This is a genomic window from Chromobacterium fluminis, assembly GCF_011602385.1.
In the GTDB taxonomy this organism is placed as follows: Bacteria; Pseudomonadota; Gammaproteobacteria; order Burkholderiales; family Chromobacteriaceae; genus Chromobacterium; species Chromobacterium fluminis.
Map to the genome: position 1 here is coordinate 57,672 of NZ_JAAOMA010000008.1, position 57,671 is coordinate 115,342.

Here is a 57,671-nt window from a genome sequence, read left to right on the forward strand (position 1 = left end):
GGCGCTTGAATCCATCGTCGCTGACTACAACGCCCGCTATGGCACCAACCACCGCTTGAGCGAGTTCGACCTCTACTATCAGGATGTGCAAAAGCGTATCAAGGACCAGCAGTGGCCAAACAGCGACTACCCGGCCACGCAAAAGATCGACATCACCATCGTGGTGGACATGCTGCTCACGGGCTTCGACTCCAAGTTCCTGAACACGCTCTACGTGGACAAGAACCTCAAACACCATGGATTGATCCAGGCCTTCTCTCGCACCAACCGCGTGCTTAACGGCAGCAAGCCCTACGGCAACATCCTCGACTTCCGCCAGCAGCAGGCGTCTGTCGATGCCGCCATTGCGCTTTTCAGCGGAGAGAAGACCGCCGCTCAGGCGCGGGAAATCTGGCTGGTGGACAAAGCGCCCATCGTCATCCAGAAGCTGGAAACCGCTGTGCAAAAGCTGGATGACTTTATGAAGTCCCAGGGCTTGGCCTGCATCCCTTCCGAGGTGGCAAACCTGAAGGGCGACGCGGCCCGCGCCGCCTTCGTGACGCACTTCAAGGAAGTGCAGCGCCTCAAAACCCAGCTTGACCAGTACACCGATCTCAGCGAAGACAACAAAGCCACCATCGAGCAGGTACTGCCCAATGACAACCTGCGCGGCTTCAAGGGCCAGTATCTGGAAACCGCCAAGCGGCTTAAAGATCAGCAGAGCAAGGCCAGCGGTAAGAATGACTCCACCGAAGACCCGGTGGACCAACTCGACTTCGAGTTCGTTCTCTTCGCTTCAGCAGTCATTGATTACGACTACATCATGGGCCTGCTCGCCAACTACTCGGCCAAAGAGCCGGGCAAGGCCAAGATGAGCCGCGAGGAACTCATCGGCGTCATCAGCGCCGATGCCAAGTTCATCAACGAGCGCGACGACATCGCCGCATACATCGCAACGCTCCAGGCCGGCGAGGGTCTCTCCTTGGCCGCCATCGAAGATGGCTATACCCGCTTCAAGACCGAGAAGAACGCTCAGCAACTCGCCGCCATCGCCGCCAAGCACGGCCTTGCCACCGCCGCCCTGCAAGCCTTTGTGGATAACATCCTCGACCGCATGATTTTCGACGGCGAGCAACTGGGCGACCTGATGGCCCCGCTGGAGCTGGGCTGGAAAGCCCGCACTCAGGCAGAACTGGCCCTGATGGAAGACCTCCACCCCCTACTCACCCAACGCGCCGCTGGCCGCGATATTTCAGGACTCAGTGCGTATGAGCAGTAAGAACAAAACCGCCGCGACGACGGAAGAAACAAAGCCCGCGTTGGTGCCCAAGCTGCGGTTTCCGGAGTTTCGGGGAGCTAATGGATGGCCGCCGCAGCGCTTGGGCAGCGTTGCAATTTTCTTCAAAGGTAAAGGGCTACCGAAAAGTGCACTTATTCCTGATGGCGAGAGACCTTGCATCCATTACGGCGAGCTTTTCACGGTATACCCAGAAGTTATTGATGTCGTAAGGAGTCGCACAAAACTAGAAGAAGATGTATTTTTATCGTTAGAGAACGATGTGTTAATGCCAACCTCGGATGTTACTCCAAGTGGGCTGGCAAAGGCATGCTGCCTTAACGTTGAAAATGTGATTCTCGGTGGGGATATACTCGTAATTCGGACAAATAAGCATTCTATAAACGGTGAATTCCTTGCCCGATACATTAGGCATCTTGAACGTCAAGTTCTTCAGCTTGTATCTGGCTCAACAGTTTTCCATTTATATGCAAGCTCAATGAAAAATTTGGCACTGTCGCTTCCAAGTGAACGTGCCGAGCAACAAAAAATCGCCGAGTGCTTGAGTTCGGTAGACGAGCTGATCGCCGCGCAAGCGCGGAAAGTGGACGCGCTCAAGACCCATAAAAAAGGGCTGATGCAGCAGCTTTTCCCCCGCGAAGGTGAAACCCAACCCCGCCTCCGCCTCCCCGAATTCATAAATGCTGGCGCGTGGATAAGAACACCGCTGGGAAACTTGTGCACTCGAATCATGGACGGCACACATTTCTCGCCTAAATCAAAAGAGGGGCCGCGCCCGTACCTCACCTCGAAAAATATAAAAGATGGAAGAATTGATCTGTCCAACCTATCTTACATTTCGGAAGAGGAACACGCCGATATTTTCCGTAAGTGCCCTGTCAAGCCTCACGATGTACTGTTAACTAAAGACGGTGCAAATACGGGAAACTGTGCTCTCAATAATCTCGATTTTGATTTTTCGCTACTCTCAAGCGTTGCCGTGCTTCGTGGCGATCCGAATAAGCTGAGCCAAGAGTTTCTGTTTCAGTCGATTCTCTCTGACGCAGTTCAATCACTCATTACTGAATCCATGGCCGGACAGGCCATCACACGAATTACTCTCGCAAAGATTGCCGGATTTCTGATTCCCGTGACATCCCTCAACGAACAACAACGCATCGCCTCCTGCCTGAGAAGCCTCGACGCGCTCATCACCGCCGAAGCCCAAAAGGTAGAAGCCCTCAAGACCCACAAGAAAGGGCTGATGCAGCAGTTGTTCCCCTTCCCAGAGGAGGCGAAATGAGCCATGAATTAATCGCCAATGAACTTGCTGGTGCTAAAGAGCGAATCACGCTCATCTACGCATTCAACGCAACCGGAAAAACGAGGCTGTCTGTTGCCTACAAGGATGCCACCAAGGACGAGGACGGCACACATACAGGGGTCTATTACAACGCCTATAGCGAAGACCTTTTTATCTGGGACAACGATTCTGAAAATGGTGAGGTCAACGTCCAACTGGATATTCGGAAGAGCAGCTTGAATCGTTTTCACAACTCGCTTTCAGAGGATAATATCCGGGATAAACTTTTTAGATTTCGACCAGATTACCGTTTTGAATTCATTCCTTATGATAACCCGGAGGATGGGATCAGGTCTGTGCTGTTCTTTGATGAAGTCGCTGACCCAGATGACCGGAACATTATTTCAAAAATTCCACGGAAGATATCCCGAGGTGAAGAGAGGATTTTTGTCTGGTGCTTTTTCCTCGCCCTTTTTGAAGTCGAAGGATGGGCAGACGAGCAATCGTCTCATTTCTTCATTGATGATCCAGTCTCGAGCCTGGATGACCACAATATTTTCATTACAGCGTCCACTCTATTTGACTTGATTGAAGAACACTATGAAGAGCGAAAGTTCATCGTCACAACTCATCACATAGGTTTTTTTTCAATATTGTCAGACTGGCTGGCGAAGGGTGAGAAGGCATCGAAATTCAAGAATAAAGCACGATTTTGCACTCTCACCTTAAAGAATGGCCAAATCTCATTGGAGAACTGCCGGAATGATGTCTTCCTATACCACCTCCGCCTTCTTCAAGTTTTGGATCAGGCGTATGTGGCTGGTGAAGTGAAAGCATATCACTTCGCGCTGCTTCGTCAGATTCTGGAAAATGTGGCGTCGTTCCTTGGCGTGAGTCAGTTTGGTTATGTCCTCAATCAAATTGGAATCGATGATGTAGATGAAATTGCCCGCATCGTCAACACCCTATCTCATAAGAAGGTTTATTACTTCGAATCGGATGAACTTAACGCCGATTCACTGGAGACTTTTGAGAAAATTTTCACCGGACTGAAGGAAAAGTATCAGTTCGTTCTCCACACGCCTGCACCGGAGGCAGCGTCACCTACGGCAGCCGAAGCGGTTGTAATGGCATGACCGATCTCATTCTCTATACCACCGAAGACGGTCGCAGCCAGATTCAGCTGCGGACGAAGAACCAAACGGTTTGGCTGACGCAGCGTGAAATGGCCCAGCTTTTCGACGTAAGTACGGACAATGTGGGGCTGCACCTCAAGAACATCTTTGCAGACGGTGAGCTGGAGGCGTCTTCAGTTATCGAGGAATCCTCGGTAACTGCTGTCGATGGCAAGAACTACCTGACCAAGCTCTACAAGCTCGATGCCATTCTCGCTGTCGGCTACCGCGTGCGTTCACCGCGTGGAGTACAGTTCCGCCGCTGGGCTTCAACCGTTCTGAAGGAGTACCTGGTCAAGGGCTTCGTGATGGACGACGAGAGGCTGAAGAACCCAGACGGCCGCCCGGACTACTTCGACGAGATGCTGGCGCGCATCCGGGACATCCGGGCCTCCGAGAAGCGCTTTTATCAGAAAGTGCGTGACCTGTTTACGCTCTGTAGCGACTACGACAAGACGGACAAGGCCACGCAGGTTTTCTTTGCCACCGTGCAGAACCTGTTGATCTATGCCGTGACGCAAAAGACCGCAGCCGAACTGATCACCGCCCGCGCCAATGCGGCCGATCCGAATTTCGGCCTGCTCGCCTGGAAGGGCAACAAGGTACGCAAGGCAGACATTGTGGTAGCCAAGAACTACCTGACCGAGGACGAGATCGACACCCTGAACCGGCTAGTGGTCATCTTCCTGGAAACCGCCGAACTGCGGGCCAAGAGCAAGCAAGAGACGCGCATGGCCTTCTGGAAGCAGAACGTGGATCAGATCATCACCTCTAACGGCTTTCCGCTGCTCACCCACGCCGGCACCATTAGCCATGAGCAAATGGAAGTGTGTACGGGCGAGCTGTATCTCCAGTTTGACCAGGGCCGCAAACGGCAGGAAGCCATTGCCGCCGACCAGCAGGACGAAGCCGATCTAAAGGCGCTGGAGAACACCTTGAAAAGGCGGGCAAAGCCATGAGCGAACAGGCCCGCCTCCACATAGACATCAAGGCTATCCAGGAACCGGCACGCCGCCATCCTCCGCGCCCATACAACGAACACGACCAAAACACACCATGACCGAACAAAACCAAAAAGCACTGGGCAACACCCTTTGGAGCATCGCCGACCAACTACGCGGGGCGATGGATGCGGACGACTTCCGCGACTACATGCTGTCCTTCCTCTTCCTGCGCTACCTCTCCGACAACTACGAGACGGCGGCGAAGAAGGAGCTGGGAAGGGACTATCCGGAAGTGGATGAGGATGCGCGCGAGGTACCGCTGGCACTCTGGTATGCCGCTAATGAGGGGGATGTTCCCGACTTCGAGAAGCAGATGCGCCGCAAGGTGCATTACGTCATCAAGCCCGAACATCTGTGGAGCAGCATCGCCAACCAGGCCCGCATGCAGGACTCGTTTCTGTTGAGTACGCTGCAATTGGGTTTCAAATACATCGAGACTGAATCCTTCGAGAGCACCTTCCAAGGGCTGTTCTCCGAGATCGATCTAACCTCCCCCAAGCTCGGCAAAAGCTACCCCGACCGCAATGTCAAACTCTGCACCATCATCCAGAAGATCGCCGAAGGGCTGGCGGAGTTTTCCACCGATATCGACGCATTGGGCGATGCCTATGAATACCTGATTGGCCAGTTTGCCGCCGGGTCTGGCAAGAAAGCGGGCGAGTTCTACACCCCGCAGCAGATTTCCGACATTTTGTCCGCCATTGTCACACTGGACAGCCAGGAACCGAAAACCGGTACCAAGAAGCGGCTGGAAAGCGTGATGGACTTTGCCTGCGGCTCCGGCTCACTATTGCTCAATGTGCGCAAGAAGGTGGCCAAGGCAGGCGGCACTATCGGCAAGATCTTTGGCCAGGAAAAGAACATCACCACCTATAACCTGGCACGCATGAACATGCTGCTGCACGGGGTGAAGGACACGGAGTTCGAGATTTTCCACGGTGACACCCTGCTCAACGAGTGGGATATGCTGCGCGAGCAGAACCCGGCCAAGAGGCCTAGCTTTGACACCATCGTCGCCAATCCACCCTTCAGCTACCGCTGGGAACCGACCGACGCGCTGGCCGATGATGTGAGGTTCAAGAGCCATGGCCTAGCGCCCAAGTCCGCGGCCGACTTCGCCTTCCTGCTGCATGGCTTCCACTACCTCAAAGACGAAGGCGTGATGGCCATCATCCTGCCGCACGGGGTGCTATTCCGGGGTGGAGCGGAAGAACGCATTCGCACCAAGCTGCTCAAGGACGGGCACATCGACACCGTCATCGGCCTACCTGCCAATCTGTTCTATTCAACCGGCATTCCGGTCTGCATCCTGGTGCTGAAAAAGTGCAAGAAGCCCGACGACGTGCTTTTCATCAACGCGAGTGGACCGGAGCACTTCGACAAAGGTAAGCGCCAGAATCAGCTGAGCAAGACGCACATCGCCAAGATCATCAAGACCTACCAGTTCCGCGAGGAGGAAGCGCGTTACTCACGCCGGGTAGAAATGGCCGAGATCGAGAAGAACGATTTCAACCTGAATATCTCCCGCTACATCAGCACGGCAGTCGCTGAAAAAGAAATCGAACTAGATGAGGTGAATCAGACACTGGGCGATATCGAGAAAGAGATTGCTAAGGCCAAGGCCAAGCACAATGCCTTCCTCAAGGAGTTGGGGCTGCCGTTATTGCCTTAAGGGGTCACGTAGTTGGATGTAGCTGCGACCAGACCGGAACCAAGAACGAAATAGCCAAGCCGCTTAGCTTGGCTTTTTTCATGCTCAAACACTTACGTAATGGATGTGGAGCGGGCGTTTATTGCCCTTGGTATTTTTGTGGTCATTTTTGGGGTGGCTTTTGGGGTTCATATGATTTGAAAAACAGATGTCTCCATATTTTTGTCTGGTAGATGGTTTTTACTAATATGTTCTCAGCTATTGAGTGCAAGTCTTGTTAGTATTTTTAGTTAGAATAAGATAGCCCTCACTGTTATTCAGGCAAAACTCCATCACTTGTGGAAACCCCGCATCTATCACCACATGGTAAAGCTGGTTCAGGCGTAGAGGGGCTGGGTTTGTGCTGGCCTCTCCATATGGAACACAGCTTTCCGGTGAGACGGGTCGGGCACGGCCTTTGAGCCAAACTTGCCATATCTTGTTTAGCCTTCCTGCTTGCTTTTCGTACACCAATATCTCGGTGCCAGCATAAGGACGATCTGCTTTCGGGTTAGTGATATAGAAGCAGGGGACGTTGTTGACGATCAACGCTTGAGCGTCAAAGTCGTAAGGCCGAGGACTGGTAGCTTGGGTGGTGCTGATGCTTGTGGCCAGCAGCATGCCACTCCATAGAGTAGGTTTCATGGCTTGGTGAACTCTGTAGTGTACGGTAGCAGCGTAGGGTCTTTGGGTTGGACCAAAAAGTCTTTCAATACCCTTCTCAACTCCTGAAGTTCTTCTTGGTATTTTCCCATTCCCAGTTCAGCCGCACCGAAATAGTTGGCAATCAGTTGGCCTTGTTGCTCCATATTGAACTGATGCAACGGCTTGCCGGCGTCCGCACCTTTGAGGTCGTAATAGTAGGCTTTTGCGTTGGCATCATAGCCACCTTTCAAGCCGATTTTGAAGCCATTCCAGATCAGGTTGTACCCCAATTGGTATTGCCAGACATGAACCATTTCGTGAATGAACCACATGAGGGTAGGGGCATCCTCTGCGGAGTAATCCGCTTTGAAGTATTGGTCCGGGAAGTGGATTTCGCCTCTTGGCGTCATGGCGTTTTGGGAACGGTTGGGTTGGCCAAACAAGCCGCCACGATGAATTTTGACTTTGCTGTAATCAATCGCATCTTTGAATAGGATTTGCGCCATTGCAATCTCGCCAGGGGTCAGGTCTCGGGTGCTGCTTGCCTGTGGCAAGGTGTGTTGGATGGGAGGTGAGTCTGAACCTTGTTCTTTGGTATGCAGTTTGGTGAGTGTGACTTTCATCGTGGGTGAAGGTGAGCGGCCTCCGTGGCTTGCCAGACGCTCCGCCTGACACTCACAGCCATAAAACCAGTCCGGATAAAACTCAGCGCTGGTGATGGCGACTTCGTAATCTGTTGTAATGCGGTGGGTATGGCCATCTGCATCGGTTTTGCCTGCCTCCGTTGAGCCGTCTGCCAGTGTTAGCTTGTAGGTGGTATTGGCCACAGGCTGGTTATCTGCGGTAAGAAAGCGAATTTGCGCGTGGCAAGCTACGTTGGCATCCTGGGTTTGAATCAAGGCGCTTAATGGGCCTGGCAAATATTTAACTGGGCCTGGTTGAGTGTTAAGGGTGAACTTGAATTGTGAGGCGATCAGAGTGGCACCGCATGAGGTTTGCATGCCTTCCACCGCCACATCGTGGCCAAGGTAGTTGAAAGTGCGGGGGCCAGGCAGGATAAGGAATTCTTTCTTACATTTGGGGCAATAACCCTGGTGGCCGACGCCGGAGGCGTATTTGCCATAAACAAACAGAGTTGAAAAATATCCTAGCACTGTGCCGCCGTGCGAGGTGGTGTCTCCTTCCCGGATGATGGCGCGTAGGGCCATGGTCGTCTCCCCCCTTTAAGCAATAAGGAATGGCTAGACTATGTTTTCATCATGGTGCGTGGGGCAAGCCCGCGTGGTCCAAGCATGAGCATGGAAACGCCGCAGCTCCGCTGCGGCGTTTCCACATCTACATCACCGAGCCAATTAGTCTGTGGCTGGTTTGTAGTTCTTGCCGCACGGGTTCCAGCAGGGTCACGATTTGGTCACAGTTCAGCGTGCTGTCTTCCGGGCAGCTTTGCAGCAGGGTCAGCAGTGCGTGCAGGCTTTGGTTGGCGTAGTGGAGGTGCATGGTGCCGCGGGTGATGCTTTCGTCCACGTCCAGGTAGCGCTGGTCCAGTTGTTGGCTCAGTGTTTCCAGTTCCGGCCGGCCTTGGGCGTTGACGCGCAGCGCTGTCAGCAGGTCTTGCAGTTGTTGCAGGACGGGGGTGGCGTTGGCGGTGATGGCTTCCGCCAAGGCGTTGGGGTCGGGATTGGCTTGGTGGATATTCAATATATTCATTATGGCCTCCACAAACATTTGCTTAAGGAAGCCTGCGCGGCACGCATGGGAGGCGTGGGCAGGCGCATGACAAAGTGGGAGGACCGGAACACGTACGGCAGCCCCGGAGGGCTCAATGCCATGCGCCCGCCCGGTTGTGGCAGACGCATGGACGTAGCAAGTCGCAGCCATGCGGCTTGCTAGCGTGTTCAAAACGGGCCTCCCAGCCCATGGCTGCGTTATTTGGCGCAGCGCATGGGCAGAGTAAGGGGGGAAGACAGGGGCGTCAAGGTGAGGGCATGTGGATTGAGGAGATTAAAGCGGCAGTGTTCGCGTTTTCTGCATGGTTGGATAAGTCTAGGTTTTGGCCGTGTTGCATTTTCCCACCATCATAACTCTTGCGATTAAGCCATGCAGGGGATGGGATTATGGCGATAGGCTTGCGGCAGATAGTTGAATGATATTGGTATTTTTTGTGGCCGGTCAGATTAAGCTGGCAGGCTATTCCCTTAATAAGTGCTGTGCTTCAGCGCTATTATGCAATAGCTTGTTTTTGCTGAGTTAAATTTTATTTTCCATGTTGTTGGTATTTTTGGTCCGTGTTGGAATTATAAAATTTTATTTGGAGATGAATTTTTCTAATGGTGTGGGTGGCTTTATTTAAACTTTATGGGTGAGGGAGATTTTGAGGGAGGTGTTGAATTGACACTTGGAGAAATGTGGGCGCAGAGTGCTGATTGCCTGCGCTTCTAGCAGGTTTGTTGATTTCAACGCTTTTTATTTGGAGAGCACTCATGCCATTAAGCAAACCAGCAAGCCCGGCTAAACCGCCTGCCGTAAAGGTGTTGATTGGTGGAAAAGTGGTTTTGGTGTCCAAGTCCGCCGTTACCCCTGTCCAATCTTCGGCAACATGTTTGATTATTGCCAATTAATCCCGTGGTAAATGGAGTGGGCCCTTTAGATAAGGGCTCACTTTTTATCTGGCTTCGTTTTAGTCAGGGGTTAAATAGTGAAAAATACAAATGCGATATCGCCTGTGCCATCAAGTCATGGTCTTCCTGTTGGCGTGAGTTTTTCAGATTTGATGGGGCTCATTCCCCGTTGGGCTTGGCTGGGCGGCAGGTGGCCGTATTCAATGCAAATGGTGCTGGCTGTGTTAGTGGGCAGTATCTGGACCTTAAAGGCGTTGGCGAATACGGGCAAGGTGAGCTCAACATTGTCCGCCATTTCCCATGTGATGAAGGTCTCGTATTTTCGAGCTTGGCAGATATATTGGAAAACTCAGATCAACCACGCTAGAAACACCCTTGTTTTTTCCACTCTTTGCCGGCTGCCTGGAGATCAATTACTGCGCTGGGGGCGCAAGCATACGCATGTGGATATTCAGACCCCTGAGGGGGCGTCTCCGGAAAAGCCCGTCATTTATCTAGTGGTTTCATTCGCGCTGCACTACTTTGGCATGCTGTTGCCGGTGCGGCAGCAATCTGCCCATGCCAGAAAAATAGCGGTGGTGCAGCCACGCTGTGCTTTAGAGCCTCTACAGGAGATTGGTTTCTATCAATCCTTATCCCTCATGACTGGGCAGCAAATAGAGGGGATTGTCGCTGACCAGCCATTGGTGGCGAGGCAGATTGCCAGGGCGGTGCGTCAGGGGTATTCCGTGGCGATGCGGGTGGACAGCATGCCCACGGAAACCGTGCGCATGGTGGGTTCGCGGCTTTGTGGCAAGGCGGCGATGTTTCCATTGAGCATTTTGGAAATAGCCAAGCGGCTGGAGGTGGATTTGGTTTTGCTCAGCGTGGTGAGGGAGGAGGGTGTGTTTCGTACCACCAGCCATTTGCGTCTTTCCGTGCCGGCTCAGTCCTCGGGCGAGGAACTGGCCGAGCTGGCCTGCCGCATTGATGGCACGATCGGCGCGTTGATTGCCCGCTATCCCGAGCAATACACCGCTTGGCATGCGGTAGCGGAACGTTGGCGCTTGGCGCAGGAGATAGAACAGGCTCTTGCCGATGGAGGCGAATATGGAACTGCGTGAAAAAGTGGCGGCCATTCTGGCTGAGGCGGCGGAGTTGCCGGTGGAGGCCGTTCTTGCCGCGCCGGATGTGGATAGCCTGGGGCTGGATTCCCTGTCGTTGTCCGATGTGCTGTTTGAGTTGGAAAAAGCGTTTCAGGTCGAGATTTCCGATGAGGAGGCCGGCCAGTTGCACACTCTGCTGGATTTTGAGGCGCTATTGCAGCGCAAGCTTGCGGAGGCCGCGGCGGAAGAAGGCTCGATATGAGTCTGCCGTTGCCACGTAGCCGCGAGAGTGTTGGGCTGCTAGGCCTGATAGCCGCGCTGGCCTGGGCGCAGTTGAGCAGCGGGGCGGTGTTATGGGGGCCGGTGTTGCTGGCGGCTTGGTGTGGATGGCGCGTATGGCGGCGGGCGCAGCCCTTGGCGTGCATGGTGTTGGTGCTGGTGTCGGCATGGTTGCTCAACCGCATGCTGCTGTTGGAGTGGCAAGTCTGGCCGCTGATCATGCTGTTGCCGATTCTGGTCACGTTGCTGGTGTTTTGGCGCCGGGACCGGCCGCGTGTGCTGGAGGTCATGCGCATGGGGCGCTTGCGGGCGAAACATGCCGCGCTGGGGGTGCTGGTGGGCTTGATCAGCAGTGGCGTTTTGCTGCTGTGGATGCGTTGGTTCGCTCCGGATTTGCGGGTGCAGGCCGGGCTGATGCCGGCTTGGCCGGTGATGGCCTTGCTGGCGGTGATTCTGGGGTTTGCATTGCTGAACAGCTGGATGGAGGAGGTCATTTATCGCGGCATGGTGCAGGGCGGTTTGGCTGAGGCCGCCTTGCCCTTGCCTATTATCTTGGTCGTGCAGGCGCTGGCCTTTTCCGCCGCGCATTACGCCGGTGGGGTGCCAAATGGCCTGCTGGGCGTGGGCTTGACCTTGTTGTACGGCTTGGCCTTGGGAGGGCTTAGAGTCTGGAGTGGGGGATTGGCTGCTGCCTTTGTCGCTCATGTAACAACAGATGTGTGCATTGGAACCGTGCTGGCGTTTCCGGCGATCCGGATGGAGATCATGTCGTGATATGGCCGCGTCGACCGTCTTGTATTTATGTTTTTTCCATTGCCGGGCCGATTACCGAGGCCAGCGCGCTGGACTTCGCCCTGCGTCTGCGTGAACTGCCGACCCGCAAGCCGGCGGCCTGCGCGGTATTGCTGCGCGTCTCTTCCAATGGCGGCGCGGCTGGTAGTGCGGAGGCCATGATTGAAGCGGTGAATCTATGCCGAGAGGAGTTGGGTTTGCCTATTGTCGCCTTGGTGATGGAGACGGCATTGTCGGCGGGGCTGCTGCCCGCGTTGGCGGCGGACCGAGTGGTGGTCACGCCCAGCGCCACCTTGGGCGGGGCGGGGGCGATAGTGCGTTTGCTGTCCCCGTCGGCGCTGTTGTCGAAACTTGGTGTGCGCTACACCGCTTATGCCAGCAATGATTTGAAAGACATGTTCAGTCATTGTGCCGATCTGGCCCCGGAGGCGGAGCAGGCCTTGCATGAGCTGGTGCAGAAAAACGGGCGGCAGTTCATGACAACCATCCTGGCATGCCGGCCGGCCTTGAGTCCGGAGGGGATGAGCCGTTTGGCGGCCGGGCAGGTGTTCAATGGGGCGGAGGCCGTCGCCTTGGGGCTGGCGGATGTGGTGGGCGGCTTTTACGCGGCGGTGGCCGAGTGTGGGCGTTTGGCCGGCCATGGCGCGCCCTTGCTGCGTTTTGTGGAGCAAGCCCCTGCCGTGCCCGCTGTGACGTGGTCTTCTCTTGATGGTTGGTTGCGGATGGGCAAGCGGTGGCTCAGTCCCTGAGGCCTGGTTCTGGTCTAGCCGCGTGTCTTCTGGCCGCCATCGGCCTAAGCTTGCTGCCGGCCGTCCAGGCCCAGCATGTTTATGAGCTGGACTATCGGCGTATCGCCGATGGCGTCAATCTCAAATACCTGTTCAAGGTCAGCCCGCAAACGTATCCGGACTTGGCATTTCGCCTGGGCTTGTCTCCGCTGGAGCGCGCTTTGTCTTTGGAGGGCAGCACACTGGAGATTCTGACGGCGGCCGCGCCCATCGGCCTGCGGCTGGACCGTTTCGGCTCGGCGGCCGTGCCGATCAGCGCGGCGCTGTACCGCGAGAACCCACCGGTGCGGATTACGGTGCCGGCCAAGGTGGGTTTGCAGCTTGGGGTGGAGGTTCACCTCAAGCGGCACGGTGCTGATGGGGTGGCAGTGGCGCAGCTGGAGCAGGGGCGGCGGCAGTATCAGGCGGCGATGCGCGAGGCCGGCTGGTGGGTGGCGCGGCTGGCGCCGAGTTTGCAGCGGGTGGTGATCCGCATGCCGGCCGGCCCGCCTGTCCGTTGTCAGTTGGAGCCGGTTTCCGTTCAGGGGGCTGGCTGCGTCAGCAATGCGCAGGGGGAATGCCGGTTGCGGCTGGCGGATCTGGCCGCATCGCCCGCTGGCCGTGTGACGTGTCAGCGGGAGGTGGAGGCGGTGTTGCTGGAGGCGGAGTAAATACCTGTTCAAGGTCTGCCGCGCGTTGGGGATGCGAAGGAGGAATTACAGCGAAAAGCCGCCCATTGTGGGCGGCTTTTGGCGTTGCAGCGTGGCGATCGTAAGCCGGCTTTAAGCCGCGCTCATGGCGGCGCCGGCCGGGGCCGTTACGGCGCCCAGGTCCTGGATGATGTCGTCAATCAGGCGGTCCAGCCGCTGGCTGTCGTGGTGGTGGGGCGTGGTGATCAGGTGGGCCGCGCCGCCGGATCGGGCCAGGCCGTGTTTGTCGCACACGGGTTCGGACGGGCTGGGGAAAACCACGGTAATGGAGTTCTGGCAGCGCCAGGCCTGGATGCCGGCGGCCCGGAAGCGGTCTATCGCGTATTGGGCCATGTCCAGGCAGTGGCGCACTTTGCGACGCCATTCCGCCAACGGCCGGCTCTTGATGGCGGCCCACAGCATCATGGGGGTGTGGCCGTTGCGGGAGCCGCTGATGGTTTGGTCTTTGGCGGAGATGTAGTCAATTTCCACGGAGATGCGCGACACATTGCTGCGTTTGGCCAGCACGATGCCGCATGGCATGGGTGAACCTATCATCTTGTGGCCGGACACGCTGATGGAGTCGATGCCGTCGGCGAAGGAGTAGGGCTGGGGGCTGTCGACAAAGGGCAGGATCATGCCGCTGAGCGCGGCGTCCGCGTGCAGGTAGTAGTCCCGCCGCGGGATGCCGGCCTTAGCCAGCTTGTCCTGGATGATGCCGATGTCGTCCACGGCGCCTTTCATGGTGGTGCCGACGTTGACGAAGACGATGGGGTGGCGTTCCTGGTCTTGCTGGATTTTGGCCACCAGGTCGTCGTAGTCGATTTCGCCGCTGGGCAGGGAGTCCACCGCGCGGGATTGGATGCGCAGCAGTTTGATGATCTTGGCCACGGAGTAGTGGCTGTCCTTGGAGTAGTACAGGGTGGCGTCCGGGAAGAGTTCGCGGGCGAGGTAGCAGCCAAACATATTGCCTTCGGTGCCGCCGTTGGTCACGTAGCCCCAGCTTTCGTCAAAGGGGATGTGGAACAGTTCGGCGAAGAAGTGCATGACTTCGCGTTCGAAGTCGAAGGAGTTCAGCAGGTAGTTGCTGCTTTCGTTCCAGTCGCCGCAGTTGTTGATGGAGAAGCGCAGGAAGCGGTGCAAGGGGGCGTAGTCGAAGTCGGCCGATTCCGGGTAAGCAAGATTGAAATATTGGTGCTGCAAGCAGTACTGCCAAAAAGATTCGATACGGTTTTGGTCTAGGGAAGACAGCGACATGGGGTAGCTCCGTGGTTTCTCAGAACCTGCTCACGATCCGCTGCGCGTCGACGGGATAGTTTAGACAGGGCGTTGAGAGCAGCTTCGAAATGCTCATGTACCCTGTGTGCATTCCGCTTTCTCAGCTGTTCTCGCCTTGTCTCGTCTTAGCTCGCAAGATCGTGAATAGATCCTCGGTGGGTGGGTATTACCGGGTGTTTTTCCTTGTTGGCTGGGCGTGGGTTGGTGCCCGGTTTTGTCTGTTTTTGAGGTGTGAGGGCCGGTTCTGCGTGCCGGCCGCAGTCACTCTTTAAGCGCCCGTTTGCCGGGCATCCAGCAGCGCTTCCCAGTCCGCCAGGGTGGGAGAGCGGCTCAGTTCTTCCGTGCGCACGGGGATGCCGCGGGCGTTGAGTTCCGTGGCTAGCGTCATCAGGCGCAGGGAATCCAGGCCGTAATACATCAGGTTTTCCGTGGGGTTCAGCGCCCCGTCTTCCGCTATCAGTTGCCGCAGCCGGCTGTGCAACCATTGGCGCGGGCTGGCGGCCTCCGTTTGCGATGGCTGGGCTAGTTTTTCATTCGTCATGACGATTTCACCTTGATCATTGCATCACGTTAATGGTGTAAATTATAATCATTCGCATTTAGAGATGCCATATGGAGATGAAAGAAATGCAAGAAATCCATTTGTCAATTTTCAAGGGCGTGAAATGAGAGAGCTGACTTCAATGCAAGCGGCCTGCTGGATGGGCCGGGGCGATCATTCGGATCTGGGTGGCGTCTCTGCGCATTTGTATGCGGAGTTCGACGGCCAGGCCATTGATCTGCCGCGTTTGGTGGCCGCGCTGGGCAGGCTGGGCCGCGAGCACGCCATGCTGCGCGCCTGCGTGACGGCGGACGGCATGCAGGCGCTGGCGGCGGCGGATAAGGCGCCTCATTTGGAGGTGGAGGATTTCACCGCCTTGGAGGGCGAGGCGCTGGCTCAGCGCCTGAAAGCCAAGCGCCAGCAGTGGACACATCAGCGGCTTGACCTGGCAAGGGGTCAAGCCGTTCGTTTTTCCATCAGCCTGTTTGGCGCGGGGGATAGCCGGCTGCATGTGGACGCGGACATGATCGCCGTGGACCCGTCCAGTTTCCGTGTGCTGATGGAGGATTTGGCGCTGTTTTACGAAGCCCCGGACGCGGAGACGCCGCCTACGCCGTCGTTCTTTGAGTGGTGCGACCGGGCGCGGGACGAGCCCTGGCTCAAGGCGGCTCGGGAGCGGGACCGCGATTGGTGGCGGGAGCAATTGCCCAATATCGCGCCGGCTCCGTCCTTGCCGCGTCGGGAGGGTCCGGCGGGCGCGGTGTCCAGCCAGCGCTTGTGCGCCTGGCTGGCGCCGGAACAGCGCCAGGCTTTGCGGCGCTTGGCCAAGGCGCAGCGGCTGACGCTGTCCGGCCTGATGCTGGGCTTGTTCGCCCAGGCCTTGGGCGCGGCCACCGGGGACCGGCGCTTCCGGCTGAACGTGCCGGTGTTCTGGCGGCCGCCGCTGCTGGAGGGCGCGGAACGCATCATCGGTGAGTTTGCCAACCTGGTGTTGCTGGATGTGGACTTGGACGCGGCGCCGACTACGGGCGCGCTGTGCCGAAACCTGGCCGCGCAGTTGCTGGAGCGCGCCGGCCATTGCGCTTATCCGGGCGTCAACCTGATGCGGGATTTGTCCCGCCATCACCGTTCGCCGCAGATTGCGCCGGTGGTGTTCACCGCGGCGCTGGATATGCCGGGCGGGGAGCTGTTCTCGGAGCGGGTGCGGCGCGCTTTCGGCGCGATGAACTGGGTGATTTCGCAGGGGCCGCAGGTGGCCTTGGACGCGCAGATCGTCAGCGCGGACGGCGGGGTGTTGATCAATTGGGACATCCGCCTGGACGCCTTGCCGCAAGACTGGGTTGCCCAGTTGTTCAACGATTTTGTGGCGCTGGCCACCGCCGTGGCGGCGGACCCGGCCGCGCTGGAACGCCTGCTGGCGCAGCCGGAGGCGGAAACGCCGTTGACGGTGTTGCAGCAGGCTTATTTGCTGGGCCGCACCGCGCAGCTGCCGCTGGGCGGGGTGGCGATGCAGGAATTCCGCGAATACCACGGCGCCATGGACCCGGCGCTGTTGCGCAGCCGGCTGGGCGAGATGGTGCGGCGTCATGATTGCCTGCGCACGGTAATAGACGTCACGCGCTTGCGGCAGCGGGTCCGCACGCAGTCGCGGGTGAATCTGCGGGAGGTGGATTTGCGCGCCTTGTCGCCAGCGGCGGCCCAGGAGCGGGTGGCGGCGGCGCGCGAGGATTACGCCCATGCGCTGTTTGATCTGGAGCATTCCCCGTGGGAGCTGACGCTGTTCCTGCTGCCGGACGACAGCTTGACGGTGTTTACGCGTTTTGACGCTTTGATCGTAGATGGCCGCTCCATCGCCGCGCTGATGCTGGAGCTGTTCCAGGGCGTGGTGGAGCCGAGCAGGCCGGCCGCCGCCGCAGTGGCCGAGGCGTCTGCGGAAGCCCGCAAGGCGGACGCGCTGTATTGGAAAAACAAGCTGGCCGATTGCAGCGGCGCGCCGCGGTTGCCCTGGCGCAAGCCCTTGGATCAATTGGGCGTGGCGCGCTATGAGCGGCAAAGCCTGACGGTGAGCGCGGAGCGTTTCGAGCGGCTGAGCAAGCTGGGCAACGGCCAACGCTTTTTCAAGAACACCACGGTGATGGCGCTGGTGTTGGAAGTGCTGTCGCATTGGTTGGACGAGGGTGGCTTGTGCGTGGCGGTGCCGGTGGCGCCGCTGCCGTCCGGCGGTTTCTCCAACCGTTCCAGCTTCATCGCGGTGGCGTGGCAGGCGGGGCTGGACAGCCTGGCGGAGCGCGGCCGCCGCTTGCAGGCGGACGTGATGGAAGGCTTGCAGCACTTGGCCTTCTCCGGCGTGGACCTGGCGCGGATGTTGTTTGAAAGCCATGGCCCCGGCCCGGCGTTGCCGGTGGTGGTGACCAATGGTTTGTCGTGGCCGACAGCGGCGGACGGCGCCATGCGCCAGATCGGCGGGCTGACCCAGACGCCGCAGGTGGCGATGGATCTGCGCTTTTCCGCACGGGCGGACGGCGCGCTGGTGTTTGATATCGACTACGCCCGCGACGCGCTGGAGCCGGCCCTGGTGGGCGCGGTGCTGAGCGCGCTGGAGCGGGCCATCGAGCAGGTGACGGACAGCGGCGTGTTCGAGGCTCCGGCCGGGCGGGTGCTGGATTACGGCCATTACCGGCTGAACAGCGTGGAAGCCGAAGCGCGCAGCGAGGATTTCCTCGGCCGCATCGCCGCCCATATTTTCGACCCGGACAACGCCCGGGTGGCGCTGATCAGCGGCCAGCGGCGGATACGCTACGGCGAGCTGGGCGAGGCGGTGTCCCGGACAATGGCGGCACTGAAGGCGCGCGGCGTGAGCGCCGGCCAGGTGGTGGCGGTGTGCCTGCCGCGCAGCCCGGAGCACACCATCGTCACCCTGGCGTGCGCCTTCAGCGGCGTGGTGTGGGTGCCGATAGACGCGGGGTCCCCGGAGGAGCGGCTGCGTTATCTGCTGGACAACTGCCGGCCAAACCTGGTGGTGGCGGCTCAGCCGCTGCCGACCGAGCATGCGCGGGCCACGCCGGAGCAACTGCTGGCGGAGGCCGCGCCGCTGGCCGCGCGCGGCGGCTGGCAGGCGCTGTCCCTGAGCGAGACGCCGGCGTATTACCTGTACACCTCGGGCACCACCGGCAAGCCCAAATGCGTGGTGTTGTGCAACCGGGCCACGGCCAATGTCATCGGCGCTACGCTGGAGCATTGGCAGGTGAGCCAGCGTGATGTGTGCATGTCGGTGACGCCGCTGCATCACGATATGTCGGTGTTCGACGTGCTGGGCAGCCTGACTGCCGGCGCCACCCTGGTGTTGCCGGAGGCGGGCGAGGAGAAGGACGCGGTGCGCTGGAACCAGCTGGTGGACGAGCACGGCGTCACGCTGTGGTGCACGGTGCCGGCCATGCTGGAGATGCTGCTGTCTTGCCGGCGGGAAGGCGGGCTGCAAAGCCTGCGGCTGGTGGCACAGGGCGGGGATTACATCAAGCCGTCCATCATCGCGGATTTGCGCGACGCCCTGCCGGCGGCGCGGCTGCTGTCCTTGGGCGGGCCGACGGAAACCACGATCTGGAGCATCTGGCACGACATCGTCGCTGAGGACAGCGCCAAGGTGCCCTATGGCCGGCCGCTGCCCGGCAACCGCTATTGGCTGCTGAACGAGCGCGGCGAGCATTGCCCGGCCGGCGTGGCCGGACGCATTCACACCGCCGGCGTCAATCTGGCGCTGGGCTATCTGGAAAACGGCGAGCTGACCCAGCACGACTTCGTCACGGTGCGAGACGAGGCCGGTCGGGAGGCGCGGGCCTTCCGCACCAGCGATTGCGGCCGTTACCGCCCGGACGGGGTGATGATGTTCGACAGCCGGGTCAATGGCTACGTCAAGGTGCGCGGGGTGCGGGTGTCGCTGCCGGACATCGAGATGGAGCTGATCAAGCATCCGGCGCTGGCCCATGTGCTGGTGGTGGATGTGGGCGACGAGCGGCAGGGGGAGCTGGGCATAGGCGCGCTCTACGTGGCCAAGCCCGGCGCGGAGGCGAGCGCGGCGGATCTGCGCGAGCACGCGCGCCGCGTCCTGCCGCAATCCCATGTGCCCACGCGCTTCCTGCGGGTGGAGCAACTGCCTTTGTCGCAAAACGGCAAGCCGGACCGCCGTGGCGCGCGCGTCTTGTTGCAGGCGCCGGCCCATGTTCCGGCGGCAGCAGCCGTTGTCGAGGCGCCGGCCGTGGCGACGCGGCACCGGCGCCCGGTGCTGGATATTTATCTGGGCGTGCTGGGGCGTTCCTACCAGGAGCTGGCGGATGAGTTGCTGGATTTCAGCAGCATGGGTTTGCTGCCCCAGCATCTGAAAGCCATTGCGGCGCGCCTGCGGGAAACCTTCGCCGTGGAGCTGTCGCCCGGACAGCTGCTGCGTTGCCGCAATGTGGCGGATGTGGAGCGCTTGCTGGTGGCTGGTCAGCCCTGATCAAACTCACCCCGGGGCGGCGATCCCGCCCTGGGGACAATCGATAGAACCTTTGATAGAACCTTGGGAGTTTTTCGCATATGGAAATGGCGAACGTAGATGTTGCCGGCGTCGGCATCGGGCCGTTCAATCTGGGCTTGGCGGCTTTGTTGTCGCGTCACTCGGACATCAAAGGGGTGTTTCTGGAGCGCAAGCCGGCGTTTCGCTGGCATGAGGGTTTGTTGTTGCCGGGCACCACGCTGCAAGTGCCGTTCCTGGCCGACTTGGTCACGCTTGCGGACCCCACGCATCCGCTCAGCTATCTGAACTATCTGCACCAGCATGACCGCCTTTACCAGTTCTACTACTACGACAACACCCTGGTGCCGCGCATTGAATACGACGATTACTGCCGCTGGGCCGCGCAGCAGCTGCCGGCCTGCCGCTTTGGCGAGGAGGTGCGGGACGTGACTTACGACGCGGACGCGGGGCGTTTCGTGGTGGACAGCGAGTCGGCGTCGGGCGGGATGCGCCGCTATGCCGGCCGCGATCTGGTGGTGGGCGTGGGCACTTCGCCGTGGCTGCCGGCGTGGGCGCGCGCCAGCCGTCACCCGCGGGTGATCCATTCCGCCCAGTTCATCCCCAATCAACAGGCGCTGTCGCAATGCCGGCGCGTCACTGTGATCGGCTCCGGCCAGAGCGCGGCGGAGTGTGTGCTGGCGCTGTTCCGCGAGATGAGCCCGGAGCAGGTGGCGGCCGGGGCGTCCATCCAGTGGATCACGCGCGCGCCGGGCTTCCACCCGATGGAGTTTTCCAAGCTGGGGCAGGAGTGCTTTACCCCGGCTTATATGCAGTACTTCCACAGCATCCCGCGAGAGAAGCGCCGCGAGGTGGTGGCCGGCCAGGGCCTGTTGTACAAGGGCATCAGCTTCTCCACCATCGGCGATATTTTCGATCTGCTCTACGAGCGTTCGATAGGCGGCCGCGAGCCGGGCCTGAAGCTGTATTCCAACTGCGATGTGGAGGCGCTGGAGGAGCAGGGCGCGGACGGCGCGCTGCGCATGACTTGCCATCACCGGCAGCTGGGCCAGCGCTGCCAGCTGGAGACCGACGCCATTGTGGCGGCCACCGGCTACGCCCACGCCTGGCCGCAGTGGTTTGAGCGCTTGAAGGAGACGGTGCTGGCGGTGGACGCGCAGGGCGATTGCATCGTGGAGGAGGATTTCACCGCCCGCCGCCGCGATCAGGGGCCGGGCCGGGTGTTTGTGCAGAACGCGGAGATTTTCCAGCACGGGGTGGGCTCGCCGGACTTGGGCATAGGCCCGATCCGCAACGCGGCCATCATCAATCAGTTGCTGGGCCAGCCGCGTTATCGCCTGCCGCAGCGTTCGGCGTTCCAGCATTATGGTTTGCCGCAGGGGTAGGTTCTAAACAGGCCGGTGGGTATCGGGTACGCGGTTGCCTGAGCGTTAGCGTCGTTTCAAAACACGGCACAAAGATTGTGGACAGGTTGAGCTGTTGGTGGGTATCGCCAGCGGCTCCACCCACCCTACGACGGTTGTTCGTCGCGGTAGGGTGGGTGGAGCGCAGCGATACCCACGCGGGCCGGGGCCTGAGGCGCATCGGATGCGGGGTTTCCTGTGTGCCAAGCTGGTTTCAAAGCACTAAAGAAAGATCGAAAACGGGTTCTGAGACTGAATGAAATGGACGCCCCCGCTCTCGTTTGAGGGCGGGGGCGTCAGGCTTTGCGCGCCGTATCACCGACGCGCAGCGTTTAGCCCAGCAGCTCTTCCAGCCTCCGCTCGCTGGCATCGCCCGCGCTCAATAGCGCGAACAAGCGGTGCAGCGTGGCGCAGATGGCCTCGAGCTGGGTGGCGGAGTAGCGCTCCGCGCGGTAGGTGATGACCAGGCGCAGCGAGCCGTCGTGCGCGTCTTCCATGATCTCGAACTGCAGGCCGAACATGGATTCGCTCTTGTCCGGGTCGATCTGGCGGTAGCGGATCTCGCCGCCGTCCGGGGCCGGCAGCGCGCCGTTGAGCGCGTTGTTGGCGTGGACCTGGATGTAGACGTCGAACAGCAGGCCGTCCGCCGGTGTCATGCCCAGCGCGTTTTGCACCAGCTCCAGCGGAATGTCGGCGTAGGCCATGGAGTCGTTGATGGTCAGGGTCACGTCCTTGAGCAGGCTGCCCAGCGATTGCCGGCGGTCGAAGCGCACCCGGTGCGCCACCATGGTGGTGAAGTAGCCGACGGTGTCGAAATACGCCGCGTCGGTGCGGCCGGAGGAGGAGGTGCCGATCACGATTTCCGGCAGATCGCCCAGCTTATGCAGCGCCAGCGCGATGGCGGTGTAGACCACGCTGAACAGCGAGGAGTCGTGATGCTTGGCGAAGGCGGTGATCGCTTCCTGCACGCCCGGCTCGGGCTTGAATTCCAGCCATTTGGCCTTGAAGCCGGCGGCCTGGACGGGCGCGGCGGCCGGCGCGGCCGGGTCCGGCAGGCGCAGGCCCGGCGTGGCGCCGCGCAGCATGGCGGTCCAGTAATCCATGTGGCGCGGGTTGACGCCCTGGCTCTGCTGCTCCAGCGCGAAGGCGTGGAAGGAGGGTGCCGGGGCGGCCCATTGCGGCGCCTTGCCGGCGGCGCGGGCGCGGTAGGCCAGCGCCAGCTCGTCCATCATCACATTGAGCGACCATTCGTCGATCGCCATGTGGTGGACCAGGAAGGACAGGGTCTGGCGGCCGGTGGCCGGGTGGCGCAGGAAGCGTATCCGCAGCGGCAGTTCGCGGCTCAGGTCGAAGCGGTGGGCGGCTTCGTCCGCCAGCGTCAGCCCTTCGCTCTCCGCACTGCTCCAGAACCACTTGTAGCCGCCGGTTTCCGCCAGCGGCACGATGCACTGCAGCGCGGCGGCGTCTTCTTCATGGAAGGTAGTGCGCAGGCTGGCGTGGCGTTCCAGCAAGTCCGTGAAGGCCAGGCGGAACAGGTTTTCGTCCACCGGGTCTAGGAAATCCAGCGCGAAAGGCAGGTTGAAGATGGTGCCGAAGTCGTAGGCGGCGTAGGCGCGCCACAGCGAGGCTTGCGCCAGCGCCAGCGGGGCTTGGCGGACTTCGCCGGCCGGCGCGGCCTGGCGGCGTTGTTCGCTGACGGTGGCGCGCGCGGCCAGCGCGGCGGCGGTGGGCGCTTCAAAGAAGTCGTTGAAGCGGATCTGGATGCCGTGCTTGCTTTGCAGGGTGCCGATGATGCGGGTGGCCAGCAGGGAATGGCCGCCGAAATCGAAGAAGTTATCGTCCGGCCCCATGCCGGGTTCGGCCAGCACGGCGCGCAGTTCGGCCAGGATGACGGCGGCGACCGCGTCTTGGCCGTCGGCCGCGGGCTGGGCGGCCGCCGGCGGGCGGTAGCCGGTTTCGCCGGCCTGCAAGGGCAAGGGCGTCAGCGCCAGCGGACGGCGCGCGGCGTCCAGTTGCTGATAGCCCTGGGCTAGCGCATCCGCCAAGGCGTTGAACGGCTGGGCGGGGTCCAGGATGGGGTGCAGGCTCAAGGCCAGCACGGCGCTGTGTTCGGTATGAATGATCTGGGCCTGGAACGGCGGCTGCGTCGCCGCGTCCCAAGGCGCCGCGCGCAGCGCCAGCAGGCGCTCGGCCAGCTCGGCTTCGCCCAGGCGCGGGAAGGCGATGCAAGGGTGCCAGCCGTCCACATGGGATTTGCGCAGATCGCCGTCGTCGCTGAACTCGTAGCGGGCGTTCAACTCCGGCCGGGCCTGGATCAGCTGTTGCAGCGCCAGGGTGAGCAGGGCCAGGTCCGTCTGCGGGTCCAGCCGCCAGGCGTTGACGCGGCGGTTCAGGCGTTCCGGGTGTTGCTGCTGCAATAGCCAGCATTGTTCTTCGTGAAGGCTCAGGGACAGGCGCTGCGACGGGATGTCGGGGTGGGGGTGCGACAAGGGTAGTCTCCTTCTGGAATTCAACGGCCAATAATCGTTGCGGGCGGCGACTGGGACGCCTGTTCTCTAGGGTGTCGTCGGGAGATGACGACCCTGGGAATGGGTGCGGCTGGTTCTTGCGATGAGATGTTTACGGCATGGACGGCGCGGGATTCCGGCCGTTTTCAGTCATGGGCCAATTGGGCCCGATGCTGCTTATTCATCATGTCGTTCGGGTGTTTTCTGGCTTTTCGGCATAGTTAATGCAAAAGACATTGGATGCTTGTGTCAGGTATGACGTATTGACAATGTCGGCGATAATAATAAAAATGATTATCATTTGCAAATACAAGCGAAAAGGAGAGGGGCGTGGACAATGGCCCGATCACTTTTCAGTCGCAATTGCAGAGCTTGTACCTGGATCACCACGGTTGGCTGTGCGGTTTGCTGCAGCGTAAGTTGGGCAATCCAAACGATGCGACGGATCTGGCTCACGACATTTACCTGCACCTCATTCAGAAAGGGCGGATTCCGCCGGCGGATGAATCCCGTTGCCACTTGGCGCAGATCGCCAAAGGCAAGGTGATTGATTTGCTGCGCCGCCGCCGTTTGGAGGCCAGCTATATGGAAAGCCAGGCCCAGCAGCCGGAGCCGCGCACGCAGTCGGAAGAGGCGCGCGCGTTGGTGAAGGAGGAGATCAAGGGGGTGGACCTGGCGCTGATGGGCAAGTCGTTCAAGGTGCGCCAGGCGCTGCTGCTGTCCCGGCTCAACGGCATGAGCTACGGCGATATCGCCGCGGAGCTTCAGGTATCGGTGTCTTCGGTGGAGAAGTACGTCGCGCTGGGCCTGCAAGCCTGCCGGCGCAGCGTGGAGGCCGGTCTTGGGCCGGGCGCGTGCAAGCAACAACCATTAATCCGTGTTGTAGAGGAGTTGTCATGAGTGTTGAGGAAGAGGTTTTGGGAGAGGCCGCCGCCGCCGGGCCTATCGCCCGCGTGTTGGCGCCGATACGCGGCCGGCTGATCGTCGCCGGCCTGCTGGCGGGGCTGGGCGCCATGCTGAGCCTGGCGCCGCTGGCCGGCGTCGCCCATATCGCGCAGCTGGCGCTGGGCCAGGGCGCGGCCGCGCTGGGCGGCGATGTCTTGTGGCGGGTGGTGGGCCTGAGCCTGCTCTGCCTGTTCGCCGGCATGACGCTGATCCTGGCCGGCGACGTGGTGGCCCACCTGGCGGACAACCGCATCACCGGCCTGCTGCGCCTGGCCATTACCCGCCGGCTGGCCAAGGTGCCGCTGGGTTGGTTCACCAGCCGCGCCTCGGGCGAGGTCAAGCAGGCGATGCACGACGATATCGGCATTCTGCACAGCCTGACCGCCCATTTCTACACCACGCTGGGGCGCAGCGTGGGCGCGGTGCTGGCGTCCATCGTCTATCTGTTTGCGATGGATTGGCGCATGGCCATCGCCTCGCTGCTGCCCTTCCCGCTGTTCTTCCTGTTCTTCGCGCGGGCCCACAAGGCCAGCGCGGCCAATATGGAGAGCTTTGGCGCGGGCATGGCGCGCATCAACAACGCGGTGGTGGAGTTCGTCAACGGCATTCCGGTGGTGAAGGCCTTCGGCGCGCAGCACAAGGCGCACGGCAGCTACCGCGCGGCGATAGACGCTTTTGCCAGCGCTTTCACGGATTTCACCCGGCCGCTGGTCAGCGCAATGGCCAACGCCAACGCCATCATCGCGCCGGTGTCGGTGCTGGGCGTGGTGCTGGCTTTTGGCGCGCTGATGGTGGGCCTGGGCTGGATCGCCCCGGTGGACGTCTTGCCCTTCGCCCTGGTGGCGCCGGGGCTGAGTTCGCCGCTCTTGATGCTGAGCTACATCACTCATGATTTGAACCACGCCACCGGCGCGGCCCAGCGCGTGCATGCGCTGCTGCAGACCCCGGTGCTGGAAACCGCCGCCGGCGCGGCGCGGCCGGCCGACGCCGAAATCCGCGTGGAAGGGCTGAGCTATGGCTATTCCGAGCAGGAGCCGGTGTTGTCCGGCATCGATTTCACGCTGGCTCCCGGCACGGTGACGGCCATCGTCGGCCCCTCCGGCGCCGGCAAGTCCACGCTGGCGCGGCTGCTGTTGCGCTTCTTCGACCCCAGCGCCGGGCGCATCACCCTGGGCGGCGTGGATTTGCGGCAGCTGGACAGCGCGGAGCTGTATCGGCGCATCGGCTTTGTCTTGCAGGACGTGCGCCTGATCCACGCCAGCGTGCGCGACAACATCGCGCTGGGCCGGCCCTCGGCCAGCCAGGCGGAGATCGAGGAGGCCGCGCGCATGGCCAATATCCATGAGCGCATTCTCGAGCTGCCGCGCGGCTACGAGGCGGTGATAGGCGAGGACGTGCAGTTCTCCGGCGGCGAGGCCCAGCGGCTGAGCATTGCCCGCGCGGTGTTGCTGGACCCGCCGGTGCTGGTGCTGGACGAGGCGACGGCGGCGGCCGACGCGGAAAACGAGGTCAAGCTGCAGCAGGCGCTGTCCGCCTTCGCCCGCGGCCGCACCCTGGTGGTGATCGCCCACCGGCTGGATACGGTGATGCAGGCGGACCAGATTCTGGTGGTGGACAAGGGCCGGCTGATTGAGCGCGGCCGGCACCATGAGTTGCTGGAACAGGGCGGCTGCTACGCGCGGCTGTGGGCGCAGGGTCATTACGGCAAGGCCGGAGAAGCAAAACAGGAAGGATGGGTGCCGCAATGTTGAAGACTTTTATTCGGCTGCTGGGGGAGGACGCGGCCAAATTGCGCCGTTATGCGTGGCTGGCGCTGACCTACAGCCTGCTGTGCGGCGTGACCATCGTGATGCTGGCGCCGGTGCTCAGCCATCTGCTGGCCGGCGAGGCGCGCGCGGCCGGCGCGTGGCTGGCGGCGCAGGCGCTGGGCGTGGCGCTGTGCTGGGGCTTGCGGCGCAAGGTGGAAAAAGCCGGCATCGCCGTCGGCATCGCCGTGCTGCAAGGCGGACGCCACCGTTTGGCCGAGCATGTCGGCGGCCTGCCGGTGGGCTGGTTCAGCGCCGGCAACACCGCCCGGCTCAACCACATCGCCACCCAGGGCATGATGGAAATGGCCCAGCTGCCGGCCCATGTGTTCACCCCGCTGTTTGTCGGCGTGGTGACGCCGGTGGTGGTGCTGGGCGCGCTGTTCGCCGTCAATCCGCTGATGGGCTGGGTGGGGCTGGCCAGCCTGCCTTGCCTGCTGCTGGTGTTTGGGCTGACCGCGCGGCTGAGCCAGCGCGCGGACCAGGCCTATCAGCAGCACGCCGGCCAGAGCAGCCAGCGCATGGTGGAGTTCGCGCAGGCGCAATCGGTGCTGCGCGCCTTCAACGGCGAAAGCGGCGGCACGCGTTTCCTGGAGCAGGCCATTGCCCAGCAGCAGCGCTCCGGCCGGCGCCTGATCCAGCTGTCGGCCTTGTCCTCGGTGCTCAACGTCTGGGCGGTGCAGGCCAGTTTCGCCGCGCTGCTGCTGGTGGCCGCGCTGTGGCTGAGCGACCATGCCGGCCTGGGCCTGAGCCCGGCCACGGTGATTCCGGCGCTGGTGGCGCTGATGCTGATGAGCCGCTTCATCGACCCGCTGCTGGACGTGGCTGGCTATAGCGAGGTGCTGCGCGGCGCGCGCGGCCAGTTGCAGGCGGTGGCCAAGTTGTTTGAGGTGGCGCCCATGGCCGAGCCGGTCCGTTCCGGCGCGCCGGCGGACGCCTCGGTGGAGTTGAACCGGGTGGGCTTCCGCTACGGGCCGGAACAGGTGCAAGTGCTGAGCGAGCTCAGCCTGCGCATAGCGCCGGGCAGCATGACCGCGCTGGTGGGCGCGTCCGGTTCCGGCAAAACCACGGTGTTGCGCCTGATCGCCCGCTTCTTCGACGTGGACCAGGGCGAGGTGAAAGTGGGCGGCGTGGATGTCCGCGACCTGTCCAGCGAACGGCTGGCCGGCCAGATCAGCCAGATCTTCCAGGACGCTTATCTGTTTCAGGGCAGCATCGGCGACAACATCCGCATCGGCAAGCCGGACGCCAGCGACGCCGAAGTGCTGGCGGCGGCCAGGCTGGCCGGGGTGGAGGAAATCATCGAACGCCTGCCGCAGGGCCTGGACACGCCGGTGGGCGAGGGCGGCGCGCGCTTGTCCGGCGGCGAGCGCCAGCGCATTTCCATTGCGCGGGCGCTGATCAAGGACGCGCCCATCCTGCTGGTGGACGAGGCCACGGCGGCGCTGGACACCGAGAACCAGGCCGCCATCGCCCAGGCGCTGGCGCGGCTGCGCGGCAAGCGCACCCTGATCGTCATCGCCCACCAGCTGTCCACGGTGGAAATGGCGGACCAGATCGTGGTGCTGGAGGACGGCAAGGTGCGCGAGCAAGGCAGCCATGCCGAGCTGAGCGCGCGCGCCGGCCTTTACGCCCACTTCCTGGAGCAGCGCAGAAGCGCCAAGGGCTGGCGCATCACCGCGGCGCCGGCCGCAGAGGCCGTGTGTTGAAACGACTTGCCTTGCCGCTGCTGCTCTTGGCTTGCAGCGGCCTGTCCTTGATGGTGGGGGCCAAACAGATGGCCTGGACCGGGCCGCTGGCCCTGTCCGACGACAGCTGGCTGACCCTCACCGCCAGCCGGCTGCCGCGCCTGGCGGCGCTGCTGCTGGTGGGGGTGGGGCTGTCGGTGTGCGGGGTGATTCTGCAGCAGATTGTGCGCAACCGTTTTGTGGAGCCGGCCACCTCTGGCGGGCTGGATGCGGCCAAGCTGGGCATCCTGGTGGGGCTGAGCCTGGTCCCTGAGGCCGGCAACCTGGGGCGGATGCTGTTTGCGCTGGCTTTCTGCTTCGCGTCCAGCCTGGTCTTTATCGCCATCATCCGCCGCATCCAGTTCAAGAACACCGTGCTGGTGCCGGTGATAGGGCTGATGTACGGCAGCGTGCTCAGCGCGGTGGCCGAGTTCTACGCCTACCGCCACAACATCCTGCAAAGCATGCAGGGCTGGCTGCTGGGCGATTTTTCCAAGATCGTCGAAGGCAATTACGAGATCGTCTACCTGATCCTGCCCATCGTCGCGCTCGCCTATTGCTACGCCCACCGCTTCACCGTGCTGGGCATGGGCGAGGAGATGGCGGCCAGCCTGGGCCTGAGCTACGCGGCCACCGCGGCGCTGGGCCTGGTGCTGGTGGCGGTGACGGTGGCCGCCACCGTCATCACCGTGGGCGCCATTCCCTTTGTCGGCCTGGTCATTCCCAATCTGGTGGCGCTGCGCTGGGGCGAGAACCTGCAGCGCACGCTGCCCATCGTCGCCGCCTGCGGCGCCTTGTTGATGTTGGTTTGCGACATCATAGGCCGCCTGCTGATCTACCCGTTTGAAGTGCCCATCGGCCTGACCGCGGGCAGCGTGGGCGGCGTCCTGTTCCTGATGATGATTCTATGGAAGCACAAATGAGGGACGCCCTGATCCGCCGCGGCGTCTGGGCGCTGGCGGCGGCGCTGGCGCTCGTGTTCCTGCTGCTGGGCTCCGGCCTGGATTTCGATTACGTGATTCCCAACCGCCTGATCCGCCTGGCAGCGATGGGGGTGGCCGGCGTCTGCATCGCCGTGTCCGCGCTGACCTTCCAGACGCTGACCGGCAACCGCATCCTGACCCCGGCCATCATGGGTTACGAGGCGATCTACCTATTGCTGCAGGCGCTGCTGGTATTGCTGCTGGGCGCGCAAAGCCTGGCGCTGCTGGGCCGTCACGGCAACGCGCTGCTGTCCATCGCGGTGATGCTGGCCTATTCCTGGGCCTTGCACCGCGCGCTATTCCGCAAGGAGCGCAACGATCTCTACCTGCTGTTGCTGAGCGGCCTGGTGCTGACCATGGTGCTGGGCACCTTCACCCAGTTCATCCAGCTCAAGACCAGCCCCGGCGAGTTCGCCATCCTGCAGGGCTTCAGCTACGCCTCCTTCAACCGGGTCCAGCCAGGGGCGCTGCTGTTTGCCGCGCTGCTGACCGCGGCCGCGGCCTGGCTGGTGAGCCGGCGGCTGGCGGTGCTGGACGTGCTGCTGCTGGGGCGAGAGCAGGCCATTTCCCTGGGCGTGGACTACGCCGGCAATGTGCGCATGCAGCTGGCGCTGATTGCGGTGCTGGCGGCGGTGTCCACCAGCCTGGTGGGGCCCACCGCCTTCATGGGCGTCTTCGTCGCCAACATCACTTATGCGCTGGCGCGCACCTTCCGGCATCGGGTCACGCTGCCGCTGGCCTGCGCCGTCGCCATCGCCATCTTTATTGCTGCCCAACTCCTGGTGGAGCAGCTGTTCAACTACAAAACCACCGTCAGCATCCTGGTCAACCTGGTATGCGGCGCCTATTTCCTGGCGCTGATGGTGCGCAGCAGAGGACATGCATGATCACGCTTGAGCGCGTCTACAAGGCCTACGGCGACAAACAAGTGCTGCGCGACGTCAATCTCAGTTTTCCCTCCCGGCAAGTCACCTCGCTGATCGGCCCCAACGGCGCCGGCAAGAGCACGCTGCTGATGTCCATCGCCCGGCTGCTGAAGCCCAGCGCCGGCCGCATCCTGATGGATGGCGAGGAGATAGAGCGGATCCCGCTGCGCAGCTACGCCAAGCGCGTTGCCACCTTGCGCCAGCATCCCAATATCGGCCTGCGCCTGACGGTGGAGGAACTGGTGGGCTTTGGCCGCTTCCCCTACAGCCAGGGCCTGCTAAGCCGGGACGACCGCCGCGCGGTGGACGAGGCGCTGGCCTTCCTTGGCCTGCAGCCGCTGCGCGCCCGCTATCTGGACGAGCTTAGCGGCGGCCAGCGGCAGATGGCTTTTTTGGCGATGTGCATCGCCCAGCAGTCCGACTACCTGCTGCTGGACGAGCCGCTCAACAACCTGGACATGAAGCACGCGGTGCACATCATGCAGGCGATACGCCGGCTGAGCGAGGAACAAGGCCGCACCGTGATCCTGGTGGTGCACGACATCAATTTCGCCGCCAATTACTCGGACCACATCGTCGCGATGAAGGCGGGCGCGGTGCATGGCTGCGGCCCGGTGGCCGAGGTGGTCACCCAGGCGCGGCTGCGCGACCTCTACGGCCTGGCCGTGGACATCCTGCCCAGCGAGCGCGGCTTCGTCTGCAATTACTTCAATCCCTCACCCTCTGGAGAAACCGTATGAGCAACGATAAGAAGCCGCGCGCGCGCGCCGCCCTGCTGGCGCTGGCCGTGGCCGGCGGCTTGCTGGGCTGCGACGCCCGGCAGGCCAAATCCGAAGCCGCCGCCGCGCCGGCGGCCCAGGCCGCCTACGCCCCGCTCACCATCAAGCACGAGCTGGGCACCACCCAGATCAACAAGCGGCCGGAGCGGGTGGTGGCCTTCGACATGAGCGAGCTGGACGCGCTGGACCAACTGGGCGCGCCGGTGGCGGGCATCTCCAAGGACTATGTGGCCGGCTTCCTGAAGAAGTACGAGCAGGACCCCAAGGTGATGGATGTGGGCACCACCATCCAGCCCAATCTGGAACGGCTGCACGCGCTCAAGCCGGACCTGATCCTGATCTCGCCGCTGCAGGCGCAAAGCTACCCGGAGCTGAGCCGCATCGCGCCGACGCTGCATTACGACATCGACCTCAACAACCGGCCCGGCCACACCCTGGACACGGCCAAGGAGCATTTGCTGACCCTGGGCCGGATTTTGGGCAAGGAGGCGCTGGCGCGCGAGAAAGCCGGCGAGATCGACGCCAAGATCAAGCAGGTGCGCGAGGTGACCGCCGGCCGCCCGGAGAAGGCCTTGATCGTGCTGCACAACAACGGCGCTTTCACCTCCTACGGTGTGCGTTCGCGCTACGGTTACATCTTCGACACCCTGGGGGTGAAGCCGGCCAGCATGGAGACCAGCAGCGGCTTGCACGGCCAGCCCATCTCCAATGAATTCATCCAGCAGGCGGACCCGGACATCTTGTACGTGATAGACCGCACCGCGGTGATGGAGCGGCGGCCGGCCCTGAACCTGAAAACCCTGGACAACCCGCTGTTGCGGCAGACCAAGGCCTGGCGCAATGGCAAGGTGATCTTCGCCGACGCCGAAACCTGGTATCTGTGCACCGCCAGCCTGAGCTGCCTGAACCGGATTGGGGATGAGGTGATCAAGGGCTATCGCAGCTGAAAGCCGGTTTACGATCTTTGCTGCCGTGTTTTGAAATCCAGCACGGTACGCGGAAAACCGCGCAGCCGATGTGTCCCGGCCCTTCAAGAGATTTCCGCGTGGGTATCGCTGCGCTCCTCCCACCCTACTGATGACGAGCAAGCCTGTGTAGGGTGGGAGGAGCCGTAGGCGATACCCACCAGTGGCCTCTATGTTCACCAAGGTAGCTCTTGAAACCAATTGGTTCATGATCAGCTGCGAGATGTGAGGCGCGGCCCGGTGAGCTGCGCATTTGAAATGCTCCTACCCCTTGTACATTCCGCTTTCTCAGCGGTTTTCGCCCTTGCTCGCGAGACGTTGAACAAGCGCTAAGCCGGGAGCGATTTGACTTGACGGCATGCTATTAGAAATGATTTTCATTTCTATTTGAGGGTTTCGCACTTTGCTTCGGAATACATAGTGAAGTGAAACAATCTCCTCACGTAGAAAGGAATCTGGATGTTGAGTCAGAAACGGTCGGCCTCCCCCATATCAACTACACGCCGACTCGCGCCGCAATCCGTCTTCCCGCTGAACAAACTTCTCTCCGCCACCCGCCTGGCCCTGTTGGTGGGCTTTGGCGGCATCGCCTTGGCTCCGACCGCGCTGGCGCAAGGCACGGACGCCGCGCCGGCCAAGGCCCAGGCCGGCAACAGCGCGCCGGAACGGCTGGCGCCGGTGGTGGTGCAAGGCCGCCGCGTCTACGCCGGCGGCCAGCTGGCCACCGATAGCCGGGTGGGCGTGCTGGGCAATCTGGACGTGATGGATACGCCGTTCAGCACCATCAGCTACACCGAGGACTATGTCGAAAACCAGCAAGCGCGGGATATTGGCACATTGATCGGCGCCGCAGACGCCTCGGTCTATGTGGCTAGCAAACGATCCGTCAAAGAAACATTCAATATCCGCGGCTTTCCCACCTCCGCCAACGATATGACCTTCAACGGCCTGATCGGCATGGCGCCGAATCAGCGCAGCTCCACCGAAATGGCGGCGCGGGTGGAAGTGCTCAAGGGGCCGTCCACCCTACTCAACGGCATGCCGCCGGAAGGCAGCCTGGGCGGCAGCGTCAACATCGTGCCCAAGCGCGCGAGCAACACGCCGCTGACCTCCATCACCGCGACTTATGAATCCGACAATATGCCCGGCGTGCACTTGGATGTGGGCCGGCGTTTTGGCGACAAGCAGCAATGGGGCGTGCGCTTCAACGGCGTTTACCGCAACGGCGACACCGCGGTGGACAAGCAGAAGCAGGACATGGGCCTGGCCTCGCTGGGCCTGGACTGGCGCGGAGAGCGCGCCCGCGTTTCGCTGGACCTTTACAAGCAGCGGGAGAGGTTGGACGGCATCAACTACTTCGGCATCTTCTCCATCGCCCCCGGCGTGACCCAAGTGCCTACGCCCAAAACCGGCGATTATCAGCTGGCGCCGGATTGGGCCGCCAGCATTAACAACACCCAGATGGCCATGCTGCGTGGCGAATACGAACTGAGCGATGCGCTCACCCTGTTTGGCGCATGGGGACAGCGGGACGTGGATTTCGACGCCCAGATCACCAGAAATCAATTGCTGAACAATGCCGGGGACATCAACGTGAACGCCTTTCGCTTAATCAGCGATGGGACGCAGAAATCCGGCGAGGCCGGCGTGCGTGGTCATTTCGACACCGGCAAGATTCAACATAAATGGTCGCTGGTGGCCACGCGCTACACCTCGCGGTGGAACTACCAGGATGGCAGAGGTCCCTCCTTCACTACTAATTACTATGCGCCGTCCTTCGGACCCAAGCCGGCGTTCCGGTATATGGGCAGGAGCGTTGAGGACAAGCTGGGCAGCATCGCCCTGGTGGACACCCTTTCCTTCATGGACGGCAAGGTGCAGTGGACGGTGGGCACGCGGCGTCAGAATGTGCAGAGCAGCAACTACGACGCCGCCGGCGCGCAAACTTCCAACTACGACCAAAGCCGCTGGTCCCCGGCCACCGCCCTGCTGGTTAAGCTATCGGACCAGCTCTCGGTTTACGGCAACTACATTCAGGGCCTGAATAAAGGGGACCCCGCGCCCGCTGCGGCCAAGAATGCCGGCGAAAGCTTGCAGCCGTATCAGACCGAGCAGTACGAGCTGGGCGCCAAGCTGGATTGGGGCAGCATTACCCATAGCCTGAGCCTGTTCCAGATCGCCCGGCCCAGCGCTTACACCAGCCCGGACAGCAATGTCTTCGGCGTGTACGGCGAGCAGCGCAACCGCGGCCTGGAGTGGAGCTTCTGGGGCGAGGCCAGCCGCGGCCTGCGCCTGATGGGCGGCGCGTCCTACACCAAGGCCGAACTGACCAAGGCGCTGGACCCGACGCACCTGGGCAAGCAGGCCACCGGCGTGCCCAAGGTGATGGCCAAGCTGGGCGTGGAATACGATATCGCCGCCTTGCCGGGCCTGACCGCCACCGGTAACGCCCAGTACGTGGGCGAGCGCTTCGTCCGCGACAACAACCAACTGTCCTTGCCGTCCTACACCCTGTTTGACCTGGGCGCGCGCTACACCACTAAGGTGGCGTCCAAGGAAATCACTCTGCGCGCGACGGTGCAGAACGTCGCCAACCGCGCTTACTGGGCGGGGTCATGGAGCGGCGGCGACGGCAGCGGCTTGTCCGGCGGCCTGGGCGCGCCGCGTACCTTGCTGTTGTCCGGCACCTTGTCGTTCTGAGAAGGTGTTCACGATCTAGCGAGCTAGAGCGAGACAAGGCGAAAATGGCTGAGAAAGCGGAATGTACAAGGGGTACATGAGTATTCCGAAGTGGTTTTCAACAACGCTCTATTCTATCCACCCCGCCGAGGCGCAGCAGATCGTAAACAGGCTCTACTAGTGGAGTCTTTATGGCTTAAGTCGATAAAATTCAACAGCTTATCGTTGATTTTTTCGACTTTTGCTTTTCTTGCCAAGCCATAACTTTCCTTGTTTTGACTTTTTAATGCCGGCAAACAAGGTTTAAGCCGCTTTAGTTGATTGATAAGAGTTTAAACCTGTCCTTTTGGCCAGTTTTGTGAAAATGGCAATTTTCTTGGATTGCCCGCTAAGTGCCGGTTATCTAAAATATTTTGGCTCAAATTTTGTCATCTCCACCCTCATTACGCCTCACGGCCCCCATCCGCAGACCAGGTCGAAGCCCGTCGCCATGGGGGCTTTGCATAAGGCTGGTTTGGGGGTGTTTTGATTTTGGATAGTTCGAAGGACCGCCCCATGGACCTCAGCACCCTGCTCGCCAGCTTCGCCTCCGCCTTCAACCAAGACCAGCGCCTGCTCACCCTCAGCCTGGGCGACGGCAGCGTGGCGGCCGAGCAACTGCTGCCCTTGAGCTTGGCCGGCGAAGAAGGCGTGTCCCGGCCTTACGCCTACCAGCTGGTGTGTTTATCTCCAGACGGCGCTATCGAACTCAAGACCCTGCTTGGCCTGCCGGCCCGCATCGGCATCCTCGACGCCGCCGGCGCGGAGAGCCTGCGCTGCGGCGTGGTGTCCAAAGTGGAAAGCCTGGGCTCGGACGGCGGTTTCAGCCGCTACCAGCTGACCATCGAGCCGCCGTTCGCGCTGTTGCGCCACCGTATAAGTTCACGGGTGTTCCAGGACCTGTCGGTGCCGGACATCGTCACGCAGATCCTGGCCGAGCATCAGCAGGCCAACCCGGTGTTCGCCCGGGTGCAGACGCTGGAGTTCAAGACCGGCGCCGCTTCCCCGCGCAGCTACTGTCTGCAATACCGCGAGAGCGATTACGACTTCATCGTGCGGCTGCTGCACGAAGAGGGCTACGCCTGGCGTTTCGACCATCTGGACGGCGAGGTTCCTCAGGTACAACTGGTCGCCTTCGACGACCCCTACAGCCTGCCGCCGGCAACCGTTGAGCGCGTGCGTTTCCACCGTAGCGACGCCACCGAGGCCGAAGACGGCCTGACCGAGTGGAACGCCCAACGCCAGATCGTCCCCGGCGCGGTGGCTTTGGCCAGCTTCGACTACCAGCCGGTGCAGACCCAGCACAGCGGCGACGACAGCCGCATCGACCAGGGCCAGAACGGCAAGGCGCTGCAATCGTCGCTGCACGACTACGACCCGCAATCGCTGTACTACGCCGGCGACGCCGACCAGCTCAGTCACTACGCCCAGCTGCGCCAGCAAGCGCATGACCTCAAGGCCAAGCAATTCAGCGGAGGCGGTTCGGTGCGCGGCCTGGCCGCCGGCCAGTGGTTCCGCCTGGACGACCACCCGGCCCACGACGGCGACAGCAGCGAACAACGCGAATTCGTCGTCACCCGCCAAGCCTTAAGCGCGCGCAACAACCTGCCGGCGGACCTCAAAGCCTTCCAGGATGGCAAAGAAGCTCAACCCTTCCGCGCCGACTTCGACGCCCAACGCCGCGGCGTGCCGCTGACCCCGGCCTACGCCCACACCGAACTGGCCAAGCCCAAGTCCCGCGGCGTACAGACCGCCACCGTGGTGGGACCGCAAGGAGAGGAAGTCCACACCGACCAGCACGGCCGCATCAAGGTGCAATTCCACTGGCAACGGCCAGACGAACACCCGAGCATCGGCGCCAACCTGGACGACAAATCCTCCTGCTGGCTGCGGGTGGTCATGCCCAGCACCGGCGCTGGCTGGGGCCATCAATTCATCCCGCGCATCGGCCAGGAAGTCTTGGTCGACTTCATCGAAGGCGATATCGACCGCCCGGTGATCACCGGCGTGCTCTACAACGGCAGCCACCCGACGCCGGACTTCAGCGGCGCGGGCGCCTTGCCGGCCAACAAAACCCTGTCCGGCATTAAGTCCAAAGAACACCAGGGCGGCCAGTACAACGAACTGCTGTTCGACGACACCCCCGGCGAAGTGCGCGCCAAGCTGAGTTCCGAACCCGGCAAGACCCAGCTCAACCAGGGCTTCCTCACCCATCCGCGCAGCAACGGCAAGGCCGAGCCGCGCGGCGACGGCTTCGAACTGCGCACCGACAACCACGGCGCCATCCGTGCCGGCCACGGCCTGCTGCTGTCCACCGAAGCGCAGAACGGCGCATCCGGCAAACAACTGGCGCGCGAACAAGCGCAAAGCCAGCTGGACGCGGCACTCAGCCTAAGTCAAAGCCTGGGCGACACCGCCAGCGGCCAGCAGGCCGATACCATGGAAACCGGGCCGGACAAGGTCAATCCGGACAATAGCAAGGCGGGAAAAGGGGATAAGGGGCATCTGCAGCACCAGGCCGCGGCCTTGAAAGCCTGGGAGGCGGGCAGCAACACCGACAAGGACGGCAAGACCGCCAAGGAACAGACGGGCCGCCAGCCCTTGCTCATCCTGTCCGCGCCGGCCGGCATCGCCAGCCTGAGCCAGCAAAGCCAGACCGTGGCGGCCGGCACCAATCTGGACCTGGTGGCGCAGCGGGACACCAACCAGACCAGCGGCCGGCGCTGGATTCACAATGTGGGCCAGCACATCAGCCTGTTCGTCACCGGCCTGCAAGACAAGATTTCGCTGAAGCTGATTGCGGCCAAGGGCAAGGTGCAGATGTTGGCGCAGAGCGACAGCGTCGAGGTCACCGCGGACAAGGACGTGACGGTGACTTCCTGCAAGGAAAGAATCACGGTGGCGGCCAAGCAGGAAATCCTGCTCAACGTCAGCGGCGGCGCTTACATCCGCATCGCCGGCGGCAATATCGAGCTGCATTGCCCCGGCAAGGTGTCGGTGAAGGGCGCCAGCCATCAGATGAGCGGGCCGGCGCAAATGACGGTCACGCATCCGGATTATCCGCAGAGCATTCCCAGGATGCCGTTGTCGCTGCGCCTGGATCAATCGCCGCAAGGCGGCAACAGCAGCTGGACCGGCATGCCCTATACCCTGCATGCCGACGGCGGCGAGGTGGAGCGCGGCATCATTGACGAAAGCGGCCACCTGGCGGTCAAACATGCGGTCACCACGCAAAAATACACGGTGGAGCTGGCCAACGGCGTCAAGTTCGATATCCCGGTGGCCAATGAACTGAGCAAACCGGACAAGGGCGCGCTGGCCAACGCCGGCTTCCATAAAGTCGTGGCCGGCGGCGCGCCGCCGGACGGCCGCGTGGAGCCGGATGAGCATGCGCGCGCGCGCTACCACCGTTTGCTGAATGGCGAGGCCGACGCTTCGCCCGCAGGAGAGTAATAAATGAGCGCGAACACGATAGTCTCCCCGATCTGCGTCAAAGAGCCGCTACGGGCCAATTTGACCCTGCCCTGGTTTTTGCAGACCAGCGAATACGCGCCCCATGAGGGCAGCTTCCAGCCCCTGGTCAACGGCGAGGCGGCGTTTGCCTCGGTGCATTACGTCATCGCCAAGGCCAAGAAAAACGTCAGCATCATCTGCTGGGGCTTTCAGCCGTCCATGTACTTTGTCCGCAAGGGCGCGGACATGGTGAAGTACGCGGACATCGCGGAAGCCGTGCCGGCGCAGATAGGCAAGCTGCTGGAGCATAAGGCCAAGCAGGGCGTGCAGGTGCGGGTGCTGTGTTTCGCTTCCAAGCCGGCCGGCATGTACGTCAACAGCACCGGCGCCACGGTGGATGAGTCGCAAACCCCGGGCCGCTGGAGTGTGGGGATTAAGGACAAGCCGGGCTATGAAACCCCGGAGCAGTATAAATACGATTCGCAGTGGTATTCCTGGTATGACGAGGACCAGCCGGCGGCCGGCGCCTCGGACAAGATTGTGCGGGACAGATTTCACAAGGATATCCCCAGTAAATACCTGCATTTCCGCAGCCGCGGCTTTGGCCCTTATACCCGCACTCATATTGCAACGCAGGATTACGACGACAAGGGCTTGAAGAAAAGAACCAAGACCGCCTTGGCGATAGGCCCCAGCCATCACCAGAAAATGGTGCTGGTGGATTACGACGACGCGCAAGCCCATGTCGGTTTCGTCATGGGCCACAATATGTTGGACGAGTACTGGGACACCAATGCCCACAGCGCCAAGCCCAAAGCGCCCAATCTGGGCCGCAACGGCACGGTGGGGCCGCGCGAGGATTTTTCCAGCCTGATCACCGGCCCGGCGGTGGGCGATCTATTCCACAATTTCCGCCGCGCCTGGCGCGACGAAACCAAGGAAGACCTGCCGTTGCCCGGCTGCGGTTTCGGCAGTTATGCGCCGCGGGTGGATGGGCAGGCCAATAAGGCCGCCATGGTGCAGCTGCTGCGCACCCAGCCGGAATACAAGAAACAGGACATCAAGAAGCTGTATCTGAAGGCGGTCAACAATGTCACCTCCTACATCTTCATCGAAAACCAGTATTTCCGCTGGCCGCCGCTGGCGGAAAAGATCAAGGATGTGGCCAAGGCGCAGAAGCAGGCCGGCCGCCCTTACCCTATCTATCTGTTCGTGATCACCAATACCAGCGACGCCGGCGTGGGCGCCGGCACGGTCAACACCTACCGGATGCTGGACAGCCTGGGGCGCGCCGATACGATTCCCGGCGTGGCGCGCCAGGAAAAGGCGGATGATGTGGAGGCCAGGCTGGGCCAGGCCAAGCAGGCGGAACGAGAGGCCAAAGTGGTGAGCGCCTTGAACGTCATGGCGCCGGCAAAGCTCAAAAACAAGATCAAGGAAGCGGAGGCAGACGCCACGGCTTATCGCGAGCGTATGGAAAAGGAGTACGAGGCCGCCCAAAAGCCGGACGCCCCCATTGCAGCGGTAGAGCAGCCCGGGCTCAAAACCCATATTTGCTCCATCGTGGCGCCGGACTCCCCTGGGGGGGCATGGGCTGAAACTTACATCCACGCCAAGCTGATGATTATCAACGACGCTTTTCTGACGCTGGGCTCGGCCAATATCAACACCCGCAGCATGCAGGTGGACAGCGAGTTGAACATTGCGCTGGACCGGCCGGAAATTTCCAAGCCGCTACGTCAGGAGTTGTGGGGGAGGCATACTAATAGTTGGTCTGGGGCAAATCCGGATAGGATGGATAGGGAGGCACCAGCAAAGCTAGCTTTTAAAAAATGGCGAGATATCTTGAATGAAAACAAGGCTGCCTTTAGCAACTCTTTGCCCCCAGTCGCGCCTCTTCGCGAGTTTTTGCGTACAGACCCTGCCCGGAGCAATAGTGATTAAGCCCGCATTTCTGACCCTGATTCTGACCCTGAGCCTGGCCGCCTGCGGCGGCGGCGCCAAGGAGCGTTCCGTGCCTGATTTGAAAGAAGTTGAAGCCAAGCTGGCCTTCAGCTGCGCGTATGAGAAAGACCATTTGCCGGCCTTGGCCCCGGAAGCGGAGCAGTTATACCGCTACGCCCGCTGGTTGCAGAAGAACCAGATTGAGAAGGAAGACCCGCTGCGCTTCCCGGAGATGGAGCGTTATTACCGCATCGCCACCGCTCACGGCCATTACAAGGCCAATCTGGAGCTGCGCGACATGATAGGGCGGGGCACGGCGCGCAGTGAGGACCCGGTCAAGGAAACGCTGGACCTGACCCAGGAGCTGATAGACCGCGGCATTCCCGGCGGCTACTACGATATGGGGCGCTATCTGAAGGCCGGCTACGGGGTGAAACAGGACGAGGAGCTGGCCAACCGCTACTACCGCAAGGCGGCGGACCTGGGCAGCCCGGAAGCGCAGTATCTGGTGGGAGACAAGCTGACGGGTTTGACGATCGCGCAACCAGGACCCTTTGCTATTGGCAATCAGATGAAGAAGTGTGCGGCGGAACAGGGGCATGGAAAAGCTGCACTTGAATATGGTACCCAGTTACGTCTTGAAAAAAAATTGTCTGAAGCAGTTAAATACCTGCAGCTTGGTACTCAAGGGGGAGATGAGACGGCGGCTTTAAATCTGGAAGATGGTTTCAGTTCAAACAAAGACCCGAGTTTGAAATGGAAGGATCTGGGCTTAGGGCAGGATGATGAGCGTAGTCGTCGTTACAAGATCATCGGCGATGTTCTCAGCGACTACTCCTACGCCCACCCCAAGGTACCGGAATTGGACGAGATTGTGCCGCTGCCGCCGGCTCCGCTGCCGGCCTGGGACGGCAAGCTGAAGTGGCTGGAGGCGTTCAAGGCCAATGTGCCGCCGGAAAAACCGTCGGAAGCCTTGATGAGCCAGTTGGCCGCGGCCAAGGGCCTGGACCCTAAGACCGGGCGGCCGCTGAACGGCAAGCATGGTTAAAACGCTGTACGCCTTGTCGCTGTTGGGGGCTCTGGCCGCCTGCGGCGCCAAGGAGCGTTCCGTGCCTGATTTGAAAGCAGTCGAAGCCAGGCTGGCCTTCAACTGCGTATATGAGAAAGACCACCTGCCGGCCTTGGCCCCGGAAGTGGAGCAGTTATATCGCTACGCTCGCTGGTTGCAGAAGAATCAGATCGAGAAGGAAGACCCGCTGCGTTTCCCGGAGATGGAGCGTTATTACCGCATCGCCACGGCTCACGGCCATTACAAGGCCAATCTGGAGCTGCGCGACATGATAGGGCGGGGTACGGCGCGCAGCGACGACCCGGTCAAGGAAACGCTGGACCTGACCCAGGAACTGATAGACCGCGGCATTCCCGGCGGCTACTACGATATGGGGCGCTACCTGAAGGCCGGCTACGGTGTGAAGCAGGACGAAGAGCTGGCCAACCGCTACTACCGCAAGGCGGCGGACTTGGGCAGCCCGGAAGCGCAGTATCTGGTGGGAGACAAGCTGACGGGTTTGACGATCGCGCAGCCAGGCCCCTTTGCTATTGGAACCCAAATGCTGAAGTGTGCTGGTGAGCAGGGGCATGGAAAGGCTGCGAAGGAGTATGCAGTTCAAATGCAGGGTGAAACTAATTCTGAAGCAGTAAAATTTTTCCAGTTGGCTATCAGATCGGGGGATGCAACTTCTGCGTTGAATTTGGGAAATGCTTTTGGTCCCATCACTGAAGATAATAAACAGTGGGATGATCTGGGGCTAAAACAGGACGATGAGCGGCGGCGACGTTATCTACTCATTATGGGTGTGTTAAGCGACTACTCCTACGCCCACCCCAAAGTGCTGGAACTGGACGAGATCGTGCCGCTGCCGCCGGCCCCGCTACCGGCCTGGGACGGCAAGCTCAAGTGGCTGGAAGCGTTCAAGGCCAATGTGCCGCCGGAAAAACCGTTGGAGGCCCTGATGAGCCAGCTGGCCGCGGCCAAAAGTCTGAATGCCAAGACTGGGCGGCCGCTGGGCGGGCGACGCGATTGACGCCGATTTTGCAGCGGGTCGCGGCCCGCTCGCGTTGAACTGACGTCCGTCACCACCGCCGAACCCCTGCGGCTGGGAGGACTCAGACTCTATGTGCCGGCTGTCTGGCCGGCCGCATCCCTTCCCATTCCCCTCCTGGAGATTTTTCATGACGCCCATCCTGTTCAATACCTATCGCTCGGTCCAAGGCTTCAACAAACGCGTCCGCTTCCTGATCCTGCATTACACCGCGCTGGACTTCGCCGGCTCCATCAAGGCGCTGACCGGTTCCGGCCAGGTGAGCGCGCATTATCTGGCGCCGGACCCCAGCGATCCCAGCTATCAGCAGGCTGGCTTCAAGCAGATGAATCTGTTCAATCTGGTGGACGAGAACGACCGCGCCTGGCATGCCGGCGCCAGTGCCTGGGATGGCCGCAGTAATCTGAACGATTCGTCCATCGGCGTGGAAATCGTCAATCTGGCGCGGGAGGAGAAGGGCGGCATGGCGTTTCCGCCTTTTCACCCGCAGCAGGTGGAGGCGGTGACGGAATTGGCGCGGAATATTCTGGCGCGCTATCCGGACATCAGCCCGGTGAACGTGCTGGGCCATTCCGACATCGCCGTGGGCCGCAAGAGCGATCCGGGGCCGATGTTCCCGTGGCGGGAGCTGCATCAGGCCGGGGTGGGCGCGTGGCCGGAGGCGGAGACGCAGTGCCAGTACGCGCGGCGGTTCCAGCAGCAGGGCTTGCCCAGCCGGGAGAAGATGCTGGAGGCGTTCAAGCATTACGGCTACGAGGCGGCGGCGGGCGGCGACGCCGGCTTTACCGCCCTGGTGCGCGCCTTCCAGATGCATTTCCGCGCCGGCGATTACCGCGGGGTGATGGATGTGGAAACCGCGGCCATCCTGTTCGCCTTGCTGGAGCGTTATTGGCCTAAGCGCTTGGCCATGATCAAGCTTTAACGAATCTTGTATTCAGTGAGAAACCCGGCCGCCAGGCCGGGTTTTGTCGTTATCGCCGCGAAAATGCCGCTGCGTGCTTATTTGGCGGCGGCCGGGATGAAGGAGAACTCCTTGATCACGATCTCCACTTCCTTGCCGTCCTTGGGCGGCCGTCCCTGGAACAGCCATAGATTGATATGGGGCGGCAGCGGCTGCTGGGGCACCAAGCGCGTGGGGTCCGTCGGGGCGAAGTTCCAGCGCGCCATTTCATACAGGTCGCCGTCCTGGTGGCCGTGCAGCGATTGGTAGAGCACCCGGCTGGCGTTCCAGTTGAAGCGGTGGGTGCTGTAGTCGCCGTTGAGGTGCGGTTCAAAGGCGTAGGAGGTGGGCTTGGGGCCGGGTACGGCCGGGTAGACGGTGTAGTTGCCCATCGGGTTTTGCCGGTTGCCCCAGCGGGCGAATTCGATGTCGATTTCATTGCTGGCGTCCGGGCCCACGTCCGGCGTCGGGTAGTTGAACAGGCCCAGCACGATGTTGTCGTCGAACAGGTCCGGCCGGCCTATCAGCTTGAACTGGTAGCGGCCAAAGCCCAGCCGCTGCGGCAGATAGGCCTCGGCGCTGCTCCACTTGCCGCCGCGTTGGGCGATCTTGAGATGGAGCCGGCCTTGGGCGTCCACCCAGGCGTTGTTCTCGTCCCAGTCGTTGGGGCCGGGGCCGCTTTGGCTTTGGCTGCGGACTTCCCAGACGTAGCCGGAGAAATTCAGGGTTTTGGCTTGGGCGGCGCCGGCTAGGGTCAGGCCGGCGGCGAGGAGGGGGAGCAGGAAGCGGCGCATGGTGTGTGCCTTTGGATCCACGAACAAAACCCCTGATCCTGCGTCCGCCTTTTTGTCGTACGACGGGTGCTGTAGCTTCGCAGAAACTTCGTTTTCTGCGTCGGCGCGTCTTGGCTCAGCTTCTCCGCGAGGTGTTGTCGGCGGTTCTTCGTTGTGGATAAGCCTGTCATTTAAGCGCGGCGGGGGCGGCGGGTAAAGGGTGTTTTTGCCGAGCCAGGTTGTCCGTCCGGACAGGCGGCGGCGCGGACGGGGTCATGCCTGCCGGGCGGCGAGGGGGTCATGTCCCTGCGGCGCGGATCTGGGCTCGGTTCCTGTCCGCGCGATCTTGTTTTCATATATCTCATTTCCTTTTCAATGGCTTGCGCCGTTTGGCGTCAGGCGATCCGCGCAACGTCTTTCCGGTTTCCAAATACCGTCATGCGCTTTGTCATGGTCGGAAAATTCATTCTTGTCCCTTATGCCTATCGAGTATGTCTATTACAGTGCAATCCATGTTGCATAACAAGACGGCGCGCCGCCGCTTGTTGGCATCCATATCGATTGGGAGGTTTAGGCATGCAAAAGGAAAGCGCCTGGAAGGCGGTGTTGCTGTTGGCCCGGTTCGCATTGGCGGCGGCGTTTTTGTCGGCGGTGGCGGATCGCTTCGGCTTCTGGGGCCATATGGGCGAACTGGGGGTGTCCTGGGGAACGATGGAAAACTTCTATCGCCATGTGGCCAAGCTGTGCCCGTGGGCGCCGGCCGGCCTGATTCCGGTGCTGGCCTGGGCGGTGAACGCGCTTGAGGCGGTGTTGGGCGTGACCCTGCTGCTGGGCGTTCAACTGCGCGCTTCCGCCTGGATCAGCGCAGCGCTGCTGTTGGTGTTCGCCTTGAGCATGGCCGCGTTCCAGAGCCTGAAGCTGTCGCTGAATTTCAGCGTGCTCACCTGCGCCGCCTGCGCCGCGCTGGTGTACCTGGCCAGCTCGCTGGAAGCTGCGCCGGGCGCGCGCCGCGCTTGAAGTTTCCGGGCGCGGCCGGGCCGCGCCCGCTTCCTGTCCTTATCCAAATTTAGGAGTGTTGATCATGAGTAGCTTGCGTCTTGCTTATTACGAATTGTCCCCGGAACTGCTGCAGGGTTTCCGCCTGGTGAAGCAGGGCCTGGAAAAGAGCGTGCTGGGCCTGCCGCTGATCGAGCTGATCTATCTGCGCGTGTCCCAGATCAACGGTTGTTCCTTCTGCCTGAACATGCACACCAAGGCCCTGCGCGAGCGCGAGGAGAGCGACCGTCGTCTGGCGGAACTGGCCGGCTGGCGCGTCAGCGCCCAGTTCAGCGAGCGCGAGAAGGCCGCGCTGGAATGGGCGGAGGCGCTGACTTATGTCGTTGAAAGCCATGCCGACGACGCCGCCTATCTGCCGCTGAAAGCGCATTTCAGCGATCAGGAGATTTCCGATCTGACCTTCGCCATCGCGCTGATGAACGGCATGAACCGGCTCGCCGTCGGCATGCGTCAGTAAGCGCCTGACCAAGGGCCCGCTCGCGAGAGCGTGAGCGGGCTCGCAGAAAGTCCACCCACCCGCCTGGCCGCAAGCGGCGGGCTAAACCAACGCCAGCAGACACACACCGACATGGACCACCTGATTAAAAAGCAAGCCTGGGACGCGCTGTTCAACGATCCGGAACTGGGCGCCGGCAATTTCCTGTTCAAGGCTCACGCCGCCTACGACGGCAGCCGGGAAGACTATCTGTTCCTGGAAAAGCCTTTTATCGGCCCGCGCGGCAACGCCTATCAGTCCTTTTCCCTGGACAGCCTGTTCCAGCTGGTGAGCGATCTGGCGGCCTGGTACCGCCAGCAGGGCATCCAGGCGGGGCGGCATGTCTGCTTGTTCCTGGGCGACGGCATTCCGTCCTTCCTGCACTTCCTGGCGCTGGGCAGCCTGGGCTGCGTGCCGGTGCTGATCAACGGCCATCTGCGCGCGGACATCGCGGCGCTGTACGCGCAGCGCAACCGCTTCGACGTGTTCGTCTACGACAAGGAAACCGACGCGCGTTGGGACCTGGCCGGCGCGCTGCGCGGCCTTACCGCGCTGGACGCGGGCTTCAACGCCGGCGCGGCGGTGGCGTTGGCGCCGCTGCCGGCTTCCGGCTGGCCGGCGACGGTGAAGGACGAGGACATCGTGATGGTGTGCCACAGCTCCGGCACCACCGGCATTCCCAAGGCGGTGCTGTTTGGCCACGCGCAGTTCTTCAACGGCAAGCGCGAGCGTCTGCGCGGCTTTGTCGAGCAAGACGAGGACAAGCTGGCCACCGCGATGCCGCCCACCCACGCGGCCGGCGTCAGCTATCTGATGACGGCCACCATGCTGCAATTGCCGGCGTTGGCGCTGGCGACGCAAACCGGCCAAGTGGCGGCCAATCTGATCGCCAGCTTCCAGCCCACCATCGTCACCGCGTTTTCCCAGACTTACGCCTCCTTCGCGGAACTGAACTTGCCGGATGGCTATTTCGACTCGGTGCGCCGCTATTACAACACCGGCGACACCGCGCACGAGGCGCATATCCGCCAACTGCTGCGCCTGGCGCCGCGAGGCCGCTTCACCGATATGTTCGGCGCGTCCGAGCTGGGCATGTCGCAGTTCTTCAAGGTGTCCACGCCGGAGCAGGTGGCCAGCAAGCGCACCGTGGGCGCGGCCGCGTCCTACGCGCGCTGCGATGTGCTCACTCCGCAGGGCGAGTTGTTGCCGGACGGCCAGCCGGGCTATATCGGCGTGCGTTCGCCCACGGTGACGCCGGGTTATTACGGCCAGCCGCACCTGACCGCGCTGACCACGCTGAACGGCTACTGGCTGACCGGCGACATTGGCCTGCGCCTGGACAACGGCGAGTTCGTCCATCTGGACCGCATCGTGGACGCGGTGCCGACCCCGCTGGGCGTGCCGGCCTACACCCTGCTGCTGGAAGAACATTTGCTGAGCCATGCGGATCTGTTCGACGTCAGCGTGATCGGCGTTTCGCGCGGGCCGACGCGCGAAGAGGCGGTGCTGGTGCTGGCGCGCGGCAAGGCCGGCGCGGCGCTGGACGCGGACGAGGTGCTGCGCCAGGCGCTGGACTGCTTCCCGTTCAAAGGCCGCGGCGCGCTGCCGGACTACACCGTGTGCGTGGGCGTGCTCGGCGACGACTACGCCTTGCCGGTGGGCTCCACCGGCAAGGTGCTCAAGCGCGTGGCGCGCGAGCAGTTCTGGAGCTGGCAGCGCGATTACGACGACGGCCTGCGCGAGGTGTTCAGCGCGCTGCGCTGGAACCAGTCCCTGGACCGTCAGCCGGAGGCGGCGGCGGAGCCGCAAAGCCTGCTGGATTACCTGAGAGGCTGAGGGATGGAGACGACGGACGATCTGGAAGCGCTGGAGCAGGCGTTTCAACAGCGGATAGACGGCGGCGAAAAGATAGAGCCGCAGGACTGGATGCCGGAGGCCTACCGCCGCACCTTGCAGCGGCAGATGGCGCAGCACGCCCATTCCGAATACGTGGGCATGTTGCCGGAGGGCGCCTGGATCACCCGCGCGCCCAGCCTCAGCCGCAAATGCATTTTGTTGGCCAAGGTGCAGGACGAGGCCGGCCACGCCCAGTATCTGTACAGCGCGCTGGAGAGCCTGGGCCTGAGCCGGGAGCAGGCTTACGGACAGTTGCTGGCCGGCGAGGCCAAGTATCTGAATATTTTCAACTATCCGGCCTTGAGCTGGGCGGACGTCGGCATGATCGGCTGGCTGACCGACGGCGCCGCCATCGTCAACCAAGTGCCCTTGTCGCGTTGTTCCTACGGCCCTTACGCCCGCGCCATGGTGCGCATCTGCCAGGAGGAGAGCTTCCACCACCGCCAGGGCTTTGATCTGGTGCGGCGGTTGGCGGAGGGCACGCCGGCGCAGCGGCGGATGGCGCAGGACGCGCTCAACCGCTGGTGGTGGCCGACGGTGATGGTGTTCGGCCCGCCGGACGAGGATTCGGTGCACTCGCAGCGCTCGATGCGCTGGGGCGTCAAGCTGTATTCCAACGACACTCTGCGCCAGAAGTTCGTCGATCAGACCGTGCCGCAAGTGCTGCACCTGGGCCTGACGGTGCCGGACCCGGATCTGCGTTTCAACCCGGACACCGGCCATTACGAGATCGGCCGCATCGACTGGGACGAATTCAACCGGGTGATCCGGGGCCAGGGCCTGTGCAACCGCGAACGCATCGCCAGCCGCCGCCGGTCCTGGGACGAGGGCGCCTGGGTGCGCGAAGCCGCCGCCTGCCACGCCGTCAAGCTGGCGGCGGGGCCGCAAGGAGAACGAGATGCATGAGTGGAAGCTTTGGGAAGTGTTCGCGCGCAGCCAAAACGGCGTGGCGCACCGCCACGTGGGCAGCGTGCAGGCCAGCGACGCGGCGATGGCGCTGCAGCACGCGCGCGACGTGTTCACCCGCCGCGGCGAGTTCGTCAGCTTGTGGCTGGTGGCCGCCGAAGACCTGGTGAGCAGCGGCGAGGTGGAGCGCGCGCCGTGGTTCGAGACCGCGGCGGACAAGGGCTTCCGCCACGCCACCTATTACGAGGTGCCAGAGGGAGTGCAACACCTGTGACCCTGCATCCGGAATTGAAAAACCTGCGCGCGGAATACCTACTGCGCCTGGGCGACAACGCGCTGATTCTGTCGCAGCGCTTATGCGAATGGTGCGGCCACGCGCCCACGCTGGAAGAAGACCTGGCGCTGAGCAATGTGGCGTTGGACTTGCTGGGCCAGGCGCGGCTGTGGCTGGACGCCGCCGGCCGCGGGCTGACGCCGCCGCAGAGCGAGGACGATCTGGCCTACGGCCGCGACGCCCAAGCCTTCCGCAACGTGCTGCTGGCGGAGCTGACCCGCGGCAATTTCGCCGACACCCAGATGCGCCAGTTCCTGTTCGACAGCTGGCATTGCCTGCTGCTGCGCGAGCTGTCGGATTCGGCGGACGCGGAAGTGGCCGCCATCGCCGCCAAGGCGTTGAAAGAGGCCACTTACCACCTGCGCCGCAGCAGCGGCTGGGTGGTGAGGCTGGGCGACGGCAGCCGGCAAAGCCGGGAATTCTGCCGGCTGGCGCTGGAGCGCTGCTGGCATTACGTGGGCGAATTGTTCGAGATGGACGAACTGGAGCAGGCGATGCTGGCCCAGGGCGTGGGCTGCGACCTGGCCGCGCTGTACCCGGAATGGCTGGCCTACGTCAACGAAGTGCTGGCCGCGGCCACGCTGGAGCCGCCGCGCGCGGCGCCGGCGGTCAGCGGCGGCAAGCGCGGCGCGCACGGCGAGGCGCTGGTGGCCCTGCTGATGGAGATGCAGTTTCTGACCCGCGCCCATCCGGGAGCCGGCTGGTGAGCCGGGTGCACGGCCTGGAGGTGCAAAGCGGCACCGAGCGCGTCTGGGAATGGCTGGCCGGCATTCCGGACCCGGAGATGCCCTACGTCTCCATCGTGGACCTGGGCATCGTGCGCGACGTGCGCTGGGAGGACGACGCGCTGCGCGTGGTGGTGACGCCCACCTACAGCGGCTGCCCGGCCAAGGCGCAGATAGACAGCAATATCCGCCAGACCCTGCAAGACCGGGGCGTGGAGGCGGTGCGGCTGGAAACGCGGCTGCATCCGGCCTGGAGCACGGACTGGCTCAGCGAAAGCGGCCGGTCCAAGCTGCGCGCCGCCGGCATCGCCCCGCCCTTGCCGGCGGAGCCGGGCTGGCAGCGCTTGAGCTTCGTCGCCGCCGCCGCGCCGCGGGTGTCCTGTCCGCGCTGCGGTTCCGACGCCACCCGCCCGCAGGGCGAATTCGGCGGCACCGCCTGCAAGTCGCTGTATCAGTGCGACGCCTGCCGCAATCCGTTCGAGCACTTCAAGAGTTTATGAGGGAGCAGCCATGCCGCAGTTTTACCCCTTGCAGCTGACCGAGATCCAGCGAGACACGCCGGACAGCCTGCTGTTGACGCTGGAGCCGTCGGAAGAACACCGCGACCGCTTCCTCCACGAGCCGGGCCAGCATCTGACCCTGCGCGCCTGGCTGGACGGCGAGGAAGTGCGCCGCAGTTATTCGCTGTGCAACGCGCCGGACGCGCCCAAGCTGCAGCTGGCGATCAAGCGGGTGGCCGGCGGCCGCTTCTCGCAATGGGTGCACGACAGCCTGGGGCCGGGCGCGATGCTGGAAGCCTTGCCGCCGTCCGGCCGCTTCGGCCTGCCGGCGGCGCCGGAAACGGCCCGCCATTACGCCGGCTTCGCCGCCGGCAGCGGCATCACCCCGGTGTTGTCTATCCTGCAGGCCACCTTGCTGCGCGAACCGCTCAGCCGCTTCACCCTGGTTTATTGCAACCGCAACCTGGCCTCGCTGCAGTTCCGCGAAACGCTGGCGACGCTAAAGGACCGCTACCCGGCGCAGCTGTCCCTGATCTATCTGTTCAGCGCGGAAGAGCAGGAGATCGAGCTGTTCAACGGCCGACTGGACCGCGAGCGCTGCCTGGCGCTATTGCGCGGCTGCCTGCCGGCGGCCTCCATCGACCACGCTTACGTTTGCGGCCCGGCCGGCATGATGGCGGCGGTGAGCCAGGCGCTGAGCGAGAGTGGCCTGCCGCCGGAACGCATCCGCAGCGAACACTACGCCGCGGCCCTGGCCGCCGGTCCGGCCCGCGCCGAGCGCGCGTTGGCGGACAGCCCGGAGCGGGTGCGGGTGACGGTGAGGATGGACGGCATGCAGCGCCAGGTGGAATTGGGCGCGCCGGTGGACAACCTTTTGGACGCGCTGCTGCAAGCCGGCGTCACGCCGCGCTATTCCTGCAAGGCCGGCGTTTGCGCCACCTGCCGCTGCCAGGTGCTGGCCGGCGAAGTGGATATGGAGGCGCCGCACGCATTGGCGCCCGAGGAGGTGGCCGCCGGCTATGTGCTCAGCTGCCGCAGCCGCCCGCTGACTTCAACACTGGCGCTGTCATTCGACTGATCCGCGCCTAAGGACACACATCATGACCTCTCAAAACGCCCTGTCCCGCTGGGCGCTGACCCTCTATTGCCTGGCCACCGGGTTTTCCGTGGCGGCGGTGGTCTACCACCAATCCATGACGCAGCTGATCGCCGTCTCCTTCGGCCTGTCCGCGGACTCGCTGTGGGGGCTGTCGGTGGCCACTCAGTTCGGCTACGGCGCCGGCCTGGTCCTGGGCTTGCCGCTGGGCGACATGATCGCGCCGCGCCGGCTGATCCCCGCCGCCATGCTGGCGCTGGGCGTGGTGCTGCTGCTGGTGGGCATCGCCCCGTCGCCTTGGCTGATGGTGCTGCTGTGCGGCCTGGCCGGCCTGCTGTCCATCGCTGGCCAGCTGTTGCTGGCCTACAGCGCCAAGGCGCTGGCGGCGGAGCAGCGCGGGCGGGTGGTGGGCAGCTTGCTCACTTCTTTGTTCGCCGGCCTGCTGCTGGCGCGGGTGCTGGCCGGCTGGGGCGGCGAACATATCGGCTGGCGCGGCATTTATCTGGTGGTGGGCGGCCTGACCTTCGTCATCGGCCTGGCGCTGCGCGGCTGCATCGGCGAGGTGCCGCTGGCCGGCCAGCTGCGCTACGGCCGCATGCTGAGCCAGCAGGGCGCGCTGTGGCTGAAGCTGCCGGAGCTGCGCCGTCTGGCGCTGGTGGCCGCCTGCTTCTTCGCCGCCTCCAACGGCATCTGGGCCAATTTGTCCTCGCTGACCCATTCCACCCTGAACTGGAACGCCGGCCAGACCGGCCTGCTGGCCTTCACCTCCATCGCCGCGCTGCGCGCGCCGTGGTTGGCGCAACGCCTGCAACGGCGGTTGGACTGGCACGGCGTGATCGCGCTGCTGGGCATCGCCATCGCCGCCACCTCGCTGGCCGGCGTCTGGCTGGGCAGCCAGGTGCTGATGATCGTGGCCTTCCTGATGGTGACCGATCTGGGCGTGCGTTCGGTGCAGACCATCGCCCAAGGCCGGGTACTGGGCATAGACCCCGCCGCCGCCTCGCGGCTGAACAGCTTGTTCATGACGGTTTTCTTCTTCGGCGCCGCGCTGGGCTCCTGGTTGGGCGGTATCGCCATCCACCGCTTGGGCTGGGCCGGCATGTATCTGTTCCCGGCCGCCTGCGCCGCTGCCGGGCTGCTGTTCCTGAGCTGGCGCAACCCGGCGCTGCGCTTTGCCCGGGCCTGATTTCGCAACACCGCAACACCTGGACGCCGCGGCGCTTTCCGCGCCGCGAACCGCACACTTCGATTGGGAGATGAACATGGAAGCATTGTTGGAAAAAAGCGGCAGCAAGACCCCGTTGATCGCAGGCATGAGCTTGATCTGGGCCGACTGGCTGAAAGAAGAAGACCTGCAGGGCCTGGTGGAGCACCCGCTGCTGCAAGCGCTGGAGCGCAATGAGGCCAGCCTGGCCGCCGTGCGCACCCTGCTGGTTCAGCACAGTCATTACTCGCGCCACTTCACCCGCTATCTGTGCGCGCTGATGGGCCAGCTGAGCGACCCGGCCGACGTGATGGCGCTGATGGAAAACATGCGCGAGGAAATGGGCGTGGACGGCGGCAGCGCCATCACCCACGCCGAAATGTTCCAGCGCACCTTGCGCGTGGTGGGCGCGGTGCCGGCCTCGCACGCGCCGCTGCCGCAGACCCTGGCGATGGTGGACACCATGATGGGCCACTGCCAGTCCTCGGACGCGCTGGCCGGCCTGGCCGCGATGTGCCTGGGCGCGGAAGCCATCGTGCCGCTGATCTACCGCCCCATCCTGCAAGCGCTGCAACACCACGGCTTTGGCGAGGACGCCACCGAGTTCTTCAGCCTGCACATCGAGGAAGACGAAGACCACGCGCTGACCATGCTGGCCATCATGCAGCGCCTGACTCTGGACCAGGACGCGCGCCGCGAGCAAGCCATCGCCGTGGGCCGCGAGCTGATCGCCCGCCGCGTGGCGATGTTCGACGCCATCTGGGCGCATTGCCAGGCGCAGCCGGCCGCCGCGCCCGCCGCGGCCCCGGCCGGCCATTTCTCCTCCGCCGATTTCTGGCGCGTGCCCAGCCAGTTGCAGGCCCAGTTGCCGGCGCGGCTGAGCCACGAGCAGGTGATGGCAGCCAGCCAGGGCGGCGACCAGGCCTTCTCCTCCGAGCGCAAGCACAAGGTGCACATCGTCGATCTGCCCAGCCGCACCATCAGCCTGACCATAGGCCGGCTGGAAGAGGGCGAGGCCACCCGCCTGCACCGCCACAACTACGAGACGGTGATCTACGTCACCCAGGGCCAGGGCTATTCCCGCATCGGCGACCGCCAGGTGCCGTGGCGCGCCGGCGACGCCATCTACGTGCCGGTCTGGGCCGAGCACCAGCACGTCAACACCGGCGCGGAGGAGTGCGTCTACCTGGCCTGCGAGAACGCGCCCTTGTTGCAGAACCTGGGCGGCATCGCGCTGCGCGAGGAACTGAGCGCCTGAAGCCCGGCCGCGTCTCCCGCCCCCGGGCGGCGCGGCCCGCCAGCCTTGCCCGGCGCAAGCGGCTCTTGCCGGGCGGGCTTTTCCCAATCAGCACCCGATAAACGAGATCCCGATGCTGACACTATCCAAAGCCTGGAGCCCAAGCAGCTGGCAGGCGAAACCGCACACGCAAATGCCCGATTACGACGACGGCGCCGCGCTGCATGCCGTGCTGTCGCGTCTGAGCGCCTATCCCAATCTGGTGCCCTCCGCCGAAATCCGCCGGCTGCGCGCCGCGCTGGCCGGCGTGGCGCGGGGCGAGGGCTTCGTCATCCAGGCCGGCGACTGCGCCGAGCGCTTCGCCGGCCTGCGGCCGGACGTGCTGGGCGGCCACTACCGCCTGCTGGAACGCATGGCCGCGGACCTGGGCCAGGCGCTGCAACGCCCGGTGCTGCGCATCGGCCGCATCGCCGGCCAGTACGCCAAGCCGCGCAGCCAGCAGCAAGAAGCGCTGGGCGGGCTGAGCTTGCCCAGCTACCGCGGCGACATCATCAACGGCGTGGAATTCGCCGCCGCCGCGCGTGCCCACGACCCGCAGCGGCTGGAGTCCGCCTATTTCCACGCCGCCGCCAGCCTCAACTACCTGCGCGGCCTGGACCGCGAGGCCGCGCCGCGCGACAGCGGCTACTACGTCAGCCACGAGGCGCTGCTGCTGCCCTATGAACAGGCCCAGCTGCAACAGGACGAGCGCGGCGACTGGTATTGCGGCTCCGGCCACTTCCTGTGGGTGGGCGAACGAACCCGCCAACTGGACGGCGCGCACGTGGAATTCCTGCGCGGCGTGAACAACCCCGTGGGCGTCAAAGTGGGCCCCGGCATGGAGCGCGACGAGCTGCTGCGCCTGATCGACGCGCTGAACCCGGACAACGAGGCCGGCCGGCTGACCCTGATCACCCGCTTCGGCGCGGCGCAGATCCAGCGTCTGCCGGAACTGCTGAACGCGGTGCGCGCGGAAGGCCGCCACGTGTTGTGGCTGTGCGACCCGATGCACGGCAACGGCGTGCAAGCGGCCAACGGCGTGAAGACCCGACGTTATGAAGACATCCTGGCCGAGGTGGAGGCCTTCCTCGCCGCCCACCGCGACTGCGGCAGCCACGCCGGCGGCGTGCACCTGGAATTGAGCGCCCTGGACGTGACCGAATGCCTGGGCGGACCGGAGGCGCTGGCCGAGGAAGACCTGGGTCGCGCCTATCACAGCAGCTGCGACCCGCGCCTCAACCCGCGCCAGGCTCTGGCTTTGACCGACCGGCTGATCGCCGCGCTGACCCAGCCCTCCGGCGCGGCGGCGCGGCCGGCGCAGGACGCGGCCGCTCCGGAGCCTCTGATCAATCTGGCCGAGCGCCTGGCCGCCAGCCGGCCGGACAGCGACCGGCTCTGCTTCGTCGGCCCCGGCTTCAGCCTCAGCTACCGCCAGCTCAACCGCGCGCTGCGCCGCCAGGCCGCCTGGCTGCAAACCGAAGGCGTGGCCGCCGGCGAGCGCGTGCTGATCGCGCTGGACGACGGCCCGGAGCTGGCGGTGGCTTTCTACGCCGTGCTGGCGGTGGGGGCGCTGCCGGTGGTGGCCAATCCGCGGCTGGACGCCGCCTCGCTCCACCATCTGCTGGCCGACGCCGCTCCGGCGCTGTGCCTGGGCCAGTCCTCGCAGATCGCGGTGTGGCCGGCCGCGGCCAAGCTGCGGCTGCTGGACGCCGGCGCTCATCTGGAATGGTTGGTCGGCGACAGCCCCGACGACGATTGGGACGATTTCGCGCGCCAGCCGGAAGACGCGCCGGCGCTGATCCAATACACCTCCGGCAGCACCGGCCAGGCCAAGGGCGTGGTGCACAGCGCCCGCTCCATGCTGGCGGTGTGCTCGCACTTCGCCGCCGGCCAGTTGCGGCTGGGCGCGGACGACGTGTTGTATTCGGCGCCCAAATCCTTCTTTGGCTACGGCATGGGCAACAGCCTGTTCTTCCCGCTGTATCTGGGCGCTTGCGGCGTGCTGGACGGCGCCTGGCCGTCGGCCGAACGCGTGGCCGGCGTGCTGCGCCAGTTCCGCCCCACCGTGCTGTTCGCCGTGCCCACCCTGTACCGGCTGCTGCTGGAACACGGCCTGGAGCCGTCCGACGTGGCGATCCGGCTGGCCTTCTCCGCCGGCGCCCCGCTGTCCGCGCCTTTGGCGCGGCGCTGGCGTCAGCGTTTCGGCTTCGATCTGCACGACGGCATCGGCGCCACCGAAATGTGCCATGTGTTCGCCACCAGCTATCCGGACGCGCTGCGCGCCGGCAGCGTCGGCCGCATGTTGCCGGGCTGGGAGGCGCGCATCGTCGACGCCGACGGCCGGGACGCGCCGGCCGGCGAATGCGGGGTGCTGCTGGTCAAGGCGCCCAGCCGCGCGCTGGGCTACTGGCGGCGTCCGCAGGAGGAGCAAGAGCGCTTCCAGGACGGCTGGTATCGCACCGGCGATCTGTTCAGCCGCGACGAGCACGGCTATCTGAGCTTCCACGGCCGCGAGGACGACCGCTTCAAGGTGTTCGGCCGCTGGGTGGTGCCGGTGGAAATCGAAAACCTGCTGGCCGCGCTGCTGCCGGAACTGGGCGACGCCTACGTGGTGGCCGCGCCGGACCGCGACGGCGAAGCCCGCCCGGCGCTGATTCTGCGCGCCGGCGACGACAGCGAGGCGCTGGCGCGCCTGGTGCACGCCACGCTGGAAGCCCATCTGGAAAGCTATAAGCGCCCGGCGCTGGTGCTGGCGCTGGAGGAGATCCCGCTGAACAAGAACGGCAAGCCGGACCGGCGCGCGATGGCGCAGCTGGCCGCCCGGGAGCAGGCGGAGCGCAAGGAGGAAAAAGTATGCTGAGCGAAGAGGACTTTCTGCGTTACGGCGACCACGGCTTCAGCCTGGCGCCGCTGTGGCGGACCCTGCCGCTGCCGGCGGGCGCGGACCCGCTGGCGCTGTACCAGGCGCTGGCCAACCAGGGCCAGGACTATCTGTTTGAAACCGGTCACTGGCGGGACGGCGCGTTTCAGCGCGCTTATTCGGTGATCGGCCTGCCCTGCCGCGAGCGGGTGGAGCTGGACGAGGGCCGGCTGCGCCATTGGCGCGACGGCCAACTGCTGCGCGAGCTGGAGTGCGCGGACCCGCTGGCGGAACTGGCCAAGCTGCAACAAGGCTGGCGCGCGCCGCACTTCAGCGCCTTGCCGCCGTTTTCCGGCGGCCTGTTCGGCTATTTCGGCTTCGAAACCACTCGCCTGATCGAGCCGCGGCTGCGCCGCCAGCCGCGCAAGCCCTCCGGGCTGGCGCTGCCGGACGCCTTGCAATGGCTGAGCCTGGACTTGCTGGTGTTGGACCACCAGCAGGCCAGCGTCTACTGCATCGTCCACGAAGCCACCGAGGCGGCCGGCTACGCGCGCGGCCAACAGCGCCTGCTGCGGTTGTGCGAGCAAACCCGCGCGCTGCTGGCGGAGCCGCCCGCGCCGCCGCCGGCTTTCGCCGCGGACGCGACGGCGGACCCGGCCTTGGATTACGCCTTTTCGCGCGAGGACTTCCAGCAGGCGGTGGGCCGGATCAAGGACTACATCGCCGCCGGCGACGTGATGCAGGTGGTGTTGTCCCAGCGCATGAGCCAGCCCTTCGCCGCCGACGCGCCCACGCTGTACCGGGCTCTGTCCGGCCTGGGCGAAACCCCCTATCGCTACCTGCTCAATCTGGGCGACGCCCAGATTGTCGGCGCTTCGCCGGAGATGTTGTTCCGCCAGCAAGACGAGCGGATCACCAGCCGGCCCATGGCCGGCACCCGCCGCCGCGGCGCGGACGCGGCGGAAGACCAGGATTTGCGCCGCGAACTGCTGGCCGATCCCAAGGAAATCGCCGAACACATGATGCTGGTGGACCTGGCGCGCAACGACCTGGGCCGGTTGGCCGAGTTGGGCAGCGTGCAAGTGGACGAACTGTTGACCGTGGAGCCCTTCTCCCACGTCATGCATATCGTTTCCACCGTGTCCGGCAAGCTGCCGCAACAGGCGCAGGCGCTGGACGTGCTCAAGAGCACCTTCCCGGCCGGCACCCTCAGCGGCGCGTCCAAGGTGCGGGCGCTGGAAGTGATCGCCGAGCTGGAGCCGCATTCGCGCGGCGTCTACGGCGGCTCCATCGGCTATATCGGCTGGCGCGGCAACGCCGATCAGGCCATCACCATACGCACCGGCGTGCTGCAAGACGGCCGGCTGCATGTGCAGGCCGGCGCCGGCGTGGTGCAGGACTCGCTGGCCGAGCGCGAATGGCAGGAAACCCTGGAAAAAAGCCGGTTGATGCTGCTGGCGGCCAAGCTGGCCGCGGCGGCGGCGCGGCAAGAGGAGGCGATATGCATTTGATGATCGATAACTACGATTCCTTCACCTACAACGTGGTGCAGTACCTGGGCATGCTGGGCGCGGACATCATGGTGAGGCGCAACGACGAGATCAGCCTGGAGGAGATGGAAGCGTTGCGGCCGCGCTCGCTGATCGTCTCGCCCGGACCCTGTTCGCCCGCCGAGGCCGGGGTGTCGCTGGCGGCGATTCGCCGCTTCGCCGGCCGCCTGCCCATCCTCGGCATCTGCCTGG

The 57,671-nt window shown here is 63.2% G+C and carries 45 protein-coding genes (2 of these 45 cut by a window edge); 38 read left to right on the forward strand and 7 right to left on the reverse strand.

Going from position 1 to position 57,671, the window contains the following annotated elements:
• From HA052_RS07730 to HA052_RS07750, 5 genes are all read left to right on the forward strand, one after another.
• Nucleotides 1-1,258, forward strand: partial view of a type I restriction endonuclease subunit R gene (locus HA052_RS07730; RefSeq protein WP_166451476.1) — the 3' portion only. The gene continues 1,784 nt to the left of window position 1, outside the view; 1,258 of the gene's 3,042 nt are visible here — the last part of the coding sequence; the start codon falls outside the window, past its left edge; it ends in the stop codon at nucleotides 1,256-1,258.
• Nucleotides 1,248-2,558: a restriction endonuclease subunit S gene (locus HA052_RS07735; RefSeq protein WP_166451477.1), complete on the forward strand. Its 1,311-nt coding sequence runs from the start codon at nucleotides 1,248-1,250 to the stop codon at nucleotides 2,556-2,558. Before HA052_RS07730 ends, HA052_RS07735 begins: the two co-directional genes overlap by 11 nt.
• On the forward strand, nucleotides 2,555-3,694 hold the full coding sequence (locus HA052_RS07740) for an AAA family ATPase (RefSeq protein WP_166451478.1): 1,140 nt from the start codon (nucleotides 2,555-2,557) through the stop codon (nucleotides 3,692-3,694). Before HA052_RS07735 ends, HA052_RS07740 begins: the two co-directional genes overlap by 4 nt.
• Nucleotides 3,691-4,692 carry a virulence RhuM family protein gene (locus HA052_RS07745; protein ID WP_166451479.1) on the forward strand — a complete coding sequence of 334 codons (1,002 nt, stop codon included), beginning with the start codon at nucleotides 3,691-3,693 and terminating at the stop codon, nucleotides 4,690-4,692. Before HA052_RS07740 ends, HA052_RS07745 begins: the two co-directional genes overlap by 4 nt.
• A gap of 97 nt (nucleotides 4,693-4,789) precedes the next feature.
• A complete protein-coding gene (locus HA052_RS07750; protein ID WP_166451480.1) occupies nucleotides 4,790-6,409 on the forward strand; it encodes a type I restriction-modification system subunit M in 1,620 nt (539 codons plus the stop codon).
• Nucleotides 6,410-6,646: 237 nt separating this feature from the next.
• Here HA052_RS07750 and HA052_RS07755 read toward each other — a convergent pair whose 3' ends face one another.
• The 3 genes from HA052_RS07755 to HA052_RS07765 all read right to left on the reverse strand — a co-directional run bounded on the left by HA052_RS07755 (nucleotide 6,647) and on the right by HA052_RS07765 (nucleotide 8,779).
• Nucleotides 6,647-7,048, reverse strand: coding sequence for a hypothetical protein (locus HA052_RS07755; protein WP_166451481.1), 402 nt, complete (start codon nucleotides 7,046-7,048; stop codon nucleotides 6,647-6,649).
• A 20-nt stretch (nucleotides 7,049-7,068) separates the two neighbouring features.
• Nucleotides 7,069-8,280, reverse strand: coding sequence for a PAAR domain-containing protein (locus HA052_RS07760; protein WP_166451482.1), 1,212 nt, complete (start codon nucleotides 8,278-8,280; stop codon nucleotides 7,069-7,071).
• Nucleotides 8,281-8,407: 127 nt separating this feature from the next.
• On the reverse strand, nucleotides 8,408-8,779 hold the full coding sequence (locus tag HA052_RS07765; protein WP_166451483.1) for a DUF1484 family protein: 372 nt from the start codon (nucleotides 8,777-8,779) through the stop codon (nucleotides 8,408-8,410).
• A gap of 988 nt (nucleotides 8,780-9,767) precedes the next feature.
• Here HA052_RS07765 and HA052_RS07770 point away from each other — a divergent pair.
• The 5 genes from HA052_RS07770 to HA052_RS07790 are packed head-to-tail and all read left to right on the forward strand — an operon-like array spanning nucleotide 9,768 to nucleotide 13,284.
• Nucleotides 9,768-10,793, forward strand: a complete 1,026-nt coding sequence (locus HA052_RS07770; protein WP_166451484.1) for a lysophospholipid acyltransferase family protein — start codon at nucleotides 9,768-9,770, stop codon at nucleotides 10,791-10,793.
• A complete protein-coding gene (locus HA052_RS07775) occupies nucleotides 10,780-11,037 on the forward strand; it encodes a phosphopantetheine-binding protein (RefSeq protein ID WP_166451485.1) in 258 nt (85 codons plus the stop codon). The genes HA052_RS07770 and HA052_RS07775 overlap by 14 nt, the downstream gene beginning before the upstream one ends.
• A complete protein-coding gene (locus tag HA052_RS07780) occupies nucleotides 11,034-11,828 on the forward strand; it encodes a CPBP family glutamic-type intramembrane protease (RefSeq protein WP_166451486.1) in 795 nt (264 codons plus the stop codon). Before HA052_RS07775 ends, HA052_RS07780 begins: the two co-directional genes overlap by 4 nt.
• Nucleotides 11,825-12,595: a S49 family peptidase gene (locus HA052_RS07785; RefSeq protein WP_166451487.1), complete on the forward strand. Its 771-nt coding sequence runs from the start codon at nucleotides 11,825-11,827 to the stop codon at nucleotides 12,593-12,595. Before HA052_RS07780 ends, HA052_RS07785 begins: the two co-directional genes overlap by 4 nt.
• A 50-nt stretch (nucleotides 12,596-12,645) precedes the next feature.
• The gene (locus tag HA052_RS07790; protein WP_166451488.1) at nucleotides 12,646-13,284 is read left to right on the forward strand and encodes a hypothetical protein; all 639 of its coding nucleotides are present in this window, start codon (nucleotides 12,646-12,648) and stop codon (nucleotides 13,282-13,284) included.
• Between the two features lie 111 nt (nucleotides 13,285-13,395).
• On the opposite strand, the gene HA052_RS07795 is transcribed toward HA052_RS07790, so the two are convergent.
• Both HA052_RS07795 and HA052_RS07800 read right to left on the reverse strand, forming a co-directional pair.
• Complete coding sequence (locus HA052_RS07795) at nucleotides 13,396-14,559, reverse strand: histidine decarboxylase (protein ID WP_166451489.1); 1,164 nt, start codon at nucleotides 14,557-14,559, stop codon at nucleotides 13,396-13,398.
• A gap of 289 nt (nucleotides 14,560-14,848) precedes the next feature.
• Nucleotides 14,849-15,121, reverse strand: coding sequence for a phosphopantetheine-binding protein (locus HA052_RS07800; RefSeq protein ID WP_166451490.1), 273 nt, complete (start codon nucleotides 15,119-15,121; stop codon nucleotides 14,849-14,851).
• A 124-nt stretch (nucleotides 15,122-15,245) separates the two neighbouring features.
• On the opposite strand from HA052_RS07800, the gene HA052_RS07805 reads away from it, so the two are divergent.
• Both HA052_RS07805 and basC read left to right on the forward strand, forming a co-directional pair.
• A complete protein-coding gene (locus HA052_RS07805; RefSeq protein WP_166451491.1) occupies nucleotides 15,246-19,613 on the forward strand; it encodes an amino acid adenylation domain-containing protein in 4,368 nt (1,455 codons plus the stop codon).
• Nucleotides 19,614-19,699: 86 nt separating this feature from the next.
• The gene (gene basC / locus HA052_RS07810; protein WP_166451492.1) at nucleotides 19,700-21,016 is read left to right on the forward strand and encodes a putative histamine N-monooxygenase; all 1,317 of its coding nucleotides are present in this window, start codon (nucleotides 19,700-19,702) and stop codon (nucleotides 21,014-21,016) included.
• Nucleotides 21,017-21,366: 350 nt separating this feature from the next.
• On the opposite strand, the gene HA052_RS07815 is transcribed toward basC, so the two are convergent.
• Complete coding sequence (locus HA052_RS07815) at nucleotides 21,367-23,523, reverse strand: condensation domain-containing protein (RefSeq protein ID WP_166451493.1); 2,157 nt, start codon at nucleotides 23,521-23,523, stop codon at nucleotides 21,367-21,369.
• A gap of 348 nt (nucleotides 23,524-23,871) precedes the next feature.
• Between HA052_RS07815 and HA052_RS07820 the strand changes: the two genes are divergently transcribed.
• The 13 genes from HA052_RS07820 to HA052_RS07880 all read left to right on the forward strand — a co-directional run bounded on the left by HA052_RS07820 (nucleotide 23,872) and on the right by HA052_RS07880 (nucleotide 42,810).
• Complete coding sequence (locus HA052_RS07820) at nucleotides 23,872-24,441, forward strand: sigma-70 family RNA polymerase sigma factor (protein WP_166451494.1); 570 nt, start codon at nucleotides 23,872-23,874, stop codon at nucleotides 24,439-24,441.
• A complete protein-coding gene (locus tag HA052_RS07825) occupies nucleotides 24,438-26,237 on the forward strand; it encodes an ABC transporter ATP-binding protein (RefSeq protein ID WP_166451495.1) in 1,800 nt (599 codons plus the stop codon). Before HA052_RS07820 ends, HA052_RS07825 begins: the two co-directional genes overlap by 4 nt.
• Nucleotides 26,231-28,000 carry an ABC transporter ATP-binding protein gene (locus HA052_RS07830; protein ID WP_166451496.1) on the forward strand — a complete coding sequence of 590 codons (1,770 nt, stop codon included), beginning with the start codon at nucleotides 26,231-26,233 and terminating at the stop codon, nucleotides 27,998-28,000. The genes HA052_RS07825 and HA052_RS07830 overlap by 7 nt, the downstream gene beginning before the upstream one ends.
• Nucleotides 27,994-28,941, forward strand: coding sequence for an ABC transporter permease (locus HA052_RS07835; protein ID WP_346774546.1), 948 nt, complete (start codon nucleotides 27,994-27,996; stop codon nucleotides 28,939-28,941). The genes HA052_RS07830 and HA052_RS07835 overlap by 7 nt, the downstream gene beginning before the upstream one ends.
• Nucleotides 28,938-29,888, forward strand: a complete 951-nt coding sequence (locus HA052_RS07840) for an iron chelate uptake ABC transporter family permease subunit (protein WP_166451497.1) — start codon at nucleotides 28,938-28,940, stop codon at nucleotides 29,886-29,888. Before HA052_RS07835 ends, HA052_RS07840 begins: the two co-directional genes overlap by 4 nt.
• Nucleotides 29,885-30,667: an iron ABC transporter ATP-binding protein gene (locus HA052_RS07845; RefSeq protein ID WP_166451498.1), complete on the forward strand. Its 783-nt coding sequence runs from the start codon at nucleotides 29,885-29,887 to the stop codon at nucleotides 30,665-30,667. Before HA052_RS07840 ends, HA052_RS07845 begins: the two co-directional genes overlap by 4 nt.
• Nucleotides 30,664-31,653: a siderophore ABC transporter substrate-binding protein gene (locus tag HA052_RS07850; RefSeq protein WP_166451499.1), complete on the forward strand. Its 990-nt coding sequence runs from the start codon at nucleotides 30,664-30,666 to the stop codon at nucleotides 31,651-31,653. Before HA052_RS07845 ends, HA052_RS07850 begins: the two co-directional genes overlap by 4 nt.
• A gap of 477 nt (nucleotides 31,654-32,130) precedes the next feature.
• On the forward strand, nucleotides 32,131-34,371 hold the full coding sequence (locus tag HA052_RS07855; protein ID WP_166451500.1) for a TonB-dependent receptor: 2,241 nt from the start codon (nucleotides 32,131-32,133) through the stop codon (nucleotides 34,369-34,371).
• Nucleotides 34,372-34,905: 534 nt separating this feature from the next.
• Nucleotides 34,906-37,842: a type VI secretion system Vgr family protein gene (locus tag HA052_RS07860; RefSeq protein ID WP_166451501.1), complete on the forward strand. Its 2,937-nt coding sequence runs from the start codon at nucleotides 34,906-34,908 to the stop codon at nucleotides 37,840-37,842.
• A gap of 3 nt (nucleotides 37,843-37,845) precedes the next feature.
• Entirely contained in the window at nucleotides 37,846-39,786 is a 1,941-nt protein-coding gene (locus HA052_RS07865) for a phospholipase D-like domain-containing protein (protein ID WP_166451502.1), read from the forward strand.
• The gene (locus HA052_RS28145) at nucleotides 39,779-40,834 is read left to right on the forward strand and encodes a DUF6396 domain-containing protein (RefSeq protein ID WP_166451503.1); all 1,056 of its coding nucleotides are present in this window, start codon (nucleotides 39,779-39,781) and stop codon (nucleotides 40,832-40,834) included. Before HA052_RS07865 ends, HA052_RS28145 begins: the two co-directional genes overlap by 8 nt.
• Before the next feature lie 61 nt (nucleotides 40,835-40,895).
• A complete protein-coding gene (locus tag HA052_RS07875) occupies nucleotides 40,896-41,870 on the forward strand; it encodes a DUF6396 domain-containing protein (RefSeq protein ID WP_166451504.1) in 975 nt (324 codons plus the stop codon).
• A gap of 148 nt (nucleotides 41,871-42,018) precedes the next feature.
• Nucleotides 42,019-42,810, forward strand: coding sequence for an N-acetylmuramoyl-L-alanine amidase (locus HA052_RS07880; RefSeq protein ID WP_166451505.1), 792 nt, complete (start codon nucleotides 42,019-42,021; stop codon nucleotides 42,808-42,810).
• A gap of 77 nt (nucleotides 42,811-42,887) precedes the next feature.
• Here HA052_RS07880 and HA052_RS07885 read toward each other — a convergent pair whose 3' ends face one another.
• On the reverse strand, nucleotides 42,888-43,643 hold the full coding sequence (locus HA052_RS07885; RefSeq protein WP_346774547.1) for a glycoside hydrolase family 16 protein: 756 nt from the start codon (nucleotides 43,641-43,643) through the stop codon (nucleotides 42,888-42,890).
• A gap of 534 nt (nucleotides 43,644-44,177) precedes the next feature.
• On the opposite strand from HA052_RS07885, the gene HA052_RS07890 reads away from it, so the two are divergent.
• From HA052_RS07890 to HA052_RS07955, 13 genes are all read left to right on the forward strand, one after another.
• Entirely contained in the window at nucleotides 44,178-44,618 is a 441-nt protein-coding gene (locus tag HA052_RS07890) for a MauE/DoxX family redox-associated membrane protein (protein ID WP_052052126.1), read from the forward strand.
• Between the two features lie 64 nt (nucleotides 44,619-44,682).
• Nucleotides 44,683-45,114: a carboxymuconolactone decarboxylase family protein gene (locus HA052_RS07895; protein WP_081549457.1), complete on the forward strand. Its 432-nt coding sequence runs from the start codon at nucleotides 44,683-44,685 to the stop codon at nucleotides 45,112-45,114.
• Between the two features lie 111 nt (nucleotides 45,115-45,225).
• On the forward strand, nucleotides 45,226-46,968 hold the full coding sequence (locus tag HA052_RS07900) for a class I adenylate-forming enzyme family protein (RefSeq protein WP_166451506.1): 1,743 nt from the start codon (nucleotides 45,226-45,228) through the stop codon (nucleotides 46,966-46,968).
• A 3-nt stretch (nucleotides 46,969-46,971) separates the two neighbouring features.
• Entirely contained in the window at nucleotides 46,972-47,934 is a 963-nt protein-coding gene (paaA, locus tag HA052_RS07905) for a 1,2-phenylacetyl-CoA epoxidase subunit PaaA (protein ID WP_166451507.1), read from the forward strand.
• Nucleotides 47,927-48,208: a 1,2-phenylacetyl-CoA epoxidase subunit PaaB gene (paaB, locus tag HA052_RS07910; RefSeq protein WP_019104274.1), complete on the forward strand. Its 282-nt coding sequence runs from the start codon at nucleotides 47,927-47,929 to the stop codon at nucleotides 48,206-48,208. The genes paaA and paaB overlap by 8 nt, the downstream gene beginning before the upstream one ends.
• The gene (gene paaC / locus HA052_RS07915; protein WP_166451508.1) at nucleotides 48,205-48,975 is read left to right on the forward strand and encodes a 1,2-phenylacetyl-CoA epoxidase subunit PaaC; all 771 of its coding nucleotides are present in this window, start codon (nucleotides 48,205-48,207) and stop codon (nucleotides 48,973-48,975) included. The genes paaB and paaC overlap by 4 nt, the downstream gene beginning before the upstream one ends.
• Nucleotides 48,972-49,493, forward strand: coding sequence for a 1,2-phenylacetyl-CoA epoxidase subunit PaaD (paaD, locus tag HA052_RS07920; protein ID WP_206118817.1), 522 nt, complete (start codon nucleotides 48,972-48,974; stop codon nucleotides 49,491-49,493). The genes paaC and paaD overlap by 4 nt, the downstream gene beginning before the upstream one ends.
• A gap of 10 nt (nucleotides 49,494-49,503) precedes the next feature.
• Nucleotides 49,504-50,571 (forward strand): 2Fe-2S iron-sulfur cluster-binding protein, encoded by a 1,068-nt coding sequence (locus tag HA052_RS07925; RefSeq protein ID WP_166451509.1) that lies wholly within the window; start codon nucleotides 49,504-49,506, stop codon nucleotides 50,569-50,571.
• 22 nt (nucleotides 50,572-50,593) lie between these two features.
• Nucleotides 50,594-51,775: an MFS transporter gene (locus HA052_RS07930; RefSeq protein ID WP_081549467.1), complete on the forward strand. Its 1,182-nt coding sequence runs from the start codon at nucleotides 50,594-50,596 to the stop codon at nucleotides 51,773-51,775.
• Between the two features lie 76 nt (nucleotides 51,776-51,851).
• Nucleotides 51,852-53,051 (forward strand): iron-containing redox enzyme family protein, encoded by a 1,200-nt coding sequence (locus HA052_RS27355; RefSeq protein WP_206118818.1) that lies wholly within the window; start codon nucleotides 51,852-51,854, stop codon nucleotides 53,049-53,051.
• A 112-nt stretch (nucleotides 53,052-53,163) separates the two neighbouring features.
• Nucleotides 53,164-55,929: a 3-deoxy-7-phosphoheptulonate synthase gene (locus tag HA052_RS27360; protein ID WP_206118819.1), complete on the forward strand. Its 2,766-nt coding sequence runs from the start codon at nucleotides 53,164-53,166 to the stop codon at nucleotides 55,927-55,929.
• Nucleotides 55,923-57,440, forward strand: a complete 1,518-nt coding sequence (locus tag HA052_RS07950; RefSeq protein WP_166451510.1) for an anthranilate synthase component I family protein — start codon at nucleotides 55,923-55,925, stop codon at nucleotides 57,438-57,440. Before HA052_RS27360 ends, HA052_RS07950 begins: the two co-directional genes overlap by 7 nt.
• A protein-coding gene (locus HA052_RS07955) for an anthranilate synthase component II (protein WP_166451511.1) crosses the window boundary here: on the forward strand, nucleotides 57,431-57,671 show its 5' end (the start). 368 nt of this gene lie beyond the right edge of the window; 241 of the gene's 609 nt are visible here — the first part of the coding sequence; its start codon is at nucleotides 57,431-57,433; its stop codon lies beyond the right edge, outside the window. Before HA052_RS07950 ends, HA052_RS07955 begins: the two co-directional genes overlap by 10 nt.

Excerpts from the sequence above, each read along its gene's own strand:
- HA052_RS07735 (WP_166451477.1), top strand. The coding sequence starts at position 1,248 with ATGAGCAGTAAGAACAAAACCGCCGCGACGACGGAAGAAACAAAGCCC.
- HA052_RS07740 (WP_166451478.1), top strand. The coding sequence starts at position 2,555 with ATGAGCCATGAATTAATCGCCAATGAACTTGCTGGTGCTAAAGAGCGA.
- HA052_RS07745 (WP_166451479.1), top strand. The coding sequence starts at position 3,691 with ATGACCGATCTCATTCTCTATACCACCGAAGACGGTCGCAGCCAGATT.
- HA052_RS07750 (WP_166451480.1), top strand. The coding sequence starts at position 4,790 with ATGACCGAACAAAACCAAAAAGCACTGGGCAACACCCTTTGGAGCATC.
- HA052_RS07755 (WP_166451481.1), bottom strand. The coding sequence starts at position 7,048 with ATGCTGCTGGCCACAAGCATCAGCACCACCCAAGCTACCAGTCCTCGG.
- HA052_RS07760 (WP_166451482.1), bottom strand. The coding sequence starts at position 8,280 with ATGGCCCTACGCGCCATCATCCGGGAAGGAGACACCACCTCGCACGGC.
- HA052_RS07765 (WP_166451483.1), bottom strand. The coding sequence starts at position 8,779 with ATGAATATATTGAATATCCACCAAGCCAATCCCGACCCCAACGCCTTG.
- HA052_RS07775 (WP_166451485.1), top strand. The coding sequence starts at position 10,780 with ATGGAACTGCGTGAAAAAGTGGCGGCCATTCTGGCTGAGGCGGCGGAG.
- HA052_RS07780 (WP_166451486.1), top strand. The coding sequence starts at position 11,034 with ATGAGTCTGCCGTTGCCACGTAGCCGCGAGAGTGTTGGGCTGCTAGGC.
- HA052_RS07795 (WP_166451489.1), bottom strand. The coding sequence starts at position 14,559 with ATGTCGCTGTCTTCCCTAGACCAAAACCGTATCGAATCTTTTTGGCAG.
- HA052_RS07800 (WP_166451490.1), bottom strand. The coding sequence starts at position 15,121 with ATGACGAATGAAAAACTAGCCCAGCCATCGCAAACGGAGGCCGCCAGC.
- HA052_RS07805 (WP_166451491.1), top strand. The coding sequence starts at position 15,246 with ATGAGAGAGCTGACTTCAATGCAAGCGGCCTGCTGGATGGGCCGGGGC.
- basC (WP_166451492.1), top strand. The coding sequence starts at position 19,700 with ATGGCGAACGTAGATGTTGCCGGCGTCGGCATCGGGCCGTTCAATCTG.
- HA052_RS07825 (WP_166451495.1), top strand. The coding sequence starts at position 24,438 with ATGAGTGTTGAGGAAGAGGTTTTGGGAGAGGCCGCCGCCGCCGGGCCT.
- HA052_RS07830 (WP_166451496.1), top strand. The coding sequence starts at position 26,231 with ATGTTGAAGACTTTTATTCGGCTGCTGGGGGAGGACGCGGCCAAATTG.
- HA052_RS07840 (WP_166451497.1), top strand. The coding sequence starts at position 28,938 with ATGAGGGACGCCCTGATCCGCCGCGGCGTCTGGGCGCTGGCGGCGGCG.
- HA052_RS07845 (WP_166451498.1), top strand. The coding sequence starts at position 29,885 with ATGATCACGCTTGAGCGCGTCTACAAGGCCTACGGCGACAAACAAGTG.
- HA052_RS07850 (WP_166451499.1), top strand. The coding sequence starts at position 30,664 with ATGAGCAACGATAAGAAGCCGCGCGCGCGCGCCGCCCTGCTGGCGCTG.
- HA052_RS07855 (WP_166451500.1), top strand. The coding sequence starts at position 32,131 with ATGTTGAGTCAGAAACGGTCGGCCTCCCCCATATCAACTACACGCCGA.
- HA052_RS07860 (WP_166451501.1), top strand. The coding sequence starts at position 34,906 with ATGGACCTCAGCACCCTGCTCGCCAGCTTCGCCTCCGCCTTCAACCAA.
- HA052_RS07865 (WP_166451502.1), top strand. The coding sequence starts at position 37,846 with ATGAGCGCGAACACGATAGTCTCCCCGATCTGCGTCAAAGAGCCGCTA.
- HA052_RS07880 (WP_166451505.1), top strand. The coding sequence starts at position 42,019 with ATGACGCCCATCCTGTTCAATACCTATCGCTCGGTCCAAGGCTTCAAC.
- HA052_RS07890 (WP_052052126.1), top strand. The coding sequence starts at position 44,178 with ATGCAAAAGGAAAGCGCCTGGAAGGCGGTGTTGCTGTTGGCCCGGTTC.
- HA052_RS07895 (WP_081549457.1), top strand. The coding sequence starts at position 44,683 with ATGAGTAGCTTGCGTCTTGCTTATTACGAATTGTCCCCGGAACTGCTG.
- HA052_RS07900 (WP_166451506.1), top strand. The coding sequence starts at position 45,226 with ATGGACCACCTGATTAAAAAGCAAGCCTGGGACGCGCTGTTCAACGAT.
- paaA (WP_166451507.1), top strand. The coding sequence starts at position 46,972 with ATGGAGACGACGGACGATCTGGAAGCGCTGGAGCAGGCGTTTCAACAG.
- paaB (WP_019104274.1), top strand. The coding sequence starts at position 47,927 with ATGCATGAGTGGAAGCTTTGGGAAGTGTTCGCGCGCAGCCAAAACGGC.
- HA052_RS07925 (WP_166451509.1), top strand. The coding sequence starts at position 49,504 with ATGCCGCAGTTTTACCCCTTGCAGCTGACCGAGATCCAGCGAGACACG.
- HA052_RS07930 (WP_081549467.1), top strand. The coding sequence starts at position 50,594 with ATGACCTCTCAAAACGCCCTGTCCCGCTGGGCGCTGACCCTCTATTGC.
- HA052_RS27355 (WP_206118818.1), top strand. The coding sequence starts at position 51,852 with ATGGAAGCATTGTTGGAAAAAAGCGGCAGCAAGACCCCGTTGATCGCA.
- HA052_RS27360 (WP_206118819.1), top strand. The coding sequence starts at position 53,164 with ATGCTGACACTATCCAAAGCCTGGAGCCCAAGCAGCTGGCAGGCGAAA.
- HA052_RS07950 (WP_166451510.1), top strand. The coding sequence starts at position 55,923 with ATGCTGAGCGAAGAGGACTTTCTGCGTTACGGCGACCACGGCTTCAGC.